At 61.0% G+C, this 56,841-nt stretch carries 51 protein-coding genes (2 of these 51 only partly in view); 25 read left to right on the top strand and 26 right to left on the bottom strand.

Annotated features, from left to right (window positions below):
- The 3 genes in view from AB8B20_RS11885 to AB8B20_RS11875 are tightly spaced (at most 5 nt apart) and all read right to left on the bottom strand, a layout consistent with a single transcriptional unit that may run on beyond the window.
- Positions 1-498: the 5' portion of an ABC transporter ATP-binding protein gene (locus AB8B20_RS11885; protein ID WP_439072713.1), read on the bottom strand. The gene continues 234 nt to the left of window position 1, outside the view; only the first 498 of its 732 coding nucleotides appear in the window; the start codon lies at positions 496-498; the stop codon falls past the left edge of the window.
- On the bottom strand, positions 495-2,270 hold the full coding sequence (locus tag AB8B20_RS11880; protein WP_439072712.1) for a branched-chain amino acid ABC transporter ATP-binding protein/permease: 1,776 nt from the start codon (positions 2,268-2,270) through the stop codon (positions 495-497). The genes AB8B20_RS11885 and AB8B20_RS11880 overlap by 4 nt, the downstream gene beginning before the upstream one ends.
- A 5-nt stretch (positions 2,271-2,275) precedes the next feature.
- Positions 2,276-3,316: a branched-chain amino acid ABC transporter permease gene (locus tag AB8B20_RS11875; protein WP_175368285.1), complete on the bottom strand. Its 1,041-nt coding sequence runs from the start codon at positions 3,314-3,316 to the stop codon at positions 2,276-2,278.
- 185 nt (positions 3,317-3,501) lie between these two features.
- On the opposite strand from AB8B20_RS11875, the gene AB8B20_RS11870 reads away from it, so the two are divergent.
- Entirely contained in the window at positions 3,502-4,008 is a 507-nt protein-coding gene (locus tag AB8B20_RS11870; RefSeq protein ID WP_120291784.1) for a MarR family winged helix-turn-helix transcriptional regulator, read from the top strand.
- A gap of 141 nt (positions 4,009-4,149) precedes the next feature.
- Here the strand turns inward: AB8B20_RS11870 and AB8B20_RS11865 are convergent, their stop codons facing one another.
- From AB8B20_RS11865 to AB8B20_RS11830, 8 genes are all read right to left on the bottom strand, one after another.
- Positions 4,150-5,430 (bottom strand): glycerate kinase type-2 family protein, encoded by a 1,281-nt coding sequence (locus AB8B20_RS11865; protein WP_439072711.1) that lies wholly within the window; start codon positions 5,428-5,430, stop codon positions 4,150-4,152.
- 289 nt (positions 5,431-5,719) lie between these two features.
- On the bottom strand, positions 5,720-6,961 hold the full coding sequence (locus AB8B20_RS11860; RefSeq protein WP_439072710.1) for an ABC transporter substrate-binding protein: 1,242 nt from the start codon (positions 6,959-6,961) through the stop codon (positions 5,720-5,722).
- 182 nt (positions 6,962-7,143) lie between these two features.
- Entirely contained in the window at positions 7,144-8,385 is a 1,242-nt protein-coding gene (locus AB8B20_RS11855) for an ABC transporter substrate-binding protein (RefSeq protein WP_439072709.1), read from the bottom strand.
- A 175-nt stretch (positions 8,386-8,560) separates the two neighbouring features.
- Entirely contained in the window at positions 8,561-9,796 is a 1,236-nt protein-coding gene (locus tag AB8B20_RS11850; RefSeq protein ID WP_439072708.1) for an ABC transporter substrate-binding protein, read from the bottom strand.
- A gap of 156 nt (positions 9,797-9,952) precedes the next feature.
- A complete protein-coding gene (locus tag AB8B20_RS11845) occupies positions 9,953-11,188 on the bottom strand; it encodes an ABC transporter substrate-binding protein (protein ID WP_439072707.1) in 1,236 nt (411 codons plus the stop codon).
- A 160-nt stretch (positions 11,189-11,348) separates the two neighbouring features.
- A complete protein-coding gene (locus AB8B20_RS11840) occupies positions 11,349-12,572 on the bottom strand; it encodes an ABC transporter substrate-binding protein (RefSeq protein ID WP_439072705.1) in 1,224 nt (407 codons plus the stop codon).
- Between the two features lie 230 nt (positions 12,573-12,802).
- Positions 12,803-13,351 carry a sigma-70 family RNA polymerase sigma factor gene (locus AB8B20_RS11835; RefSeq protein ID WP_068735058.1) on the bottom strand — a complete coding sequence of 183 codons (549 nt, stop codon included), beginning with the start codon at positions 13,349-13,351 and terminating at the stop codon, positions 12,803-12,805.
- On the bottom strand, positions 13,351-13,548 hold the full coding sequence (locus tag AB8B20_RS11830; protein WP_439072703.1) for a NepR family anti-sigma factor: 198 nt from the start codon (positions 13,546-13,548) through the stop codon (positions 13,351-13,353). The genes AB8B20_RS11835 and AB8B20_RS11830 overlap by 1 nt, the downstream gene beginning before the upstream one ends.
- Positions 13,549-13,785: 237 nt before the next feature.
- On the opposite strand from AB8B20_RS11830, the gene AB8B20_RS11825 reads away from it, so the two are divergent.
- The 5 genes from AB8B20_RS11825 (at position 13,786) to AB8B20_RS11805 (ending at position 18,786) form a co-directional block, all read left to right on the top strand.
- Positions 13,786-14,586: a response regulator gene (locus AB8B20_RS11825; protein WP_439072701.1), complete on the top strand. Its 801-nt coding sequence runs from the start codon at positions 13,786-13,788 to the stop codon at positions 14,584-14,586.
- Positions 14,587-14,900: 314 nt separating this feature from the next.
- Positions 14,901-15,731, top strand: a complete 831-nt coding sequence (locus tag AB8B20_RS11820; protein ID WP_439073064.1) for an ABC transporter ATP-binding protein — start codon at positions 14,901-14,903, stop codon at positions 15,729-15,731.
- The gene (locus AB8B20_RS11815) at positions 15,721-16,647 is read left to right on the top strand and encodes an ABC transporter permease (RefSeq protein ID WP_439072699.1); all 927 of its coding nucleotides are present in this window, start codon (positions 15,721-15,723) and stop codon (positions 16,645-16,647) included. The genes AB8B20_RS11820 and AB8B20_RS11815 overlap by 11 nt, the downstream gene beginning before the upstream one ends.
- Positions 16,644-17,774 carry an ABC transporter permease gene (locus AB8B20_RS11810; protein ID WP_439072698.1) on the top strand — a complete coding sequence of 377 codons (1,131 nt, stop codon included), beginning with the start codon at positions 16,644-16,646 and terminating at the stop codon, positions 17,772-17,774. Before AB8B20_RS11815 ends, AB8B20_RS11810 begins: the two co-directional genes overlap by 4 nt.
- Positions 17,775-17,805: 31 nt before the next feature.
- Positions 17,806-18,786 carry an ABC transporter substrate-binding protein gene (locus tag AB8B20_RS11805; RefSeq protein ID WP_089265437.1) on the top strand — a complete coding sequence of 327 codons (981 nt, stop codon included), beginning with the start codon at positions 17,806-17,808 and terminating at the stop codon, positions 18,784-18,786.
- Between the two features lie 9 nt (positions 18,787-18,795).
- Here the strand turns inward: AB8B20_RS11805 and AB8B20_RS11800 are convergent, their stop codons facing one another.
- Positions 18,796-19,707 carry a LysR family transcriptional regulator gene (locus tag AB8B20_RS11800; RefSeq protein ID WP_439072695.1) on the bottom strand — a complete coding sequence of 304 codons (912 nt, stop codon included), beginning with the start codon at positions 19,705-19,707 and terminating at the stop codon, positions 18,796-18,798.
- Positions 19,708-19,907: 200 nt separating this feature from the next.
- On the opposite strand from AB8B20_RS11800, the gene AB8B20_RS11795 reads away from it, so the two are divergent.
- The 4 genes from AB8B20_RS11795 (at position 19,908) to AB8B20_RS11780 (ending at position 23,599) form a co-directional block, all read left to right on the top strand.
- Positions 19,908-21,242, top strand: coding sequence for an acyclic terpene utilization AtuA family protein (locus tag AB8B20_RS11795; protein ID WP_093756828.1), 1,335 nt, complete (start codon positions 19,908-19,910; stop codon positions 21,240-21,242).
- A gap of 2 nt (positions 21,243-21,244) precedes the next feature.
- Positions 21,245-21,574 carry an AtuA-related protein gene (locus AB8B20_RS11790; RefSeq protein WP_093756827.1) on the top strand — a complete coding sequence of 110 codons (330 nt, stop codon included), beginning with the start codon at positions 21,245-21,247 and terminating at the stop codon, positions 21,572-21,574.
- A 62-nt stretch (positions 21,575-21,636) separates the two neighbouring features.
- The gene (locus tag AB8B20_RS11785; protein WP_093756826.1) at positions 21,637-22,863 is read left to right on the top strand and encodes an ABC transporter substrate-binding protein; all 1,227 of its coding nucleotides are present in this window, start codon (positions 21,637-21,639) and stop codon (positions 22,861-22,863) included.
- A gap of 376 nt (positions 22,864-23,239) precedes the next feature.
- The gene (locus AB8B20_RS11780; protein ID WP_244527934.1) at positions 23,240-23,599 is read left to right on the top strand and encodes a hypothetical protein; all 360 of its coding nucleotides are present in this window, start codon (positions 23,240-23,242) and stop codon (positions 23,597-23,599) included.
- A 21-nt stretch (positions 23,600-23,620) separates the two neighbouring features.
- Here the strand turns inward: AB8B20_RS11780 and AB8B20_RS11775 are convergent, their stop codons facing one another.
- The 3 genes from AB8B20_RS11775 to AB8B20_RS11765 all read right to left on the bottom strand — a co-directional run bounded on the left by AB8B20_RS11775 (position 23,621) and on the right by AB8B20_RS11765 (position 25,746).
- Positions 23,621-24,100 (bottom strand): hypothetical protein, encoded by a 480-nt coding sequence (locus AB8B20_RS11775; RefSeq protein WP_439072693.1) that lies wholly within the window; start codon positions 24,098-24,100, stop codon positions 23,621-23,623.
- Between the two features lie 89 nt (positions 24,101-24,189).
- Positions 24,190-24,561 (bottom strand): DUF883 family protein, encoded by a 372-nt coding sequence (locus AB8B20_RS11770; RefSeq protein ID WP_175368300.1) that lies wholly within the window; start codon positions 24,559-24,561, stop codon positions 24,190-24,192.
- Positions 24,562-24,636: 75 nt separating this feature from the next.
- The gene (locus AB8B20_RS11765) at positions 24,637-25,746 is read right to left on the bottom strand and encodes an AI-2E family transporter (protein ID WP_439072691.1); all 1,110 of its coding nucleotides are present in this window, start codon (positions 25,744-25,746) and stop codon (positions 24,637-24,639) included.
- Positions 25,747-25,981: 235 nt separating this feature from the next.
- On the opposite strand from AB8B20_RS11765, the gene AB8B20_RS11760 reads away from it, so the two are divergent.
- Complete coding sequence (locus tag AB8B20_RS11760; protein ID WP_093756823.1) at positions 25,982-26,779, top strand: L,D-transpeptidase; 798 nt, start codon at positions 25,982-25,984, stop codon at positions 26,777-26,779.
- Positions 26,780-26,818: 39 nt separating this feature from the next.
- Positions 26,819-27,451 carry a DUF2865 domain-containing protein gene (locus tag AB8B20_RS11755; RefSeq protein WP_439072689.1) on the top strand — a complete coding sequence of 211 codons (633 nt, stop codon included), beginning with the start codon at positions 26,819-26,821 and terminating at the stop codon, positions 27,449-27,451.
- 24 nt (positions 27,452-27,475) lie between these two features.
- On the opposite strand, the gene AB8B20_RS11750 is transcribed toward AB8B20_RS11755, so the two are convergent.
- Together AB8B20_RS11750 and AB8B20_RS11745 are read right to left on the bottom strand one after the other, a co-directional pair.
- Positions 27,476-29,569 (bottom strand): methyl-accepting chemotaxis protein, encoded by a 2,094-nt coding sequence (locus AB8B20_RS11750; protein WP_439072687.1) that lies wholly within the window; start codon positions 29,567-29,569, stop codon positions 27,476-27,478.
- A 207-nt stretch (positions 29,570-29,776) separates the two neighbouring features.
- Positions 29,777-31,870 carry a methyl-accepting chemotaxis protein gene (locus tag AB8B20_RS11745; RefSeq protein ID WP_089265722.1) on the bottom strand — a complete coding sequence of 698 codons (2,094 nt, stop codon included), beginning with the start codon at positions 31,868-31,870 and terminating at the stop codon, positions 29,777-29,779.
- A 371-nt stretch (positions 31,871-32,241) separates the two neighbouring features.
- Here AB8B20_RS11745 and AB8B20_RS11740 point away from each other — a divergent pair, with 371 nt between their 5' ends.
- The gene (locus AB8B20_RS11740) at positions 32,242-32,397 is read left to right on the top strand and encodes a Thivi_2564 family membrane protein (RefSeq protein ID WP_086937086.1); all 156 of its coding nucleotides are present in this window, start codon (positions 32,242-32,244) and stop codon (positions 32,395-32,397) included.
- 123 nt (positions 32,398-32,520) lie between these two features.
- On the opposite strand, the gene AB8B20_RS11735 is transcribed toward AB8B20_RS11740, so the two are convergent.
- From AB8B20_RS11735 to cysP, 4 genes are all read right to left on the bottom strand, one after another.
- The gene (locus AB8B20_RS11735) at positions 32,521-34,680 is read right to left on the bottom strand and encodes a malate synthase G (protein ID WP_439072686.1); all 2,160 of its coding nucleotides are present in this window, start codon (positions 34,678-34,680) and stop codon (positions 32,521-32,523) included.
- A gap of 131 nt (positions 34,681-34,811) precedes the next feature.
- Positions 34,812-35,699, bottom strand: a complete 888-nt coding sequence (gene cysW / locus AB8B20_RS11730) for a sulfate ABC transporter permease subunit CysW (protein WP_439072685.1) — start codon at positions 35,697-35,699, stop codon at positions 34,812-34,814.
- Positions 35,699-36,526 carry a sulfate ABC transporter permease subunit CysT gene (cysT, locus tag AB8B20_RS11725; protein WP_439072683.1) on the bottom strand — a complete coding sequence of 276 codons (828 nt, stop codon included), beginning with the start codon at positions 36,524-36,526 and terminating at the stop codon, positions 35,699-35,701. Before cysT (AB8B20_RS11725) ends, cysW (AB8B20_RS11730) begins: the two co-directional genes overlap by 1 nt.
- A gap of 225 nt (positions 36,527-36,751) precedes the next feature.
- Positions 36,752-37,768, bottom strand: coding sequence for a thiosulfate ABC transporter substrate-binding protein CysP (gene cysP, locus AB8B20_RS11720; RefSeq protein WP_439072681.1), 1,017 nt, complete (start codon positions 37,766-37,768; stop codon positions 36,752-36,754).
- Between the two features lie 301 nt (positions 37,769-38,069).
- Between cysP and cysG the strand changes: the two genes are divergently transcribed.
- The 11 genes from cysG to AB8B20_RS11665 all read left to right on the top strand — a co-directional run bounded on the left by cysG (position 38,070) and on the right by AB8B20_RS11665 (position 48,704).
- A complete protein-coding gene (gene cysG, locus AB8B20_RS11715) occupies positions 38,070-39,506 on the top strand; it encodes a siroheme synthase CysG (protein ID WP_439072680.1) in 1,437 nt (478 codons plus the stop codon).
- Positions 39,503-39,817 carry a DUF2849 domain-containing protein gene (locus AB8B20_RS11710; protein WP_068735099.1) on the top strand — a complete coding sequence of 105 codons (315 nt, stop codon included), beginning with the start codon at positions 39,503-39,505 and terminating at the stop codon, positions 39,815-39,817. The genes cysG and AB8B20_RS11710 overlap by 4 nt, the downstream gene beginning before the upstream one ends.
- Before the next feature lie 12 nt (positions 39,818-39,829).
- A complete protein-coding gene (locus tag AB8B20_RS11705; protein ID WP_439072678.1) occupies positions 39,830-41,485 on the top strand; it encodes a nitrite/sulfite reductase in 1,656 nt (551 codons plus the stop codon).
- Complete coding sequence (locus tag AB8B20_RS11700) at positions 41,472-41,984, top strand: DUF934 domain-containing protein (protein ID WP_120291737.1); 513 nt, start codon at positions 41,472-41,474, stop codon at positions 41,982-41,984. The genes AB8B20_RS11705 and AB8B20_RS11700 overlap by 14 nt, the downstream gene beginning before the upstream one ends.
- A 208-nt stretch (positions 41,985-42,192) precedes the next feature.
- Positions 42,193-43,182, top strand: coding sequence for a sulfate ABC transporter substrate-binding protein (locus AB8B20_RS11695; RefSeq protein ID WP_089265721.1), 990 nt, complete (start codon positions 42,193-42,195; stop codon positions 43,180-43,182).
- Positions 43,183-43,248: 66 nt separating this feature from the next.
- A complete protein-coding gene (gene cysT, locus AB8B20_RS11690; RefSeq protein WP_089265418.1) occupies positions 43,249-44,085 on the top strand; it encodes a sulfate ABC transporter permease subunit CysT in 837 nt (278 codons plus the stop codon).
- Between the two features lie 6 nt (positions 44,086-44,091).
- The gene (cysW, locus tag AB8B20_RS11685) at positions 44,092-44,985 is read left to right on the top strand and encodes a sulfate ABC transporter permease subunit CysW (protein ID WP_093756815.1); all 894 of its coding nucleotides are present in this window, start codon (positions 44,092-44,094) and stop codon (positions 44,983-44,985) included.
- Positions 44,975-46,015: a sulfate/molybdate ABC transporter ATP-binding protein gene (locus AB8B20_RS11680; protein WP_089265416.1), complete on the top strand. Its 1,041-nt coding sequence runs from the start codon at positions 44,975-44,977 to the stop codon at positions 46,013-46,015. Before cysW (AB8B20_RS11685) ends, AB8B20_RS11680 begins: the two co-directional genes overlap by 11 nt.
- A gap of 84 nt (positions 46,016-46,099) precedes the next feature.
- The gene (locus tag AB8B20_RS11675) at positions 46,100-46,609 is read left to right on the top strand and encodes a CAP domain-containing protein (RefSeq protein ID WP_231079717.1); all 510 of its coding nucleotides are present in this window, start codon (positions 46,100-46,102) and stop codon (positions 46,607-46,609) included.
- A 110-nt stretch (positions 46,610-46,719) separates the two neighbouring features.
- Positions 46,720-47,916, top strand: coding sequence for a DUF3734 domain-containing protein (locus AB8B20_RS11670; protein ID WP_093756813.1), 1,197 nt, complete (start codon positions 46,720-46,722; stop codon positions 47,914-47,916).
- Positions 47,916-48,704 (top strand): 3-hydroxybutyrate dehydrogenase, encoded by a 789-nt coding sequence (locus AB8B20_RS11665; protein WP_089265413.1) that lies wholly within the window; start codon positions 47,916-47,918, stop codon positions 48,702-48,704. Before AB8B20_RS11670 ends, AB8B20_RS11665 begins: the two co-directional genes overlap by 1 nt.
- A 40-nt stretch (positions 48,705-48,744) precedes the next feature.
- On the opposite strand, the gene AB8B20_RS11660 is transcribed toward AB8B20_RS11665, so the two are convergent.
- Entirely contained in the window at positions 48,745-50,121 is a 1,377-nt protein-coding gene (locus AB8B20_RS11660) for a flippase (RefSeq protein WP_439072677.1), read from the bottom strand.
- 114 nt (positions 50,122-50,235) lie between these two features.
- On the bottom strand, positions 50,236-51,063 hold the full coding sequence (locus tag AB8B20_RS11655) for a protein-disulfide reductase DsbD domain-containing protein (RefSeq protein WP_089265411.1): 828 nt from the start codon (positions 51,061-51,063) through the stop codon (positions 50,236-50,238).
- A gap of 154 nt (positions 51,064-51,217) precedes the next feature.
- Between AB8B20_RS11655 and AB8B20_RS11650 the strand changes: the two genes are divergently transcribed.
- Positions 51,218-51,856, top strand: a complete 639-nt coding sequence (locus tag AB8B20_RS11650) for a YqgE/AlgH family protein (protein ID WP_089265410.1) — start codon at positions 51,218-51,220, stop codon at positions 51,854-51,856.
- A 2-nt stretch (positions 51,857-51,858) separates the two neighbouring features.
- On the opposite strand, the gene AB8B20_RS11645 is transcribed toward AB8B20_RS11650, so the two are convergent.
- From AB8B20_RS11645 to AB8B20_RS11635, 3 genes are all read right to left on the bottom strand, one after another.
- Positions 51,859-53,469 carry a hypothetical protein gene (locus AB8B20_RS11645; protein ID WP_439072676.1) on the bottom strand — a complete coding sequence of 537 codons (1,611 nt, stop codon included), beginning with the start codon at positions 53,467-53,469 and terminating at the stop codon, positions 51,859-51,861.
- 149 nt (positions 53,470-53,618) lie between these two features.
- The gene (locus AB8B20_RS11640; protein WP_170849563.1) at positions 53,619-56,495 is read right to left on the bottom strand and encodes an EAL domain-containing protein; all 2,877 of its coding nucleotides are present in this window, start codon (positions 56,493-56,495) and stop codon (positions 53,619-53,621) included.
- A 123-nt stretch (positions 56,496-56,618) separates the two neighbouring features.
- Positions 56,619-56,841: the 3' portion of an NAD(P)H-quinone oxidoreductase gene (locus tag AB8B20_RS11635; protein WP_093756808.1), read on the bottom strand. 773 nt of this gene lie beyond the right edge of the window; the window shows 223 of its 996 coding nt (coding positions 774-996); its start codon lies off the right edge, out of view; its stop codon occupies positions 56,619-56,621.

Here is a 56,841-nt window from a genome sequence, read left to right as displayed (position 1 = left end):
GAGGCCGAGGCTTGGTTCGTCGAGCATTAGGAGTTTCGGTGCACCCATCAGCGCACGGCCCATGGCCAGCATCTGCTGTTCGCCGCCCGATAATGTGCCGGCGAGCTGCTTGCGGCGTTCCTTGAGGCGCGGGAACAGGGTGTAGACGTGCTCGAAAGATCGCGCGGCAGTCGCCTTGTCGATACGGAAGGCGCCGAGCAGCAGGTTGTCTTCCACATTCATCGTGGCGAACAATTCGCGATGTTCGGGGACGAGGCTCAGGCCCGCAGCGACGCGGTCCTCGATGTCGATCTTGGAGACGTCCTGTCCGGCGAATGCCACGCCACCCTTCAGCGGCAGGATACCCATCACCGCATTGAGCAGCGTGGTCTTGCCGGCGCCGTTGGCGCCAATGATCGTGACGATCTCGTCGGCGCGAACCTCGAGATTGACCGCACGCACGGCCTCGACCTTGCCATAGGCGACATGCGCATCAGAGACTTGTAGCAACGCGCTCATGCGACCGCTCCCAGATAGGCCTTGATGACGTCGGGATTGGTCTTGATGTCAGCCGGTGTGCCCTCGGCGATCTTGGTGCCGAAATCGAGCACTACGATGCGATTGGCGAGATTCATGACGAAGCCCATGTCGTGTTCGACCAACAGAACCGACATGCCGCCGTCGCGGAGCTGGCGCAGCAGCGTCGCGAGCTGCTGCTTTTCCATGTGGCGCAGGCCGGCGGCAGGCTCATCCAGCAGCAGCAGCATCGGATCGACGCACAGTGCCCGGGCGATCTCGACGATGCGCTGCTGGCCGAGTGACAGGGATCCTGCGAGCTGGTTCATCTGGTCACCGAGGCCGACGCGTTCGATCTGCTTGGCAGCTTCCGCGAGCAGCTTCGCTTCGTCGGCGCGGTCAAGCCTCAGCATGCTGGCGATGGCGCCCGAACGTCCGCGCAGATGCGCACCGAGGGCGACATTTTCCAGCACGGTCATGTCGGGCACCAGCTTCACATGCTGGAAGGTGCGGGCAATGCCGAGCTTGACGATCTCCTGCGGCGGCGCGCCGGACACACTCTTGCCGAGTACCGTGACCTTGCCGGCGGTCGCGGCCAGGACGCCGGTGATGAGGTTGAAGGTCGTACTCTTGCCGGCGCCGTTGGGGCCGATCAAAGCGACGATCTCGCGCGCCTGCACATTGAACGATACGTCGTTGACGGCGACGACGCCGCCGAACTGCTTGCGTGCCTTGTCGACCTGCAGCAATACGCCGGTGTCCGGACGGTGGTCGTTGCGGGCGGGCAGTGCATCGGCTGGCGTGGGGCGCTTGCGGCTGTCGCCAGCCGGGAGCCACGCGGTCAGCCACGGCCACATGCCGGTGGGTGCGAGCTGCAGCAGCGCGACGAGCAGGATGCCGAACACGATGGTTTCGAGCTGGCCTCCGCCGCCACCGAAGATCAGCGGCAGATAGCTCTGCAGGACTTCCTTGAGGATCACGACCACGGCGGCACCGAGCACACCGCCCCAGACATAGCCGGCGCCGCCGACCACCGCGATGAACAGATATTCGATACCGAGATGCGGTCCGAACGGCGTCGGATTCGCGGCGCGCTGGAAATGCGCATAGAGCCAGCCGGACAGGCCGGCGAGAACTGCTGCGTAGATGAAGACCAGGAGCTTTGCGCGCGCCGTCTGCACGCCGAAGGCTTCGGCAGCGATATGGCCGCGGCGTAGCGCGCGGATGGCGCGGCCGGTCCGCGAGTCCAGAAGGTTCATCGACAGCAGCGCGCAGATGATGACCGCGATCCAGATCGGGAAATAGATCGAGCCGGGATCCAGCATCTTCCAGGTGCCGATCGACAGTGGCGGGATGCCCGAGATGCCGTCGTTACGGCCGAGGAATTCCAGCTTGCTGAACAGATAAAACAGGCTGATGCCCCAGGCGATGGTGCCGAGCGGAAGATAGTGGCCCGACAGACGCATGGTGATGATGCCGAGCAGTACCGCGGCGAGGCCCGAGACGATCAGCGACATCGGCAGCGTCAGCCACGGCGACATGCCATAGGCGGTGGTGAGATAGGCCGTTGTATAGGCGCCGAAACCGCAGAACGCCGCCTGGCCGAATGAGGTCAGGCCGCCGACGCCGGTGAGCAGCACGAGGCCCATGGCGACGAGCGCGGCGAGGCCGATATTATCGAGCAGCACGATCCAGAATGGTGGCACGCCCGGCACGAACGGGATCGCAGCCATCACCAGCGCGAAAACGAGAACGGGAAGGAGACGCTGTTGCATGGCGCTTAATCCTTCTCTTCTTCGACTTCAGGTGCGGCGAGCGAGCGCAGCACCAGAACCGGAAGGATCAGCGTGAAGACAATGACCTCTTTGTAGTTGCTCGCATAGAACGACGAGAACGCCTCAACGCAGCCGACCAGGATCGCGGCGGCAGCCGTCAGCGGATAGCTGACGAGGCCGCCGATGATCGCGGCGACGAAGCCCTTCAGGCCGATCAGGAAGCCGGTGTCGTAATAAAGCGTGGTGATCGGCACGATCAGGATGCCGGAAATGGCGCCGATGACCGAGGCCAGCAGGAATGCGATCTGACCCGACAGTGAGGTGCGGATGCCGGCGAGGCGAGCACCGAGGCGGTTTACCGCCGTGGCGCGCAGCGCTTTGCCATAAAGCGTGTAGCCGAAGAACAGCCACAACCCGACGATCAGCGCGATGGTGATGCCATAGACGGCGATGCTCTGGCCGGTGAAGCGCAGTGCGCCGATGGTGATAGCGTCGGAGGAGATCGCTGGGCCGCGCTGGCCTTCGGCGCCGAAGAAGACGAGGCCGAACCCCTGCAGCGCGAGGTGGCAGCCCACCGACGCGATCAGCAGTACCAGAACCGATGTGTGGGCGATCGGCTGGAACGCGATGCGATAGAGATAAAGGCCGATGGCGGCGACGATCAGCAGCGACAGCGCGATGTTGAGGGCGATATTGCCCGGCCGTCCACCCAGCGCCCACATCACGCCCCAGATCGCCAGCGGGAACACGATATTGACAGCAATCGAGCGCAGCACGCGCCTGGCATGGAGCGCCTTGCGGAAGGTGAAGAGATCGAAGGCAAAGGCCACGACGCCCATGGCGACGGCGAGCTTGATGGTGCCCGGCATCTGGCCGGCCGAGAGGCTGGCATAGGTCAGCGCACCAAAAGTGATGAATTCGCCTTGGGGGATCAGGATGATGCGTGTAACCGCAAAGACCAGCACCAGGGCCAGCCCGAGCAGTGCATAAATCGCGCCATTGGTGATGCCGTCCTGCAAAAGGAACAGCAAAATCGTCGTATTCAAAGCCGCGCGCTCCCCCACACTGTCTGGCGCGCCGGATACCACAGGCGCGGGACGATCAACAATGGCGGTTGAAACCCGCCGTCTATTTGATATACTTCATAACGATTATTGAACATAATCTCAAGGCCTGTCGCACGTCGACCGGGTGTTTCATTCAAGCCGCCGGGTATCGCGGAAAGCGAGCGATGACTGTTTCAAAGATGACGTCTCAGGATCAAGCCAAGCAGGTCGCGCCCGTCGGGTTCGACGAGGAGGGCGGTGCGCTGCAGCTCGGCGAACTGTCCGAACTGCTAGGCTATTCGCTGAAACGTGCGCAGTTGAAGGTGTTTGAAGACTTCCTGCGCTGCATGGCGCCGCTGCAGCTGACGCCGGCGCAGTTCTCGGTGCTGCTGCTGCTGGACAAGAACCCGGGCCGCAACCAGACCGAAATCGCCAATACGCTCGGCATTCTCCGTCCGAATTTCGTTTCGCTGCTTGACGCTCTGGAGAGCCGCGACTTGCTGACGCGGATGCGCTCGCCGAGCGACCGCCGCTCCCATGTGCTGATGCTCACCGATAAGGGGCGTGCCACGCTGGCCCGTGCCAAGAAGCTGGTGGCGACCCGGCATGAAGCGCGGCTGATCGAGGTGCTGGGGCCGGCCGAGCACAAGGCGCTGCTGGGCATGATGGCGAAGATTGCTCGGGACTTTTAGCCAAACACACGTCATTCCGGGGCGGGACCGGCGCCGCAGGCGACGGGACCGAGCCCGGAACCTCGACATGTGACACTCATATCGGGATTCCGGGTTCGCGACCGCCAAGTGGCGCTCGCGGCCCGGAATGACGAGATAGTCTCAATCCACTAAAATTACCCTGACATCATTCACATTGGTCAGCGTCGGCCCGGTCTGCAGCAGATCGCCTGTCGCGGTGAAGAACGTCGTCGCGTCGTTATTCGCCAGCGTTGCTTTCGCATCGAGCTTCTGCGCGCGCATTGCCTCGAACGTACGTGCATCGATGACCGCGCCGGCGGGATCGCTGGCGCTGCCGGCGCCGCCATCGGCGCCGTCGGTGTCACCGGCGAGCGCGACGATGCCGGTGGTATCCTTGAAAGCATCCGCGAGCGCCAGCGCGTATTCTTGGTTCGGGCCGCCGCGGCCGTTGCCCGTGACGGTCACAGTGAGTTCGCCGCCGGAGAGGATCGCGAGCTTTTTGCCGTCTGCCTTGGCCTTAAGCGCCAGCTTCGCATGGTCAGCGGCAATCTCGCGCGCTTCGCCTTCGAGATCGGCACCGAGATCGATGATCTCATAGCCGGCATCACTGGCCACCTTGATTGCGGCATCGAGTGACTCGCGCGGACGTGCGATCAGCTCAAAACGCGCACGTGCGAATGCGACGTCGTTCGGCTTCACGCTTTCATTGGCCTCATCGCTGAGCGCCGCCCGTACGGCGTCATCGATGGCGAGATTGAATTTCGCGATGATGGCACGGGCATCGGCCAGCGTTGTTGTATCCGGCACCGTCGGTCCCGATGCGATCACGGCGGGATCGTCATGCGGCACGTCGGAAATCGCCAGCGATACGATCTCGGCCTTCTGCCCAGCGCGGGCAAGGCGGCCGCCCTTGATACGCGACAGATGTTTGCGCACGGTGTTGATCTCGCCGATCACCGCACCGGAGCGAAGTAGCGCGCGGTTGAGCTGCTGCTTCTGCTGGAAGGTGATGCCCGCCACTGGCGCGGTCCAGTTGGCGGAGCCGCCGCCGGAAATCAGCACCAGCAGCAGGTCGTCGGCAGTGGCTTCCGCCGCGAGCTTGAGGCTGTCGTCGGCACCCTTGAGGCCCGCTTCATCGGGCACGGGATGGCCGGCCTCCACCACACGGATGCGCCGTGTCGGCACGCCATGGCCATGGCGCGTGGTGGCGATGCCGGTGAGGCGCGCGGGATCGAGCTTCAGCGTGTCGAGATAATGCGCCTCTGCGGCAGCGGCCATGGCGGCGGCGCCCTTGCCGGCGGCGAGGCAGATGATGCGGCCTTTCGGCGGCGCCGGCAGATGGGCGCTGAGGATGACATCGGGATGGGCCGCGGCAACTGCGGCATCGAAAATTGCGCGGAGCAGGGGGCGTTTATCGGTCATGCCGGGGTTATGCCGCTCTACGGCAGGGACGGCAAGCGCTTCCCCTCGCCCCCGGACGCGGCGCAGCCGCGACTGGTGGGAGAGGGTTGATCGAACCGCGGAGCGGTTCGAGACGGAAAGGGGGTGGTGCGGCAGGCGAGAAAGAAAGATCCCTCTCCCGTCTTCGCTTCGCCGTAGCCGATGCTGTGCATCGGCTACGGTCCTTTAAGGACGGCGACCGGAGGTCGCCTGCTGCACCCTCTCCCACGGCGCGCAGCTTCGCTGCGCCCGGGGGAGAGGAAGAAACAGCCTAGCCGCCCTTGCCGCTTTCGCCGAGTTCACCGGTCAGCACGTCGCCGAACAGTTTCCAGTTCTCTCCTTCGAAACGCATCAGCTGCATCTGCTCGATGGGCGAGAAATCGGTGGGTGAGGTGTTGACCAGCACGCCTGGCAGCAGCGTAGACTGCTGGACGTTCTTCAGGTTCGCCGCCTGCTTCATCACATTGGCGCGGGTGAGATCGTCGCCGCACTGCTTGAGCAGGATCGCCATGGTCTCGGCGATATTATAGCCGGACATCAGCGACGAGTCGGACGGGTTGCCGTCCGGGACGTATTTGGCGAGGAATTCGCGATAGGCCTTGATGCCTGGATCGTCCTTCCACTGCGGGTCGGTGGCGTCCTTGGAGTAGTGCGCGGAGAGCAAGCCCTGGGCGTTCTCGAAGCCTGCGGGACGCAGCACCTGACCGATCGAGACGCTGACGCCTGGCACGATCATGGTCGGCTTCCAGCCGAGTTCGGCAATCTTCTTGATAGTCTGTGCAGCGAATTTCGGCGTCGCGAAGATGATGACAACATCGGGATTAAGTGACTTCATCTTGACGATGTGGGAATCCACGGTCGGCTCGGTGAGCTCATAGCTCTCCTCGATGACGATGGACGAGGCCTTGTCGCCAAGGCCGTCTTTGACGCCCTTCAGGTAGTCCTTTCCGAAGTCGTCATTCTGATAGAGCACGCCGATCTTGGCGCCGGCCTTTTCCTTCAGGAGATACTTGGCATAGATGCGGCCTTCGCTCTGGTAGCTGGGCAGCCAGCCCATGGTCCAGGGGAAGTTCTTCGGGTCGGCCCATTTGGTGGCGCCGGTGGCGAGGAACAGCTGTGGCACCTTCTTGGCGTTGAGATATTTCTGGATCGCCGTATTGGACGGCGTGCCGAGTGCCGAGAACATCAAGAGCACTTCGTCGGACTCGACGAGCTTGCGGGTCTGCTCGACGGCCTTCGGTGGCGAATAGGCGTCATCGTAGGAGATGTAGTTAATCATGCGGCCGTTGATGCCGCCCTTGTCGTTGATCATCTTGAAATAGCCGGCCTGTGCCTTGCCGACGGCGCCATAGGCCGAGGCCGGTCCGCTATAGGGCACGATGTTGCCGAGCTTGATTTCGGTGTCGCTGGCGCCAGTGTCGTATTTCTTTTGGGCGAGGACGTGGGTCGAGGAAATGGCGAGCAACATGGTCGCGGCCGAGAGCGACAACAGCCGCGCGGACGTGGCAGACATTTGAGTTCCTTCCCTTGCTTGCAAGGCGAGATTTTCTTGTTCTGCAGGCTCTTTTGCGCCTGCGAGATAAGTCATACCGCGATTGCACAATGGCTCAAATGGAAAGCGACCAAAAACGCAACAAGGCCCGCGCTGTTTTTGACGCGGGCCTTAGTATTTTCCGTTATGTGGAATGAAGGCGATCAGCCACCCACGTCAGCGCTAATGACCTCGCCGAACAGCTCCCATTTATCGCCCTTGAAGCGCATCAGCTGAAGCTGGCTGATCGGCGCAAAGTCGGTCGCAGATGTGTTGATCTTGATGCCGGGCAGCAGCACCTCCGTTCGGAAGTCCTTCAGGCTGGCCGCCTGCTTCATGACGTTTTCGCGGGTGAGGTTGTCACCGCACTTCTTGAGAACCTCAACCAGCGTCTGGGCGACCCCATAACCGGTAACGATCAATCCATCGAGCTTGTTGCCTTCCGGAAAATCCTTGTCGAGGAAGGCGAGAAATTCCTTCATGCCGGGGTCGTTGTTCCACTGGGTATCCGCGACGTCCTTCAGATACGCTGCGGAAATAATGTCCTGCGAGTTTTCGAAGCCGGCCGGCTTCATCACGCTGCCGATCGAGTTGGACACGTTGTTGAGGAAGTGCATCGGTTTCCAGCCGATCTCGGCGGCCTTCTTGATAGCCTGCGCCGCAAATTTCGGCGTCGTGATGTTGACGAATACGTCGGCGTTCAACGACTTCAGCTTGACGATGTGATTGTCGATGGTCGGCTCGGAGGTCTCGTAGCTCTCCTCCACTACGATCATCGAGGCGGCCTTTGCGCCAAGGCCGTCCTTCAGACCTTTGAGATAGTCCTTGCCGTAGTCATCGTTCTGGTAAAGGACGGCAATCTTCGCGCCGGGCTTTTCCTTCAAAAGATATTTCGCATAGATCTGCGTCTCGCTCTGGTAGTTGGGCTGCCAGCCCATGGTCCAGGGGAAGTCCTTCGGGTCGTTCCACTTCGTGGCGCCGGTGGCCACGAACAGTTGCGGCACCTTCTTGCTGTTCATGTATTTCTGGATCGCCGAGTTCGGCGGTGTGCCGAGCGAGTTGAACACCAGCAGAACTTCGTCCGATTCCACCAGCTTGCGCGCCTGCTCGACGGTCTTTGGCGGCGAATAGGCATCGTCATAACTGATGAAGTTGATCTTGCGACCGTTGATGCCGCCAGCGGCATTGATCTTCTTGAAGTAGGCTTCCTCGGTTTTTCCGATCACGCCATAGGCGGAGGCGGGTCCGCTGTAGGGCATGATGTTGCCGATCTTGATTTCGGTGTCCGAGGCGCCGGTGTCATATTTTTTCTGGGCGAGTGCCCCGGTGGCGGACGCGGTGAGCAAAGCCAAGCCAGCCAAATAGGCGGCTGAAAACGCGGCCAAACGCAAATGCATTGCGGGCATTTCTGATCTCCCTGATCAATTGTGATGTGTCATGTTTCTTGACGTGGAGCTCTGCGGCTCCTGACGACATTCAACACCCGCGCGGGATCGCCAGCAAGAAAAAGCCCCAGCGACATCGTCGCGGGGGCGGTATAATTCGTGTTCGCTGATGCAGCAGACTGCTGCGGCAACTGAGCTATTGCGTCGCGACGTCGGCGCTGAATATCTCGCCGAAGCGCTCCCACTTGTCGCCCTTGAAGCGCTGCATCTGCAATTGCGAGATCGGCGCGAAATCGGTGGGCGAGGTATTGATGGTGATGCCCGGCAGTAGCGTGTCCGGCGTGAAGTCCTTCAGGCTGGCGGTCTGCTTCATGACATTCGCCCGGGTCAGGTCGTCGCCGCACATCTGCAGCACCTTGACCAGCGTCTGCGCAGCACCATAGCCATAGACTGTGCTGGAATCCGCCTTGTTGGCGTCCGGCATGTATTTGTCGAGGAACGCGTTCCACTTCTTCATGCCGGGATCGTCCTTCCACTGCGAGTCGGTGCCGTCCTTGGTGTAGGAGGCCGACAGCACGCCTTGCGCATTGTCGAAGCCGGCGGGCTGCATCACCGCTCCCACGGAGACGCTGACATTGGCGAGGATCTGCAACGGTTTCCAGCCAAGCTCGGCGGTCTTCTTGATAGTCTGTGCCGCGAATTTTGGCGTCGTGAAGATCATCAGCACGTCGGAGTTCGCAGCTTTTAGCTTCACCACATGGGTGTCAATGGTCGGTTCGGCAATCTCGTAGCTATCCTCGATGGTGATCATCGATGCTGCCTTGTCGCCGAGGCCGTCCTTAAAGCCCTTCAGATAGTCCTTGCCGAAATCGTCGTTCTGGTAAAGCACGCCGATTTTCGCGTTCGGCTTCTCCTTCAGAAGATACTTCGCATAGATCTGTGCTTCGCTCTGATAGGAGGGTTGCCAGCCGATCGTCCAGGGGAAGTTCTTTGGATCGTTCCATTTGGTGGCGCCGGTGGCGACGAAAAGCTGCGGCACTTTCTTGCCGTTCAGATATTTCTGGATCGCGGTATTGGACGGCGTGCCGAGTGGGTTGAACACCACCAGTACCTCGTCGCTCTCCACCAGCCTTCGCACCTGCTCCACGGCTTTCGGTGGCGAATAGGCGTCATCGTAACTGATGAAGTTGATCTTGCGTCCGTTGATGCCGCCCTGTGCGTTGATCATGTTGAAATAGGCGGTCTCGGTCTTGCCGATCGTTCCATAGGCAGATGCGGGGCCGCTGTAAGGAATGATGTTGCCGATCTTGATTTCAGTATCGGTGGCGCCGGTGTCGTATTTCTTCTGCGCGAGCGCGCTGGACACACTGGCGGCCAGAAGCGCCATAGCAGCTGGCAGTGCTGCAAGGCGCATGGATCGTGCGAGCATCATGGATCTCCGTGATCATTTCTTCCCAGGTCTTTGGCGGAGTTCTGCGACTCCTGTCCGCATTGAATACCCCTGATGCGCCGGTCACAAGAATAAGCCCCTGCGACCAAATCGCAGGGGCTCCGTTGTTCTAGTGGTGCAGTGCAAAGTGCTGCGGCACTAGTCCGGCGCAGTCGTGTCGGCATTGATCACGTCGCCGAACAGCTCCCACTTGTCGCCCTTGAAGCGCATCATTCGCAACTGCGCGATCGGCGCATAGTCGGTGGCCGAGGTGGAGATGGTGATGCCCGGCAGCAGCGTGTCTGGCGCGAAATCCTTGAGGCTTGCCGCCTGCTTCATGACGTTCTCGCGGGTCAGGTTGTCGCCGCACATCTCCAGCACCTTGACCATGGTCTGTGCGGCGCCATAGCCGTAGACGAGGCTGTTGTCGGTGCGATCGGCACCCGGCATGTATTTGTCGATGAAGGCCGACCATTTCTTCATGCCCGCATCGTCTTTCCATTGCGAATCCGCGCCGTCCTTGCGGTAGTCGGCGGACAGGACGCCCTCTGCATTGGCAAAGCCTGCCGGCTGCATCACTGCTCCGACGGAGACGCTGACATTGGTGACGAGCTGCAGCGGGTTCCAGCCGAGTTCACCGATCTTCTTGATGCCTTGAGCCGCGAATTTCGGCGTTACGAAATGGACGACAACATCAGGATTGAGCGACTTCACCTTCACGATGTGGGAATCGATGGTTGGCTCGGAAATCTCATAGCTCTCTTCCGTAACGAGCATCGTGGCGGCCTTGGCGCCCAGCGCTTCCTTGAACGCCTTCTGGTAGTCCTTGCCGAAGTCGTCGTTCTGATAGATCACTGCGACCTTGGCGTTCGGTTTCTCCTTCATCAGGTATTTTGCATAAATCTGTGCTTCGACCGCGTAGCTTGGCTGCCAGCCCATCGTCCACGGGAAGTGCTTCGGATCGTTCCACTTGCTGGCGCCGGTGGCGACGAAGAGTTGTGGCACCTTCTTGGCATTCATGTATTTCTGGAACGCGGTATTTGACGGCGTGCCGAGGGAATTGAAGATGAACAGTGCCTCGTCGCTTTCGACCAGCTTGCGGGCCTGCTCGACCGCCTTGGGCGGCGAATAGGCGTCGTCGTAGCTGATGAAATTGATCTTGCGGCCGTTGATGCCGCCCTGGTCATTGATCATTTTGAAATAGGCGGTTTCGGTCTTGCCGATCAGTCCGTAGGACGAGGCAGGGCCGCTATACGGCATAATGTTGCCGATCGTGATTTCGGTGTCAGTGGCGCCGGTGTCGTATTTCTTCTGGGCCAGCGCGCTGCCGCTGGCCGCGACGCTGAGGGCCGCGGCAACCGATAAAGCCAGTGCGCGCGATCGGATCGAAGGCATTTCAGAACTCCCTGATTTTTATTCGTCTTGTTTTGCGGGCCTTTGCGGCTCCGGCCGGATTGAACACCGTTCGCGTGTATGCGGCAACAAAAAGCCCCTCGCGACGACACCGCGAAGGGCTGCTTTATTGGGTAATGGATATGCCGTCCCCCGGTATAATTCAGCGGCTGATCTCGCCCGAAATCACAGGGCCAAATAACTCCCATTTGTCGCCCTTGAAGCGCATCATCTGCAACTGTTCGATCGGGTAGAAATCAGTCGCGGACGTGTTGAGCTTGACGCCCGGCAGCATCGTGTCCGGCGCAAAGTCCTTCAGGCTGGCGGCTTGCTTCATCACATTGGCACGGGTGAGATCGTCGCCTGCCTGCTTCAGCACCTGGACCATGGTCTGCGCCGCGCCATAGCCGTAGACTACCGAGATGTCATTGCGGCGGGCATCCGGCGCGTATTTGGCTAGGAACGCATAGAAGCGTTGCATGCCGGGGTCATCGTCCCACTGCGGATCGGAGCCGTCCTTGGCGTAATAGGCCGACAGGATGCCTTGGGCGATGTCCTGTCCGGCCGGTTTCAGCACGGAACTGATCGACGCGCTGGCATAGCCCTGGATGTAGAGCGGCTTCCAGCCGAGTTCAGCCACCTTGCGGATACTCTGGACCGCCGACTTCGGTGTCGTGACGCTGATGAAGGTATCGGCGCCGGAGGCTTTCAGATTGATGATGTGGGAGTCGATGGTCGGCTCGGTGACCTCATAGCTTTCGGCGGCGATCAGCATGCCCCCAGCTTTGTCGCCGAGACCATCTTTCAGGCCCTTCAGCACGTCCTTGCCGAGGTCGTCGTTCTGATAGAGCACCGCGATCTTCGCGTCGGGCTTTTCCTTCAGCAGATATTTCGCATAGATGCGGCCCTCGCTCTCATAGGGCGGCTGCCACGCCATGGTCCACGGGAAAGCCTTGTGATTGCCGAAATAGGTCGCGCCGGCGGCGACGAACAGTTGCGGCACTTTCTTGATGTTGAGATATTTCTGGATTGCCGCATTGGACGGTGTGCCCAGCGGATTGAACACGACGAGCACCTCGTCGGATTCGACCAGCCTGCGTGCCTGCTCGACGGCCTTGGCCGGATTGTAGGCATCGTCATAGCTGATGAAATTGATCTTGCGGCCGTTGATGCCGCCCTGATCGTTGATCATCCGGAAATAAGCGGCCTCGATGATGCCCGCGATGCCATAGGCCGAAGCCGGCCCGCTATAGGGCATGATGTTGCCGATCTTGATCTCGGTGTCGGATGCGCCGGGATCGTATCGCTTCTGCGCGAGGGCATGGCCGGCGCAGGCGATGCTCAGTGCGGCGGCAAGCGAGATTGTTCGTGGTCGAAAGGCAGGCATCCCGGGTTGGTCCTCGTACAGCAGTCGCGAGGCGTTAATGGCATGTGCATCAACAAAAATCCCCGGCGATGTGAGCGCGAGGGGCACTTTCTGTGTGGCAGAAAGATGGTGGCGGTTCCTTCGCCCCGATTGCGGAAGAGTCGGCGCGCTGCTGATACACGCATACCAACTCGCACAAAAAAAGCGGTCACCGAAGTGACCGCTTGTCTTGCCTCAATTGTCGGATCGAACTAACCGCCCGATCCGCCGATCACTGCGCGGACGGTATCGTCCGGGCCGAAGTCTTCCGCGCCATCCACGTAGAGAAGAGCGCTGAGCTTCGAACGCGCGCGGTTGACGCGGCTCTTGATGGTGCCGACGGCGCAGCCGCAGATCGTGGCCGCGTCCTCATAGGAGAAGCCCGATGCGCCGACGAGAATAAGCGCTTCGCGCTGATCCTGCGGAAGCTTCTCAAGCGCCGCGCGAAACTCTTCAAATTCCAGATGGGCGTTTTGTGCCGGCTGGGTCTTCAGAGTCTTGGCATAGCTGCCGTCCGCATCCTCGACTTCCCGTCGCCGCTTGCGATAGTCCGACCGGAACAGGTTGCGCAGAATGGTGAACAACCACGCAGGGAGATTCGAGCCGACCTGGAAGGAGTCGATATTGGCGAGAGCGCGCAACAGCGTTTCCTGAACGAGGTCATCGGCCCGGTCGCCGTTGCCGGAGAGCGAGATCGCGAAGGCGCGCAGGCTAGGCACCGACGCCAGAATGTCGTCGCGGAGTGAGTCTGTGAGAGGCATTATTCCCCTCCTTCATTTTTGCCGGCATCGCCAGCGATCTGGGCTTGAGCCTCAGCCCCGTCCAGCTTGCGGATCAGCTCCGCAAATCGGTCCGGCACGCCCTGTCGCACGACATCGTCGTACATGGCGCGCAACTGATGCCCGATCCGTGACTGGATTTCGGCGTTTAATCCGCCCTTTGGCTTCACATCTTTCATGACCCGTTCCACATTCCCCAGAAGACATGTCCCTGGAATTTGAGAAATTTTCTTGATTTTTGAAGCCTTTGCGGCGTCTGTCGGCGATCTAATGCGGAGCGTGGCCGAAAGTTCCGACCCGATGGAACTTTTGTCTGGCTGGGGCGTAAACATGCACAACGAGGGAGCCGGATTGTATCCGAATACCCCTTCGACTTTGACGTAGAGTCGTCTTTGACCAGACAGGATGGAGTGGGGATGTCCCGATCACAGCTCGTAGCTGAACACTTGCCGCTGTTGCGGCGCTATGCCCGCGCCCTCACAGGTAACCAGGCCTCAGGCGATGCCTATGTAGGCGCCATGCTGGAAGCGTTGCTGCAGGACCAGTCGTTGCTCGACGAGCAACACGGAGCCCGTGCCGGCTTGTTTCGCCTGTTCACCCAGATTTGGAACTCTGTCACCTTGAACGACAATCCGGACGTCGCGCCGCTGCAGGCCGCCTCCGAGAAGCGCATTTCCAACATCACCCCGCTGCCACGACAGGCCTTCCTGTTGCTGTCGCTCGAAGGCTTCTCGGAAGAGGAAGTCGCCTTCGTACTCGATGCTGATGTGGCGGAAGTGCGTACACTGGCCGATACGGCCGGCCGAGAAATGGCAGCCGAAATCGCCACCGACGTTCTCATCATCGAGGACGAGACCTTCATCGCGATGGATCTCGAAAGCCTCGTGAAGAATCTCGGCCATAACGTCATCGGCGTTGCACGCACCCATGCAGATGCGGTTGCGCTCGCAAAGAACAAGAAGCCCGGCCTGATCCTCGCCGATATCCAGCTCGCCGATGGCAGCTCGGGTCTCGATGCGGTGAACGAGTTGCTGCGCATCTTCGAAGTGCCGGTAGTCTTCATCACCGCCTATCCGGAGCGTTTCCTGACTGGCGAACGTCCGGAGCCGGCCTTCCTGATCTCGAAGCCGTTCCAGCCCGCGATGGTCTCGGCCGTCGCCAGCCAGGCGCTGTTCTTCCAACGCAACTCAAAGAACAAGACAGCCAAGGCATCCTGATTTCAAGGCGCCCTAACTCCGGCGTCCTGATTTCGCTGGTATTGATTGACATCGAAGCGGCTGGGCCATGTGCCCGGCCGCTTTCGTTTGGCCAGAAGCCATCCAGAGCGCGCCGGATGATACCTGCTCAATAAGTCCTCTTCGCTTGCGCAAACTATCAGCGGGCAGAAGGAGGGGGCTGACAGTATTGTGTTGATGCAGCGATCAATGCCGATATCATCCCTCGATAGGCGGCAAATTGCCACGTCCCGCAGGGCTCATAGGCTTTGACGGGCTGGCGGGGCTGCGTGACCCTTCTGGTCGAACCGGTGCGCATGAACTCAACTGCCGACGCTGAACCTCATATCTATCAATCCACAGTGACACGCCCCGTTGCGGTCGATGTCAGCAAGGTGTCGCTCACTTTCGATACGGCCGACGGCAAGGTCGAAGCGCTATCCAATGTCGATCTGCAAATCAGTGGTGGGGAGTTCGTCTCCTTCATCGGTCCCTCCGGCTGCGGCAAGACCACGCTGCTGCGTGTGATCGCGGACCTGCAGCAACCAAGCTCTGGCAGCGTCACTGTCAATGGCATGAGCGCCGAGCAGGCGCGGCTCGGGCGCAATTACGGCTATGTATTTCAGGCGCCGGCGCTGTTTCCCTGGCGCAACATCGAGGCCAATCTCAAGCTGCCGCTGGAGCTGATGGGCTTTTCGCCGATCGAACAAAAGCAGCGCGCCGCGCGCTACCTCGACCTCGTCAATCTCACCGGCTTCGAGCGGAAGTTTCCCTGGCAGCTCTCCGGCGGTATGCAGCAGCGGGTTTCCATCGCGCGGGCGCTGTCGTTCGATCCCGAATTGTTGCTGATGGACGAGCCGTTCGGAGCACTGGATGAGATCGTACGCGATCATCTCAACGAACAGCTCCTGCAGCTCTGGGCCAAGACCCGCAAGACCGTGTTGTTCGTGACGCATTCGATTCCCGAAGCGGTGTTTCTTTCCACCAAGATCGTGGTGATGTCGCCGCGGCCGGGCCGTATCACTGATATCATCGACTGCAATTTCCGGCGCGACCGCACGCTGGAAATTCGCGAGACGCCGGAATTCATGGCGATCGCGCAGCGCGTGCGCACGGGGCTGCGTGCCGGGCATTCCTATGACGAGTAGTACGGCGGATACGATACCGGTCGCGCGCGCGGCACGGCGCACGCATCCGTTGGTCAAGCGTAGTACGCCGCTGGTGACCATTGTCGCAGTGCTGATCGTCGTCTGGTACATCGGCGCCGTGCTGATGAACCTGTCGCTTGTGCGCGGCGGCTTCGAGCGCGAGGAAGCGCCTTACACGACGATGGAATTGCTGGAAGGCACCATGAGCGCGGAACGGCCGCTGCTGCCGTCGCCGCATCAGGTGGTCGGTGCTTTCATCGACGGCGTGTTCGGCTATGCGCCGACGGCGCCGCGTAGCCTCGTCTATCATTCCATGGTGACGCTGTCGGCGACGCTGCTCGGCTTCGCGCTCGGCGCGCTGCTCGGCATCGTGCTGGCGCTCGCCATCGTGCACAGCCGCGTGCTGGAGCGCAGCCTGATGCCGTGGATCATCTGCTCGCAGATGGTGCCCATATTGGCGCTGGCGCCGATCTTCATTGTGGTGCTCGGTGCCATCGGCCTGCAGGGCCTGCTGCCGAAATCGATTATCTCGGCCTATCTGAGCTTCTTCCCCATCACCATCGGCATGGTGAAAGGCTTCACCTCGCCCGATCCGATGCAGATGGATCTGATGCGGACATGGTCGGCGACATCTAGGCAGGTGCTGTCGAAACTGCGCTGGCCCTCGGCGGTGCCCTATCTCTTTGCCAGCCTCAAGGTCGCCATCACCATTTCGCTGATCGGCGCCATCGTCGCGGAATTGCCGACCGGCGCGGAAGCCGGCATCGGTGCACGCCTGCTGGCCGGCTCCTATTACGGCCAGACCATCCAGATCTGGTCGGCGCTGGTTGCCGCAGCCGTTTTGGCTTCTGGTTTGATCGCCATCGTCAGCTATGCCGAACGCAAGGTGGCGCAGCGGATGGGCGCGCGGTCATGAACCGCCGCCAGATCCGCCTCGGCTTCATCATGTCGGCCGTCTGCGTCCTGATCACGCTGATGCTGCCGCTGCCGCTGGCCGGCACGCCCGTCGCAGCACTGATGGCGCGGCCGCTGACCTTCCTGCTCACCGGCGTGATCGTGCTGGTCTTCGCTTTCGCTGCCGGCTTCCGTGGCCTGCCTGCCATTGTGATCGGCCTTGTCGGGGCAGGTATCACGGCGGACATGACGTTGACGCTGTTGCGCGATCCCTTGATTGCTGGCGATGCCGCGTCAGGCTTCTGGATGGTGGTGATCGGCGTCTGGCTGGCGTCGTGGATCTGTGTCGTCGCGCTGGCCGGGTTGAAGCCGCGCAACAGCGCCTTTCGCAAGGTCATCGATCTCGCCATTCCGCTGCTGTTCGGTGCGGCCGTGTTCTATCTTTGGGAAGTTGTGGTGCGTGGGGCGGGCGTGCCGCCGGTGCTGCTGCCGTCGCCGAGCGCTGCCGCTACGAAATTCATGGCGTCGCTGCCGATATTGGGCGCGGATTTCGTGCAGACCTTCATCCGTGGTGTGCTGATCGGCTATGCCATCGGCTGCGGCGCCGGGCTTCTGGTGGCGATCCTCGCGCATCGCTTTGAATTTCTCGGCCGCGGGCTGCTACCCTTGGGTAACTTCTTCTCGGCACTGCCGCTGGTCGGCGTGGCACCCATTATGGTGATGTGGTTCGGCTTCGACTGGCCATCGAAGGCTGCTGTGGTGGCGCTGGTGACATTCTTCCCGATGCTGGTGAATGCGTTGGCCGGTCTGCAAGCTGCCGGCGAGATCGAGCGTGACCTGATGCGCTCCTACGGCGCGAGCTATGCCCAGACTCTCATCAAGTTGTATCTCCCCGCTGCTCTACCTTTCATCTTCAATGCACTGAAGATCAATGCCACACTGGCCCTGATCGGTGCCATCGTCGCGGAATTCTTCGGCACGCCGACGCAAGGCATCGGCTTTCGAATTTCCACCGAAGCCGGGCGCATGGCGCTCGATATGGTGTGGGCGGAGATCGCGCTGGCCGCGATCGCGGGAATGGCATTTTATGGACTTGTTGCGCTCGCCGAGCGCGTGACGACGTTTTGGCATCCATCGATGCGGACCTAGTTCGGCAGGTTCGCCAATTCTGGAGTTGAGCATGAAGAAGATCATGGCATTCGGCGCAGCGATGGCTCTCTCGCTCGGCTCCGCGCAAGCGGCGGACAAAGTCACCATCCAGCTCAAATGGGTCGCACAGGCCCAGTTCGCCGGCTACTTCGTCGCCAAGGAGAAGGGCTTCTACAAGGACGCCGGGCTCGACGTGACGATCAAGCCGGGCGGTCCCGATGTCGCCCCACCGCAAGTGATCGCGGGCGGCGGTGCCGATGTGGTGGTGGACTGGATGCCGTCGGCGCTGGCCTCGCGCGAGAAGGGCGTGCCGCTGGTGAATATTTCGCAGACCTTCAAGAAGTCCGGGCTCGAACTCACCTGCCGCGCCGAGACCGGCATCAAGAAGCCGACCGATCTGAAGGGCAAGGTCACCGGCGTCTGGTATGGCGGCAACGAATATCCGTTCCTCTCCTGGATGTCGAAGCTGGGCTACAAGACCGATGGTTCGCCGGCCGGCGTCAAGATCATCAAGCAGGGCTTCAATGTCGATCCGCTGCTGCAGAAACAGGCCGATTGTGTGTCGACCATGGCCTATAACGAATATTGGCAGGTGATCGACGGCGGCTACAAGCCGAGCCAGCTCACCGTGTTCAAATATGAGGACGAGGGCGTCGCCACGCTGGAGGATGGTCTCTGGGTGCTCGACAAGAACCTCAAGGATCCCGCCTTCGTCGCCAAGATGGCGAAATTCGTGAAGGCGTCGATGAAGGGCTGGGACTATGCCAAGGCCAATCCCGACGAAGCCGTGAAGATCATCCTGGCTGGCGACTCCACGGGCGCCAAGACTGCCAAAGACCAGAAGCGCATGATGACCGAGGTCAGCAAGTTGCTCGGCGATGCCAATGGCAAGCTCGACGTCAAGGACTATGATCGCACCGTTGCGACGCTGATGTCTGGCGGTTCGGATCCCGTGATTACCAAGAAGCCGGAAGGTGCCTACAGCTTCGCAGTCTATGACGCGATGAAGTAATCGCGGGTATCAGCGGCGCGCGAATAACGGCTGCGCGCCGATTGACTTGGCGAGGTGATCGCCAAAGGCTTCACTGATCGGCGGCAGCGTGCGGCCGGCTTTCTTGATGATGGTGATGGCCCGCGAGAAATCCGCGACGTCGATCTGCCGCGAGCGGAGGTCCGGCTCCGCGCCGATCTCGCGAGCGGAGCCGGGCAGGATGGTGATGCCCAGGCCGGCGCGGACCATGGCGATAGCCGTCATCATATAGGTCGCTTCGCAGGTCGGCTGCGCGATGTGTCCCGCGGTCAGGAAGGCGCTGTCGACGACCGCGCGGACGCTGGTCGCGGGATCCATCAGCACCAGCGGATATTTCATCAGATCGTCGATGGTGACCTTGCGGATGCCGCCGATTGGGTGCTTCGCCGGAAACACCACATGCATGCGGTCGCGCACTTCGAGCAACACGTCCACGTCGTGGCCGGTGACGCTGCCGCCCATGATGCCGAGATCGACCTCTTCTGAGCGGACGAGGTCAAGGACGCGGTTGGCAATCACGTCCTTCAGGACGAAAGATGTGCCGGGTTGCAACTCGCGAAACGACTTGATGGCCTCGGGCAGGGCACCCGCGGCGACTGAGGGAAGCGCCGCGATCCGGACGATGCCCCGGCGCTTGGCCGCGATATCGCGAGTATCCACGACGACGGCGTCGAGATCGCGGATCATGCGCTGAAACACCGGCAGCAGTTCGCGGCCGACCCGCGTCAGTTCGACGGAGCGGGTGTTGCGATCGAACAGTTTCACCTCGAGGGTTTCTTCGAGGCGCCTGATCTGAACCGTCAGCGTCGGCTGCGCCAGATGCAGCAACTCCGCGGCGCGGGTGAAGCTGCCGGTTTGGGCGACGACGACGAAAGACCGGATCTGCCGGAGATTCACATCCATAGAGAATTTCTATCGATGGGATAGAATTAATTCAATTGAATAGAGAGAAGCTTCTGGCTTCAATGCCCGAAAGCGACATGCGCGTGATCGCCTGCTCAGGCCCGTGACATGTCCGTCAAAAGAGATCGGGAGATAGACCTGCAGCGGTCGCGGTTTTCGCGATGTGACTGCAGGCAAGTTTGATCCAGGGAGAGCTGCTCGTGCGTACCATCAGGATCGGATCCGGTGCCGGCTATTCGGGGGACCGGATCGAACCGGCGATCGAACTCGCCGAAAGCGGCAACCTCGATTATCTCGTCTTCGAGTGCCTTGCCGAACGCACCATCGCGCTCGCCCAGCAGGACCGGCTGAAGGATCCCCACGGCGGCTTCGATCCGCTGCTTGCCGACCGCATGAAGGCGGTGCTGTCCATCTGCCGAAAGAACGGCGTCAAGATCGTCACCAATATGGGCGCGGCGAATCCTGTCTCGGCGGCGCAGGCAACGCGTGAGATCGCCAAAGTGTTAGGGCTGACCGGTCTCAAGGTTGCGGCCGTGACCGGCGATGATGTGCTGGATCAGGCGCGCATGTCCGACGTTGCGTTGGACGAGGGCGGCTCCGTCAAGGCGCTCGGCAACCGCGTGATCTCGGCCAATGCCTATACCGGCGCAGCCCCCATCGCCGAAGCGCTTGCCGGCGGCGCCGATGTCGTCATCACCGGCCGTGCGGCTGACCCGGCCTTGTTTCTCGGGCCGCTGGTTCATGAATTCGGCTGGGCGATGGATGACTGGGATTTGCTCGGCAAGGGCACCATGGTCGGCCATCTCCTCGAATGCGCCGGCCAGATCACCGGCGGCTATTTCGCCGATCCCGGCGTCAAGGACGTGCAGGGTCTCGCGCGGCTTGGTTTCCCGATCGGCGAGGTGCGCGAAGACGGCGATCTCGTCGTCACCAAGGTTGCGGGTTCGGGCGGCCAGATCACGCGCGCGACGGTGGCGGAGCAGTTGCTCTACGAAATTCATGATCCGACCCGCTATTACCAGCCGGATGTGGTTGCCGATTTTTCGCAGGTGCGTGTCGAGGAGGTCGGACCGGATCGCATCCATGTCACAGGTGGAAGCGGAGCGCCGAAGACGGGCTTGCTGAAGACGTCTGTCGGCTATCTCGACAGCTATATCGGTGAGGGAGAGATCTCCTATGCTGGTGCCAATGCCGTGGCGCGGGGGCGTCTGGCGCTTGAGATTGTGCGCGAACGCCTCACGCTCACCGGCGTGAAGATGACGGAGAGCCGGTTCGACCTGATCGGCGTCAATGCGCTGCATGGTGACGCCCTGGCCGAAGGCCGTGATCCCTATGAAGTCCGCATCCGCGTCGCCGGGCGTACCGACTCGCTCGCAGAGGCCGTGAAGATCGGCAACGAGGTCGAAACGCTCTACACCAATGGACCCGCCGGCGGCGGCGGGGCCTGGAAATCGGCGCGCGAAATCGTCGGCGTCGCTTCGGCTTTGCTGCCTGAAACTGTCGTGACGTCATCAGTCACATTCATGGAGGCCTGACCATGAAACTCCGTGAGATCGCGCATTCACGCAGCGGCGACAAGGGCGACACGTCCAACATTTCTGTCATCGCTTTCGATATGGGGGACTTCGCGTTTCTGGCCGAGCATGTGACCGCCGATTGCGTCGCGGACCATTTCGGCGACACTATCGCCGGCACCGTCACGCGCTATGAATTGCCGGCGCTCGGCGCGCTAAACTTCGTGCTGACGGGCGCGCTCGGTGGCGGTGTTGTGCGATCGCTCGCGCTGGATACGCACGGGAAATCATTCAGCTCTGCGCTGCTTGAATTCGAGCTGCCGGACAAAGGAGCGTCATCCGGCTCACCATGATCTTCGTCACAGCAGGGCGACGATACTTTCATACCAAAAAACCAAAAACGGGAGGACTATTGATGAAGCGACGTACATTCCTGGCTGGCCTCGGTGCAACTGGCGTCAGCGCTGCAGTTTTTTCTCCGGCGATCGTTCGTGCTGCTGCGGATACTCCACTGAAGTTCGGTGTGCTGTCCGACATGACAGGCCTGTTCGCTGACAACGGCGGGCAGGGCTCGGTGGCGGCAGCGCAGCTCGCGATCGACGAATGCGGTGGCAAGGTACTCGGTAAGACGATCGAGCTGATCCAGGCCGACCATCTCAACAAGCCCGATGTCGGCGGCAATATTGCGCGCCAGTGGTATGATCAGGAAGGCGTTGACGTCATTCTCGACGTGCCGGTGTCGTCTGTTTGCATCGCCGTGCAGACCTTCGCCAAGGACCGCAACAAGATGTTTATCACATCGGCGGGCGGTTCGGCGGATCTCAGCGGCAAGTTCTGTTCGCCGAACTTCATTCAGTGGACCTACAATACTTACGCGCTGGCCAATGTCGCCGGCAAGGCGATGCTTCAGCGCGGTGGCGACACATGGTTCTTCGTTGTTGCGGACTATGCCTTTGGCCAGGCACTCGAGCGTGACGTGACGGAAGTTGCCGTGAAGGGCGGCGGCAAGGCGCTTGGCCGTGCGCCGCATCCGATCAACACGGCGGATTTCTCCTCGCAGCTTCTGACGGCCAAGTCGTCGGGCGCCAAGGTCATCGCCATCGCGAATGCCGGCAGCGACACGCAGAATGCCATCAAGCAGGCAGAAGAGTTCGGTTTGATGGGCGGCGATCAGAAGATGATTGCGCTCTTGATCGACGTGAATGACATCCGAAGCGTCGGATTGAAGAGCGCGCAAGGCCTGCTGGTGACGTCCGGCTTCTACTGGAATATGGACGACCGCACGCGTGCATTTTCCAAGCGTTACGCTGCCAAGATGGGCAAGCCGCCGAGCATGATGCAGGCCGGTGTCTATTCCTCGACGCTGAACTACATCAAGTCGGTGGAGGCCGCGAATACCAAGGATCCTGCCGCTGTGGTCAAGGATCTGCAGGGGCGTACGTTTGACGATGCCTTTCTGCGCAACGGCAAGCTGCGTCCGGACAATCTGATGGTCCACGACATGTATCTCGCCGAGGTCAAGAAGCCTTCCGAGGTCACCGATAGCTATGACGTGTTCAGAATCCTCGCCACGGTGAAGGGCGAAGACGCGTTCTCGCCGCTCTCGGCGAGTGCATGCCCAATGGTGATGAGCAAGAAGTAAGCCGAACAGATAACTCTATGAATCGAGCGTCGCGGGCAGGGAAATACCTTTACCCGCGATTCTTTCGAAGGGTGAGAGAGCCTTACCTATTCCTCAAAAGAATGCGGGGTGCAGCTGGCATCACCACAGCTCCACCCCGCGTCGCCGGTCAATTGGGGCAGGGGACGACCGGCTTCCGGGAAGACGCGCGAGGGTGAAAAGCGTTCCCGCGGGCGTCAAATTATTTAACACACGGTTAAGTGATCGCCGTTCTTGAACCTAGAGCCTTGACGCACGTTCCTATCATGAGCGCCACGCAACGACGCGGCGCAGGGCAGGCGAGGCTCACATGTCAAAGGTATCCAGCTTGGTCTTGGGAATGGTCGCTGGAGCGACCATGTTCGGCGCCATCCAGTATGCTTCCGGCAATGATCTGCGGGGCACGCTGACTGATTCAGACAAGGCTGCATCCAGCGGCGTCAACCGGGCTGCCAAGGGTGACCGGGCATCACTAATTACCACACAGAACGAGCAGAGCCAGACTCTCTCGTTCCGCGTTCAGGGGCTGTCGGATACGTCCGTCCTTCTGCGGATGGGCGTCGCGCCCGTGGTGGCTCCAACCAAGAATGAAGCCGTCAATATCCGACCTCTCCCCATGAATGCCAAACCGCAGCGTGCGGCGGTGGGCTGCGAACCGCCTGTGAGTGTGCTCAGCGAGATGGCAAAGATGCTGCAGCCGGGTCGCTGCGTGACCTGATCTTCACGCTGACAATTTAAATCAATCGTCGGCGACCTCATCGGGGTCGCAGGTTTCATTCGTATCATCATCTGCCGCAGCGCTGCTGCGATTGGCCATATAGCCGAGTGCGACGCCGGCCAGCGCTAGCAGCGGAATAACCTTTTTGAGGCCGAGCGTGCGCGCGATCTGAATGCCGGTCGCCACCAGCATCGGATCGATCAGCGGCGCATTCGCAGCCGCTCTGGCCGCTGCGCGCGCCGCGGCTGCTGCGCGCTCGCGGGCCTGCTTCTGCTTGCTCGCATAGATCTGTGCGAAGATCGCCGCGATGACCAAAAAGATGCCGGCGATGGTGAGGCAGGCCTCGATGACGCCGTAGCGCTGCATTACCGCGATGAAGGCTGCAACACACAGGAAGCAGAGCGCCACGAAACCAGCAAAGCCCGCCAGTGCCATGAGCGATGTCATGCGCAGGCTGTTGCCTGTGCTGTTCTTCAGATCGTCGATGATACCCTTCAGCATGGAAGCCCCCGAAAACTCTAAAATACAAAGAAAACTGACGGCACCCTCGGGCACCGCCAGTCATCACATTCCAATCCTGCACATATGAATCAGCGGCGCCAAGCCATCCCGATCAGCACGCCGAGGCCGAGCGCCAGGCCGACTGCAGCCAATGGGCGCTGGGTGATGCTGTCTTCCAGCGTTTCCTCCAGTGAATAGGCTGCGTCATGCGCAGCATCATAGGCCGCGCTGCCGCGCTCCCGCATGTCGGACATCATGTCTTCGGCGTCGGCACGGGCTTGCTTGACGCCGCGGCGGGCTTGTTTAGTAGCTTGGCCCGTAAAGGCATTAAGCGCGTCGGTGATCTGTTCGGTCAGGGCGGCAACATCGTTTTTCACGGCGGTGAGGTCCTTCTGAAGGCGGCTATAGGTTGCTTTGTCGGTCAGTTTCTTGAGTTCATCCAGGCCATCGATATCCGCCATGCGAAGCTCCCCTGATACTGAAAATCCAATGCAGAAACGCCCGGTTAGACCGTAGGTTCCATCAGTAGAGCTGGATTAATCCGGCGGCAACTGCGGCGAATTGATCGGCATCAAATGCTCTTTCAGGATCAGCCCGACGATCAGGATCGGCGCCGCCAGGAAGCCGCCCATCGGGCCCCAAAGCCAGGTCCAGAACGCCAGCCCGATGAACACCGCCAGCGCGTTGAGTTGCAATTTGCGTCCAATGATCGTGGGCGTGATGAAGTGGCCTTCCATGAAGGTGAGGCCGACGAACAGCAGCGGCGCGATCATGCCCGCTGCGATCGTTTCCGACGAAATGATGCCCACCGCGACCAGGATGACGAACATGGCTACGGGGCCGATGATCGGGAAGAAGTTGAGCGTGGCTGTCAGCGCGCCGAGGCCGGCCGGGTTGGGCATGCCGGTGGCCGCGCAGATCACGCCGGTGGCAATGCCGACTCCGAAATTGATCATAGTGACCATCAACAGATATTCGCCAAGGCTGGTCTCTATCGCATTGAGAATGCGCAGGGTCCGCAGCCGCCATTCGTGATCGGCGAAGTTCATCACCAGCGCGCGGCGCAGGTCTTTCCAGCTTGCGATGAACAGCACCAGCGTGGCGAAGAACAGCAGGAATTCGGTGAAGGTTGGCGACAGGAATTCGACGGTTGGCTGCACCCAGTCGATCTTGGGCAATTCGAACTTTGTTGTCGCAAGCGTTTCGGCGCTGCTGAACATGCTCTGTATCTGGTGCCAGAGCGCCAGCGGTCGGTCGAAGACATGCAGCTTGTTCTTGAGCAGCGAACCTAGTTCGGGGAGCCGCGTCGTCCATTCCATCAGCGGGGATGAAATAAGCCCCACGATGAAGGCGAGCCCGGCGCAGACCAAGATAACGATCAGGACTGCCGAGACTGATCGCGGAATGCGACGCTTTTCGAGAAAGCTTGCTGCAGGCGACAACATGGTGCCAATGATGAAGGCTGTCACGATTGGCAGGAAGAATGCCTTGGCGACATAGAGCACCGTAATCACGGTGATCACCAGCAGCGATACCAGCGTGAAAGCAACCACCTCGGCACGGCGGAACACCGGCGGCTGCTCGATCTTGCTCTCGGGCACCGGCGTGCCGGCGGGCTTTTCGGGGAGAGCGCGTACTTCACTCATGAGCTGTCCCGACATGCCGCCACTTGTTCGCGCAAACCGCGTTCGCGCGTCAGATCGCCGACATGCGATCGGGCTCTACAACACGACCATACCGCAAAAGTTCCGTCGCGATTTCGTGATGGTTCCTTGGTTGACAAATCATTCGGTGAACGCCCGCAGGGAGGGAACTGTGAGGCTCCGGCGCGGTTGGTTGCGGTCATCACGACGATGACGCGTCGCCAAACGGGGCAGTCACATGTCACAGGCATCATCTGAAAACCGCAAGCTTTCGCTGCGTCTCACAAACGCGCTCGTTGTTGCAGCCGCTCTGATCGTAGCTCCGCCGTTCATCTCCAGTGCATCGGCGCAGGTGCAGGTAATGAACTATGGACCAGCTGCGTTAAGCGCGTTTCCACCGGACGAGGATGTGATGGCTGCGCCGCGGGTGCGGGAGAACATGGATGCCGCTCTCCCCGAGCGCCTGCGCCGCGCTGAAGTCAACTATATGACCCGCGAAGCGCCGGGCACAGTGATCATCGATACTGGCAATACCCAGCTATATTATGTGCTCGGCAACAACCGCGCGATCCGCTACGGCGTCGGTGTTGGCCGCGAAGGATTCACCTGGTCCGGAACGCAAACTGTCACGCGCAAGGCGGAATGGCCGGATTGGCATCCGCCGCAGGAAATGATCGCGCGCCAGCCCTATCTGCCGCGCTTCATGGCTGGGGGCCCCGGCAATCCGCTCGGTGCCCGCGCGATGTATCTCGGCTCCAGCGCCTATCGCATCCATGGCACCAATGATCCGTCAACCATCGGCAAGTTCGTGTCGTCGGGTTGTATCCGCCTGACCAATGAAGATGTGCAGGACCTTTTCAGTCGCGTCAGCGTTGGGACCAGGGTTGTGGTGCTGCCGAAGTCGGTTGCCCCACACTATGAGGCGCGCACGGCTCCGGCGCCGCGCAGCGTCACATCGATCTCGGTTCGCCCTGCCGGCGTGCAGCAGGCTCCGGGCCGTCAGGCGATGAACCTTTCCGCGTCGTCGCTCTACTGAGAGTCGATCATTCTGCTTTGATGCCGCGTTGGAGGCCCCATGACCCGATTTCTAGGACAACGGATGGCTCTTGGCGCGGTCGCGGCGATTGTCATGCTCGGTGCCGCCCCAGCGCAGGCACAGGATTTCTTCTCGGCATTGTTCGGCGGGATAGCGCGTGGTCGTGGCCCGGATATCTCGCTGCCGTTCGTCAATGAAGGTCCGCCGGTGCAGGAGCAGCGCCCTCGCGCAGCAAGCGGCGGGCGTCAGGCTTTTTGCGTGCGCATGTGCGATGGGCGTTACTTCCCGATATCAGCCACCGACAGTCAGAGCCGCGCAGCGTCGTGCAATAATTTCTGTCCGGCGAGCGATACCAAGGTTGTTTATGGCAGCAGTATCGACACGGCGGCGACCGAGAGCGGCAAGCCCTATTCCGAGCTGCCGAATGCATTCAAGTACCGCACCGAACTGGTGGCCGGTTGCACCTGTAACGGTAAGGACCAGATCGGTCTGGCGCCGGTGAAACTCGAGAACGATCCAACACTGCGCAAGGGTGATATCGTCGCCGGTGCCGATGGGCTGATGGTCACTGGTCGCGGCGCTGACAAGCGCGGCGCGTCGCTGCAGATGTCGCCAGTCTCGCCATCGGTGCAGGCGAAGTATGAGCGCATGCCGGTGGTGGCGCGGGAATAATCCGCGCCACGTGATCGATTGCGCTTAAGCCGCGCGGATCTTCCCGAGGAAGTCCGTTACCTGAGTACCGAGCTGGCGTGTCTGCGTCGCCAGGGTCTCTGATGCTACCTTCACATCCTGAGCGGCTGCACCGGCTGCGTCGGCGTCGGCACTGACTCCGCTGATATTGTCCGACACGTTGCGGGTGCCGTCGGCCGCCTGCTGGGTGCTGCGGGTGATTTCCTGCGTCGCCGCGCCCTGTTCTTCGACTGCAGCCGCAATCGCGGTGGCGACTTCATTCACTTCGCCGATAATGCCGCCGATCGACTTGATGGCTTCGATGGCCTCATTGGCGACCTTCTGGATATCCGCGATCTGTTCGGAAATATCCTCGGTCGCCTTGGCGGTCTGGCTGGCCAGCGACTTCACTTCCGATGCGACGACGGCGAAGCCGCGGCCGGCTTCGCCGGCGCGCGCCGCTTCGATGGTGGCATTGAGCGCCAGCAGGTTGGTCTGAGAGGCGATGTCGTTTATGAGGCCGACCACTTCGCCAATCCGGTTCGCAGTCTGGGCGAGGCCCTGAACGGTATTGTCGGTCTGCTGTGCCTGGCTGACGGCGCGGCTGGCGATGCCGGCTGCATGCGATGCCTGGCGGCTGATGTCGTTGATCGAGGCACTCAGCTCCTCGGCCGCGGCGGCAACGTTTTGCACATTCACTGAGGCTTCGCCGGAGGCGCGCGCAGCATCTTGCACGCGGGCATTGGTCTGGCTGGACACAGCGGCCATGCCATCGGATGTCGTGCTCATCTGATCGGAGGCGCTGCCCAGCGTGGCGAGCGTGTCGCGCATCTGGATTTCGAACATGCCGATATATTGCTCGATGGCCTGCTGGCGCTGGCTCGCATTGGCATTGCGATGGCGTTCCTGTGCCTCGATCTCGGCCTTTTCCATCGCTTGCTTCTTGAAGGTCTCCAGCGCACCGGCCAGCCCGCCGATTTCATCCTGGCGATCGGCATAGCCGGCATCGACGGCGAGATCACCGCCCGCCACTTTCAGCATCGCGTCGCGGATGGTGAGCAGCGGCGTGGTGACACGGCGCGTGATGGTGACCATGGCGCCAACGACCAGCATGATGGCGGCCCCCAGTAGCACCAGTTGCAGGATCAGTGAGCGTTGCGCAGCAGACCACTGCACGAGGCTGTGGTTCTTGGCTTCATCAAGCGCGCGTTCGGCGACGACCACGGCTGTGCTCATCTTGTCCACGGTCAGCGGTGTCCAGGCCGTCGCCGGCATTTCGGGTTTCTCGCCGGTTGCGACGGCCTGAATCAGACGGTCGCGCAGTGCCAGATATTGCGGATCGAAATAGGATGTTTTCGCTGCAGCGAGGGCCGAGACGAGAGCCTGCGGCAGTTCAGTTCCCGACGATGCGATTTCCAAGGCATTCCATCCGGTCTCGATGCCGCCCGTCAGCTTCACATAGCTCCGCTGCAGCTCCGGCGAGATCTTGTTGACCGCGAGCGCGTTCGACACGATGACCGAGGCGTCGCCCGATGTGTTGCGCATCAGCCAGGCCATCTGCTTGATCGACAGTAACTGATCGATCACCGGATCGTTGTGGGTTACGGCGGCCGTGAGGGCGGAGGAGACTTTTTCGAGCATCGCCAGAACGGAATCGACATTGTCCTGGAATTCCTTGGCAAGGCCAGCGCGGCGCGAGGCCTTTGGCTTGCTCATCTGGTCCCAGGATTCGGTCTGCAACGCGATCAATGCCTGCATCAGCCGGTTAAATTCGGGCACCAGCGTCGCCTTGCTGGGGAAGTCGGCGGTGACCAGCAATTCTCCTGCTGTTTTCATTGCCGGCATTTCGGCGCCGCGGATACGGCGCAGATAGGCCTCAGTATCGGGCTGAATCACGATATCGGCGTTCAACGTGCGGAACGTCGTGGACCGGTCAGTGCGCAGATTGTGCATTGCCTTGAACACATGGCCGGATGCCTCGGCGATCGTCGACATGCGCCCCGCGACGTTGAGGCGCCCATATGATTCCCACGCGCTGAGAACCAGGAATATGACGACACAGACCGCCATGATGGCGATCACGGACTTGAGCAATGCGGAAACGGTCAATCGATGAAGCACAATGAATCCCCCAAAAAATATTTCGGTATTTAAGGCTGCAATTGGTAAATATTCACGCTCATGCGCGTCTTGATAAATACGTTTCTTGTAAAGCTACTTTAGGTGGAAAATTGTCGTGTCCGGCGACGCTTCAACGAAAAAAGCCCCGACGATGCCGGGGCTTTTGATACTTGTCAGCGCTCAATGACGTGACTGATGAGGCCCTGCCTAGGCAGCCCGGATCTTGCCGAGGAAGTCCGTTACCTGAGTGCCGAGCTGGCGCGTCTGCGTGGCCAGCGTTTCCGAGGCTACCTTCACATCCTGCGCGGCGGCGCCAGCTGCATCCGCATCGGCGCTGACGCCGGCGATGTTGTCCGACACATTGCGGGTGCCATCGGCGGCCTGCTGCGTGCTCCGGGTGATCTCCTGTGTCGCGGCTCCCTGTTCCTCGACGGCCGCGGCGATGGCAGTCGCTACTTCATTGACTTCGCCGATGATGCCGCCGATCGACTTGATTGCCTCGATGGCCTCATTGGCGACCTTCTGGATATCTGCGATCTGCTCGGAAATATCGTCGGTTGCCTTGGCGGTCTGGCTGGCCAGTGACTTCACTTCCGACGCGACGACCGCAAAGCCGCGTCCGGCCTCGCCAGCGCGCGCGGCTTCGATAGTGGCGTTGAGCGCCAGCAGGTTGGTCTGCGAGGCGATATCGTTGATCAACCCGACCACCTCGCCGATCCGGTTGGCGGTCTTGGCGAGGCCTTGGACGGTGCCGTCGGTTTCCTGCGCCTGATTGACGGCGCGACTGGCGATTCCCGCGGCGTGCGCGGCCTGCCGGCTGATATCGTTGATCGACGAGCTCAGCTGTTCGGCGGCCGAGGCAACATTCTGCACGTTCAGGGAGGCTTCGCCCGAAGCTTTTGCTGCGACCTGCACGCGGGCATTGGTCTGGCTGGATACGACCGCCATGCCATCCGATGTGGTGTTCATCTGATCGGACGCGTTGCCGAGCGCGTTGAGCGCATCGCGCATCTGGACCTCGAAGGTCCCGATGTGCTGTTCGATGGCCTGCTGCCGCTGGGTCGCGTCGGCGTTGCGATTGCGCTCCTGCTGTTCGATCTGTGCTTTCTCCTTGGCCTGTTGCTTGAAGGTCTCCAGAGCGCCGGCGAGCGCGCCGATTTCGTCCTTCCGTTCGGAATAGCCGGCATCGACGACAAGATCGCCTGCGGCGACTTTCAGCATCGCATCGCGAATGGTGTGCAGCGGGGTGATGACGCGGCGGGTGACGGCAACCATGCTGCCGAATGCTATGCCGAGCGCGGCTGCGAGCAGCGCCAGTTGCAGGATCAACGCGTGCTGCGCGGCAGTCCACTGCGTCAAGGTGTGGCTTTTGGCTTCATTCAGCGCTCGTTCGGCGACTGTAACCGCACTGGCCATGCGATCAACAGTGATTGGAGTCCATTCGCTCGCGGTGATTTCGGGCTTTTCGCCGCTCACCAGCGCATTCATGACACGGTCACGAAGAGCCATATATTGCGGGTCGAAATAAGCCACCTTTGCAGCAGCCATGGTTGCAGCCAGGTTGGGCGGCAGCTGCATTCCAGACGCAGACAATTCCAGCGCATTCCAGGCGGCATCGATGCCGCCAACAAACTTGGTGTAGGCGAGCTTATTCTCAGGTGTAGCGCGCCCGACAGCAAGGCCGTTCGCGACGAGGAGGGATCCTTCGCCGGCGGTGTTGCGCAACAGCCAGGCCGCCTGTTTGATCGACAGTAATTGATCGATCATGGGATCGTTGTGGTTCACCGCGGCGGCGAGCTGGGCCGACACTTTCTCCAGTGTTTCAAGCAGCGCCTGCGTGGTCTCCATATACTCCTTGCCGAGGGCTGCGCGGCGCGACGCCTTCGGCTTGCTCATCGCGTCCCAGGATTCGGTTTGCAGAGCGGTCAGCTTGTTGACCAACTGGACCAGCGTCGGGTGCAGCGTCTTTTGATCGGCGAATTCGATGGTGGCAATGAGGTCAGCCGCTGCTCGCATCGCCGGCATCTCGGAATCGCGAATGGAGCGGAGATATTTTTCTCCGTCCGGCTGAATGACTGTCTCGTTGTTCAGGTTCCGGTTCGTCGATGCACGGTCGGTGCGCAGATTATGCATCGCCTTGAAGGCATTCGCGGAGGCGTCCGCAATTACCGAGATGCGGCTGGCTGAACGTAGCCGCCCGTAGGAGTCCCAGGCTGTCGTTGCCAGAACGGCGACCACACAGAGCGCCATGACCACGATGACAGATTGAAGCAATGCGGAAACGGTCAATCGATTGAACATTATGAATCCCCAAATATTTGATTTAGTAAGGCTTCAAATGGTAAATATTTCCGATTGCACACGTATCGTGAAGTAGGCTTGAATACGGCTACTTTAGGTGGTTGGTGCGTAAGCGTTCTTGTGGCACGGCGAAGGACGATGCCCGGCGATTGATCGGTTCTGCTTCTCCGCGGGGGGGCGGCACTCCGCTGGCGGCGCGGATTCTACGTGACCGTCGGTGACCTGAGAGCCAGCTTGCGTGTCTAGTTTGGCGAGGTTCTTTTGTTCCGGTCCGGGAACCCAATGCTCTCGCCCACGTTGGATCACTGTTGAGCAGCTGTGGCGATGGCCGGGGCTGCTATTCGTTTTCATTGAGTCTGGGGGATACGCACATGCTTGTCGGCGTCTTGATCACTTTTCTCGTCGTCATTCTCATTCTGTACTTGATCAATCTGTTGCCGATCGACGGCCGCGCGAAGCAGATTTGCCGCGTCGTCGTGATCATTCTCGGTGTGATCTCGCTGCTGAAATACATCGCGGTTTTCTAGCGAGATGGACTAACAAAAAAGCCCCGGCGGTTTGCCGGGGCTTTTTTGCTTGCAGCCGATGCGATCGACATTCTCTCATTCGTCATGGCCGGGCTTGTCCCGGCCATGACGACAGAGAGTGTATCAAGCCAGCGCCTTCGCCTCGCGGCGGCGCGCGGTGAGGATGTACTCAGTGTAGCCGTTCGGCTGTGCGCGTCCCTCGAATATCAGGTCGCAGGCGGCCTTGAAGGCGACGCCGTCGAACGAGGGCGCCATGTTCTGATACAGCGCGTCGCCCTTGTTCTGCTCGTCCACCACCACAGCCATGCGCTTCAGCGATTCCATCACCTGATCCCTGGTAATGACGCCCTGATGCAGCCAGTTGGCAAGGTGCTGGGCAGAGATGCGCAGCGTGGCCCGATCTTCCATCAGGCCGACGCCATGAATGTCCGGCACCTTGGAGCAGCCAACGCCCTGGTCGATCCAGCGTACGACATAGCCGAGGATACCCTGGCAGTTGTTGTCGATCTCCTGCTTCACATCATCCGGCGCCCAGTTCGACTGCGACACCGGAATGGTGAGGATGTCGGTGAGCTTGCCGCGCGGCCCGCCCTTGGCGAGATCCTTCTGCCGCGTGGCGACATCGATCTGATGATAGTGCAACGCGTGCAGCGTCGCGGCGGTGGGCGAGGGCACCCATGCGGTGGTGGCGCCCGCCTGCGGATGGCCGAGCTTCTGCGTGAGCATGTCCGCCATCTTGTCGGGCGCGGCCCACATGCCCTTGCCGATCTGGGCATGGCCCGGCAGGCCATCGATCAGGCCGACATCCACGTTCCACTCTTCATAAGCCTTGATCCACGGCGTCGCCTTCATGTCGTTCTTGCGGATCATCGGACCCGCTTCCATCGACGTGTGGATCTCGTCGCCGGTGCGGTCGAGGAAGCCTGTGTTGATGAACATGATGCGCTTGGATGCATTCTGGATACAGGCCTTGAGGTTCACCGTGGTGCGGCGTTCCTCATCCATGATGCCGACCTTCATGGTGTTCTCGGGCAGCGACAGCAGTTTCTCAACGTACGCAAAGATTTCGCAGGTCAGTGCCACTTCATCGGGGCCGTGCATCTTCGGCTTGACGATATAGATCGAGCCGGTGCGGCTGTTGCGGATCGGGCCCTTGCTCTTGAGGTCGTGGATTGCGATCAGGCCGGCAACGGCGGCATCGAGCAGGCCTTCCGGAATTTCCTCGCCGGCGCTGTCGAGCACCGCATCCGTAAACATGTGATGGCCGACATTGCGCATCAGCATCAGGCTGCGGCCATGCAGGGTCAGGTTCTTGCCGTCGATCGTCTTGTAGACACGGTCTTCATTGAGCGCGCGCTTCAGCGTCTTGCCGCCCTTTTCGAAATCGGCTGAGAGCGTGCCGTTCATCAGGCCGAGCGTGTTGCGATAGACCAGCACCTTGTCGTCGGCGTCGACGGTGGCGACGCTGTCTTCCATGTCGAGAATGGTCGAGACGGCCGACTCCATGATCATGTCGGCAACACCAGCGGAGTCGTCCTTGCCAATGGTGTTGGTTCGATCGATCTTCACTTCGATATGCAGGCCGTTATTGACCAGCAGGATCGAGGTCGGGGTGGCGAGCTCGCCGAGATAGCCAGCGAGCTGGGATTCGTTCTTCAGCGCGGTGAGGTTGCCGCTCTTGAGCTTGGCCGAGAGCTGGCCCGCAATGATGCTGTAGGCCGTGACATCGGTGTGGCTGCCGGTGGCGAGCGGCGCGGCCTGATCGAGGAAGGCTTTTGCCTTGGCGATGACTTTGTCGCCGCGTGCCTTATTGTAGCCTTTGCCACCTTCAGACGGATCATGCGGGATCGCATCGGTGCCGTAGAAGGCATCGTAGAGACTGCCCCAGCGCGCATTTGCGGCATTCAGCGCATAGCGCGCATTGGTGAGCGGCACCACGAGCTGCGGGCCGCAGATCTGGCCGATCTCGATATCGACATTGGCAGTCTCGACCTGCTTGGTCGCAGGCTCCGGGAGGAGGTAGCCGATTTCCTTGAGGAACGCCGTATAGGCGTTCATGTCGAAGGCGCCCTTGTTGGCCATATGCCAGGCATCGATCTTGGCCTGCAGCGTATCGCGCACCTTGAGCAGTTCGCGGTTCTTCGGGCCCAGGTCCTTGATGAGAGCGGCGACGCCGGCCCAGAACGCATCCGGCTGGATGCCGGTCCCGGGGGCGGCTTCCTTGGCGATGAAGTCGAACAGGACGGGGGCGATCTGCAGTCCGTGGGCGTCGATGCGTTTCATGGTGTCTTTCTCGCGAGAAGCGGCAATTCTGCTCTAATTTCAGGGAGTATAAGCATAAACGGCGCCAAACCGCGGCGCCCATGGGACCTTTTAACGCCAAACGCTACCCGGTGAGAAGTCCCCTAAAGGGATCAGTGGCCGGGCGGCCGGGCCGGGGCCTGCGCGTGATCCGGCGAGATCCGCTCCAGCGCCACCTTGATCACGATGGTGAGCAGTGCCACGGCCGTCAGCACCGTTGCCGCTGCGAAGGCGCCGGCGACATTGTAGTCCTGATACAGAAGCTCGATCTGCAACGGCAACGTCGTGGTCTGGCCGCGGATGTTGCCGGAGACGACGGAGACGGCGCCAAATTCGCCCATCACGCGGGCATTGCACAGGATCGCGCCATAGAGCACGGCCCAGCGCACATTCGGCAGCGTGACCCGCATGAAGGGCGCAAAGCCGGAAGCGCCGAGTGTGACGGCGGCCTCTTCCTCATCGGTGCCCTGCACCTGCATGAGCGGGATCAACTCACGCGCCACGAAGGGCGCGGTCACGAACATGCTGGCGAGCACGATCGCCGGCAGTGCGAACATCACCTTGATGCCCATGGCTTCGATCAGGGGGCCGAACAGGCCCTGCGAGCCATAGACGAAGATATAGGCGACGCCGGCGACGATCGGCGAGATAGAATAGGGCAGTTCGATCAGCGAAATGAGGAGCGTGCGGCCTGGGAAGACGAACTTGGTCACCGTCCACGCCGCGGCGAGGCCGAACACGATGTTGATCGGCACAGCGATCAGCGCGGTGGTGACTGTCAACAGAATGGCATGCTGCGTGCCGGGCTCGGTGAGGCTGTTGAAAAACGTGCCGATGCCTTGCGACAGCGCTGAACTGAAGATCAAAGCCAGCGGTGCGATCAGGAACAGCAATGTGAGGATCGCGACGATGCCAAGTACCACGCGGCGCGTCACCGGGCCGGCACCGACGGGCGTCACCATCCATTCGGTATGGGCGCGTTCACTCGTCGGATGCGACATCACACATCTCCCCGGCCGAGATAACGCAGGTTCCAGGCCTGCACCGCGTTGGTGACAATCAGCATGGCGAAAGCCATCGCCAGCATTACCACGGCAATCGCGGCGGCAGCCTGGTAGTTGTATTCCTCGAGCCGAATATAGGTCAGCAGGGCAACGATCTCGGTCTTCATCGGCTGGTTGCCGGCGATGAAAATCACCGCGCCGAATTCGCCGAGGCTGCGCGCGAAGGACAGTGAGCAGCCGGCGAGGAAGGCCGGAAAGATCGCCGGGAAGATTACGCGCCAGAGAATCTGCAGATCATTGGCGCCGAGCGAGCGGCCGGCTTCCTCGACATCGGAGCCGAGGTCTTCGATCACCGGCTGCACCGTGCGCACCACGAAGGGAATGCTGGTAAAGGCCATCGCGATGGCAATGCCGAGCGGTGCGTAGGCGACCTGGATGCCAAGTGCATCGAGCGGTGCGCCGAACCAGCCTTTCTTGGAAAACAGCGCCGTCAGCGCGAGGCCGGCCACGGCGGTCGGCAGCGCGAAGGGCACGTCGACCAATGCGTCGAGAATGCGCTTGCCGGGAAATTGATAGCGCGCCAGTACCCAGGCGAGCAGCAGGCCGTAGATGGCGTTGAATGCGGTGGCCGCCAGCGCCATCGTCACGGTGACGCGGATGGCCGACAGTGTGCGCGGTGACGATAGGATGCCCCACAATTGCGCAAGCCCGACGTCCGAGGCTTTCAGGATCAGCGCGCAGAGCGGCAACAGCACGATCGCTCCGAGATAAAAGAGCGTAATGCCGAGCGAGAGCCCGAAACCTGGAATGACGCTACGTCTCAAGGGAAGGTCCGTGTGTGAAGCCGTTGGGGCTTCTCTTAGACGATTTGCGCGGAAAGGGAATGCGGCGAGGTCGTCTAATGCAGGCGCCCGTCCTCTCCCATGTCATGGCCGGGCAAAGCGCGAAGCGCCGCTTCGCTAGATGTTCCCGGGCATCCACGTCTTTAGTTCATTTGCAGCGAAGACGTGGATGCCCGGGTCAAGCCCGGGCATGACGGAGTTTGTGGTTCACTTCCCGCCGAACAGCGTGTCCAGCTTCGCGCCGGGATTGAGGTGTTCGGCATTCAGCTTGTCCCAGCCGCCGAAGTCGTCCTCGACGCGGTACAGCTTCACTTCCGGGAATTTGTCCTTGTATTTTGCCATCACGGTCTTGTCGGTGACGCGGTTATAGCCCTTGGCTTCGATGTCCTGGCCTTCCGGCGAATACAGGAATTCAAGATAGGCGGTCGCGAGGGCCTTGGTGCCGTGCTTGTCGGCATATTTGTCGACGACGGTCACCGGGAATTCGGCGAGCACGCTGGTCGGTGGCACCACCACTTCATACTTGTCCTTGCCGCCGGCATCTTTGCCCGCGAGGTCGCGGATCGACGAGGTCTCGGCCTCGAAGGTGATCAGCACATCGCCGGTACCGCGCTCGACGAAGGTCGTGGTGGCGGCGCGGCCGCCGGTGTCGAACACCGGGACATTGGCGAACAGCTTCTTGATGAAGTCATCAGCCTTGTCAGCACCATACTTGTTCTTCGCGAAGGCATATGCGGCCAGATAGGTGTAGCGCGCATTGCCTGAGGTCTTCGGATTCGGGAAAATCACCTGTACGCCCGGCTTCACCAGATCGTCCCAGTCCTTGATGCCCTTTGGATTTCCGGCGCGCACCAGGAAGGCCGGCAGCGAGTAATAAGGCGAGGAATTATTCGGCAGCCGCTTGGCCCAATCGGCCGGAATGAGCTTGCCGCGATCATACAGTACCTGCACGTCGGTGACCTGGTTGAAGGTCACCACATCGGCCTCGAGTCCTTCGAGGATCGAGCGCGCCTGGCGCGACGAGCCGTTGTGCGACTGGTTGATGGTGACGTCCTGGCCGGTTTTGGCCTTCCACTGCTTGGCGAAAGCAACGTTGATCTCGGCATAGAGCTCGCGCGAGATGTCGTAGGAGACATTGAGCAGCGTGTTCGGCGTCTGCGCCTGGGCGGGTGCGGTCGCGAGAATGCCGAGTCCGGCGGCGAGAGCGATAATGAAGTGGTTCACGTGTAGTCCCCTGTGAGTGAGAGCGATCGGATGGCCGGGAGCGGCGGCTGCGGCGTTTTGCCCGGCAAACGGTCCGGAATTTGCTGCGCAACGGGGGCGGGCACGGGTGCGATTTCGCGCAACTCCTGCATCGGCCGACCGTTATTGAGAAGAAGCATCTACGACGCTTGGTGTTTGAGGACAAAAATTCTATAGTTAGAACGCCTCGAAGAAGATAAAATCTTCTCTTTGCGCCTCGTTATCGAGAGATATATAGAATATAATTCCAGTCAACCCCCGAATTCGGGGCAGCGGAGTATGTATGCGGTTTCTGCCTGTCTTCCTCGATTTGCAGACCGGGCCGATCATTCTTGTCGGCCAGGGCGAACTCGTGCGCGCCAAGCTGCGGCTGCTGCTGGCGGCCGGTGCGCGGATTCGCTGGTACGCAACGGACGGCAATCGTGACACGTCCGGGCTCGATGCCGAGGGCGTGGCGCGCATTGAGCATGTCGAGGGCGATCCGGTGACCGCCGATCTTTCGGGGTGCATCGCGGTGCTCTGCGCCGGCGCCGGTGAACTCGGCCACGCGGTGGCTGCGCGCGCTAAAGCGAGCGGTGTGCCCGTCAATGTGATGGATGAGCTCGCGCACTCCACTTTCATCTTTCCGGCCATCGTCGATCGCGGCGATGTGGTCGTTGCCGTCGGTACCGGCGGTGCGTCGCCGGTGGTGGCGCGGCGTGTGCGCGAAAAGATCGAGGCGATGCTGCCTGCGCGGATCGGCGATCTCGCCGGCTTCATCGGGCGCTGGCGCAAACCGATCAACGACAAGATCGCCGATGCTCTGTTGCGTCGCAGGTTCTGGGAGCGCATCGTCGATGGTCCGATCGGCGCGCTGGTGCTGGCGGGGCGAGGTACCGAGGCCGAGAAGGCGCTGACGGAAATCGCCGATCTCTCGATCTATGCGGGTGCAGCGCAGGCCGGCGTTGTCGAAGGTCACGTCACGCTGGTGGGAGCTGGGCCGGGCGATCCGGATCTCCTGACCATCAAGGCGTTGCGCGCGCTGCAGGACGCCGACGTTGTATTTTACGACGAACTGGTGTCCCCCGAAGTCCTCGACCGCATCCGCCGGGATGCATCGCGCATTCCCGTGGGTCGCCGGGTCGGCAAGCCCGGTATCGGTCAGGATGCGATCCACAAATTGCTGATCGAAGCCGCGAAAGCTGGGCAACGCGCCGTGCGCTTGAAGGGCGGCGATCCCTTCATCTTCGGGCGCGGTGGCGAGGAGATCGAAGCGCTGCGCGAAGCGGGTGTTGCTTACTCAGTTATTCCCGGCATCACTGCAGGCCTTGGCGCTGCGGCTATGTTCGAGGCGCCGCTGACCTATCGCCGCGAAGCGCTGCGCATCACCTTCCTGACGGCGCACAAGGAAAAGGACGCCGACAAGGTCGACTGGTCGACGCTCACCGACGAGAAGATGACCGTCGTTGTTTATATGGGTATGACCGCTGCCCCCACGATCCGCGCTGGATTGCTCGCTGCCGGGCGCTCGCCACAAACGCCGGTTGGCGTGTTTGCGCGCGTGACGCGTCCGGACGCGCAAGCGGCGGTGGGTGTGCTCGACGATCTCCCGGCGCTGGTCGACCAGATCGATGGCGGTCCGGCGGTTCTCATCATTGGCGATGTCGTGGCGCATTCCGCGCCGTGGCGGGCCGCTCAGATCAACAAGCTCGTTTCAGATTTATTGGTGGCTGCCGAATGACCTCTCCGCTGCAACAGAAAATCAAGATCACCGGCCCGTCGGTGGTGACTGCCAACCGTACCTGGGACGGCGTGGTGATTTATCGCGATGCCCATAAAGGGTGGACCACCGACCTCGCGCAGGCTGCCATTGTGCGCACTGCCGATGATGCGCGTGCGCTGCTTGCTGAATCCACAGCCGATGACGTTGGCGCCATCGGTCCCTATATCGCGCCGGTCGCCGTGAACGACAACGGCACCGTCGAGCCGGGCAACCTCCGTGAACAGATTCGCCGCAAGGGCGTCACCATTGACCTTCCGGCTTCGGCTTAAGGCACCTGAATTATGTATGCTTATGATGAAATCGATCGCACGCTGATCAACGAGCGTGTCTCGGAATTCCGCGATCAGGTGAAGCGCCGCCTCGCAGGTGAACTCACCGAAGACGAGTTCAAGATGCTGCGGTTGATGAACGGCGTTTATCTTCAGCTTCACGCCTATATGTTCCGCGTCGCCATTCCCTATGGCACGCTGTCATCGCCGCAACTGCGCAAGATGGCGCATGTGGCGCGACGCTATGACCGCGGCTATGGCCACTTCACCACACGGCAGAACATCCAGTTCAATTGGATCAAGCTCGCCGATCTGCCGGATGCGCTGGAAGATCTCGCTTCGGTCGGCATCCATGCGATGCAGACATCGGGCAATTGCACGCGCAATGTCACCACCGATCAGTGGGCAGGTGTCGCGCCGGGCGAGGTCGAGGATCCACGCATCTGGGCGGAATTGCTGCGGCAGTATTCGACCATGCATCCGGAATTCTCGTTCCTGCCACGCAAGTTCAAGATTGCGATCACTGCGTCGGCCCATGATCGCGCGGCGATCAAGGTGCATGACATCGGTCTGCGAATTCACAAGAACGAGGCTGGCGAAACTGGCTTCGAAGTGCTGGTCGGTGGTGGCCTCGGTCGCACGCCATTCATCGGCAAGGTGATCAAGCCGTTCGTGCACGGCCGCGACATTCTGAGCTACGTCGAGTCCATCCTGCGGGTCTACAACCAGTATGGCCGCCGCGACAATATCTACAAGGCGCGCATCAAGATTCTGGTTCATGAGCTGGGCATCGAGAAATTCGCCGCCGAAGTTGAGGATGAGTGGCTGGCGACGCGCGAGAGTGCGCTGACGCTGGACAACGAGGTTGTCGAGGATATCCGCTCGCGCTTCAGCTATCCGCACTATCAGAAGCTCTCCGACACGCCGGACGAGCTGGCGGCCGCGTCGGCCGATCCGCATTTTGCGCGCTGGCTCAAGAACTCGGTCGCGCCGCATCAGCAGACCGGCTACGCCATCGTGACATTGTCGTTGAAGCCGGTGGGCGGCCCGCCCGGCGATGCCACGGCCGACCAGATGGATGCGATTGCCGATCTTGCCGACAAATACTCGTTCGGCGAAATCCGCGTGGGCCATGAGCAAAATCTAGCGCTGCCGAGCGTGGCGAGGCGTGATCTGCCCGCACTGTGGCGGCAGCTCGACAAGCTCGGCCTCGCCACGCCGAACGTCAATCTGGTCACCGACATCATCGCATGCCCTGGCCTGGACTACTGCTCGCTGGCTAATACGCGTTCGATCCCGATCGCGCAGGAACTAACGCGGCGTTTCGCCAATAACGATCTCGCGGAGCTGATCGGTCGGCTGCATATCAACATCTCCGGCTGCATCAATGCCTGCGGCCATCACCATGTCGGCCATATCGGTATTCTCGGCGTCGAGAAGAACGGCGAGGAATTCTTCCAGATCACAATCGGTGGCCGTGCCGACGAGCATGCCGTGGTCGGCACCCTGATCGGACCGGCGGTGCCTTTTGCCGAGGTAGCCGACGTCATCGAGGATATCGTCGAAGCCTATTTGGCACTGCGTGCCCGGCCGGACGAATTGTTTGTCCAGACTGTCGAACGCCTCGGCGTCGAGCCGTTCAAGGAGCGCGTTTATGCCACTCGTTAAGCAAGGCAAGATCGTTGCCGACGGCTATATTCACGTGGCCGACGATGCGGAGATTCCGGTCGACGGAGCGGCGTTGGTTCCGGCTGCGCGTTTTCTCGCCGATCCGGAGGCGCTGCTGAAGCGCAGCAGCCCGACCGGTGTGATCTGGCCGAATAACCGCGATCCGGAAGAGCTGGTGCCTTATCTCGACAGGCTCGCGGTGGTCGCGCTGGTCTTCCCGTCGTTCCGCGACGGCCGAGCCTACAGCCAGGCGCGCCTGCTGCGTGAACGCTACAAATACAAGGGCGAATTAAGGGCAACCGGCCAAGTGTTACGCGATCAGTTCGTCATCATGCTGCGCGCCGGTTTTGATTCATTCGAAGTGAAGAAGGATGCCGATGCGGAAGCGTTCGCGGCTACGGTGAAACGCTACACGGTGTTCTATCAGCCGACCGGCGATGGTCGCATCACGGCGCTGCATCAGCGCATGCAGTTGCGTCATGCGGAGAACGCGCGCTAATTCGCCGCATGTCGACAGCTTTCGCAGCGTTGGTTGATGACAAATGACCAGCGCGCGATACGGTCTCCATACGAAGGCATATTCATAGCACATTGCTGCCGTCATGCCGCCAACATTGGAATCTGGTTTCGTTGACTTAGCGGTGCTTCTTCAAGATTTTGCCCCCCACCTCATGACGATCGTGTTGTGAGGTTGGATGGAGATCAAAATGGTCCGTCGTATTCTTCCCGTCATTGCGGGTCTCTTAATTGCAACATCGGCGCACGCGGCAGACATTTCGCTGCTCAACGTGTCGTATGACCCGACGCGCGAGCTGTATGTCGATTTCAACAAATCGTTCGCTGCTGCGTATCAGAAGGAAACCGGCAAGAGCGTCGAGATCAAGCAGTCGCATGGCGGCTCGGGGGCGCAGGCGCGCTCTGTGATCGATGGTCTGCAAGCCGATGTGGTCACCCTCGCGCTCGCCTACGACATCGACGCAATCGCCAATAAGGGCCTGCTGGCGAAGGACTGGCAGAAGCGCCTGGCGCAAAATTCATCGCCCTATACGTCGACCATCGTGTTCCTCGTGCGCAAGGGTAACCCCAAGGCCATCAAGGACTGGGACGATCTGATCAAGAGCGGCGTCAGCGTCATCACGCCGAATCCGAAGACCTCTGGCGGTGCGCGCTGGAACTATCTCGGTGCCTGGGGCTATGCTCTGAAGAAATATGGATCGCAGGACAAGGCAAAGGAATTCGTCGGTAACATCTTCAAGAACGTTCCGGTTCTCGATACCGGCGCGCGTGGCTCGACCATCACCTTCGTCCAGCGCGGTGTCGGCGATGTCTTGCTGGCCTGGGAAAACGAGGCGTATCTGGCAATCCAGGAATTCGGCAAGGACAAGTTCGAGATCGTCGCGCCGTCGCTTTCAATTCTTGCCGAGCCGCCGGTCGCCGTCGTTGATACCGTCACTGATAAAAAGGGTACTAAAGCCGCTGCCGAGGCCTATCTGAAATACTGGTACACCAAGGAAGGTCAGGAGATCGCCGCGCGCAATTTCTATCGTCCGCGTGATGCCGATATTGCCAAAAAGTACGAGGCTTCCTTCGCCAAGGTTGATCTGTTTACGATCGACGACGTGTTCGGAGGTTGGACCAAGGCGCAGAGCGAGCACTTTACCGACGGCGGCGTGTTCGACAAGATCTACAAGAACTGATCGTTCGCAGCGAAACATCCAGACCGGTATGCCGGTCTGGGGCTTTTACCAAAGCAAGGGGACATTGTGAGCGCGGCACCTAAACGAAGTTCGTTGCCGGGGTTCGGCCTGAGCATGGGCCTGACCCTGACATGGCTGTCGCTTTTGATTCTGATCCCGTTGGCCGGGTTGTTCGTCAAGACAGCCGATCTCAGTCTCTCGCAGTTCATCGATACCGTCACCAGCAACCGCACCCTACACGCGCTCAGGATTTCGTTCGGATTGGCCTTCGCGGCTGCGCTGGTCAATCTGGTCGCTGGCCTGATTATCGTCTGGGCCCTGGTGCGTTACCGGTTTCCCGGTCGCCGGCTGTTTGATGCCATTGTCGATATCCCGTTCGCCCTGCCCACTGCAGTGGCAGGCATCGCGCTGACGACGTTGTTTGCGCAGAACGGATGGCTCGGCGCGCCGCTGGCGTCGCTCGGCATCAAGGTGGCGTTTACGCCGCTCGGAATTTTCCTGGCGATGGTCTTCATTGGCATTCCGTTCGTGGTGCGGACGGTGCAGCCGGTGCTGATCGACCTCGATGTCGAGATCGAAGAGGCCGCGGCCTGTCTCGGTGCCTCCCGCTGGCAAACCATCACCCGAGTCATCATTCCCAGCCTCACGCCGGCCATTCTCACCGGCTTCGCGCTGGCGTTCGCCCGCGCCGTTGGCGAATATGGCTCCGTGATCTTCATCGCCGGCAACCTTCCAAATGTGTCGGAGATTGCGCCGCTCTTGATCGTCATCCGGCTGTCGGAATTCCGCTACGCCGATGCGACAGCGATCGCGGTGGTCATGCTGGTCTTCTCATTCCTGATCATCTTCGTGCTCAATCGGCTGCAGCGCTGGGCGCAGACACGCGCGCTGGCCGTGAGTTGACCTGACATGACCATTACAATTATCAATTCGCCAGTCACCGTGGAGCGCGCCCAGTCCGTGGCACGACAGGACCTGCATACCGAGCCATGGCTCGTGCGCGGCATCATTATCGGTGTCGCAGTGATGTTCCTGACAGTGTTCGTGGTCCTCCCGCTGATTTTGGTATTCTCGGAGGCATTGTCCAAGGGCGTCGGGTTCTATCTGTCGGCCTTGGCAGATTCCGAGGCGCTCTCGGCCATCTGGCTGACGCTGATCACTGCAGTGATCTCGGTCAGCCTCAATCTGGTATTCGGCGTTGCCGCCGCTTGGGCGGTGGCCAAATTCGAATTCAGGGGCAAGACCTTGCTGGTCACCCTGATCGATCTGCCGTTCTCGGTCAGCCCCGTTATCTCCGGTCTGGTATTCGTGCTGCTGTTTGGTGCGCAGGGTTTCTTTGGGCCATGGCTGATGGCGCATGGCATCAACATTCTGTTTGCCGTGCCGGCGATCGTGTTGGCGACCACCTTCGTCACCTTCCCGTTCGTCGCCCGGGAATTGATTCCGCTGATGCAGGAACAGGGGTCGCAGGAGGAAGAGGCTGCGATATCGCTCGGGGCGAGTGGCTGGCGTACCTTCGTTGTGGTGACGCTCCCCAACATCAAATGGGGCCTGCTCTACGGCGTACTGTTGTGCAATGCGCGGGCGATGGGTGAGTTTGGCGCGGTTTCGGTGGTGTCGGGCCACATTCGCGGCGAGACCAACACCATGCCGCTGCTGGTGGAAATCCTGTATAATGAATATCAACTGGTGGCGTCGTTCGCGATCGCGTCATTGCTGGCTCTGCTGGCGCTCTTGACGCTGATCGCAAAGACCATCCTCGAAGGCCAGATTGAAGAAGGACAGCTGCCCCGTGACGATTGAAGTTCGGAATATCGTAAAGCAGTACGGTGCCTTCAAGGCGCTGGATAATGTCGACCTCAGGGTTGCTGATGGTGAGTTGCTCGCGCTGCTCGGACCGTCCGGTTCCGGCAAGACGTCATTGCTGCGAATTATCGCAGGGCTCGATTGGCCGGATTCCGGTGAAGTCTCGTTCGATGGCGAAAACGCATTGGCGCGCGGCGCCGGCGAGCGCCACGTCGGTTTCGTGTTTCAGCACTATGCGTTGTTCCGCCATATGAGCGTGTTCGAGAATGTGGCCTTCGGCCTGCGCGTGCAGCCGCGCGCCGTGCGCAAGAGCGAAGCGCAGATCCGCGCGCGGGTGAAGGAGTTGCTCGATCTCGTGCAGCTCGACTGGCTCGCCAATCGCTATCCCAGCCAGCTCTCGGGCGGCCAGCGGCAGCGCATTGCGCTGGCGCGTGCGCTCGCCATCGAGCCGCGCATTCTGCTGCTCGATGAGCCGTTCGGCGCGCTCGATGCCAAGGTCCGCAAGGAACTACGCCAATGGCTGCGCACGTTGCACGAGGAAATCCATGTTACCTCGATCTTCGTCACGCATGATCAGGAGGAGGCGCTCGAAGTCGCCAACCGCGTCGTGGTGATGGACAAGGGCAAGATCGAACAGATCGGCACGCCTGGCGACGTTTACGATAACCCGGCGACGGCTTTCGTGCACTCATTCATAGGTGAATCGATCGTGCTCCCGGTCGATGTAAGCGACGGCCAGGTGAAGCTCGGCCATCGCCCGCTCAACATCGATGCGGGCAGTGCAAGCGGGCCGTCGAAATTGTTTGTTCGTCGTCACGACATGCAGATCGGTCCGCTCGGCGAGGGAGCCCTCGAAGGCACCGTGCGCCGCGTCCGCACCTTCGGCCCGATCCAGCGCGCCGACATCGCGTTGTCCGGCGATGATACGCTGGTGGAGATCGATGCCCCGCGCGACCGTCCGCTCACCACGGGCGATGCGATCAGCCTGCAGCCGCGGCGCTACCGGATCTTTGCCGGGCAGGAGTGACTGGCGCTTTCTAAAAATCCCCTGCGTTCACCTTTCGGCCACGGTTGGTGTGCAACAACGGCCCCTTGATTTGGGGGATTGCCGATGAAGCGGGTGGCTCTGGCCAGTCTGGGATTTCTGTTGCTGGCAGGGTGCGCGGGGACCGTCGATACCGTGCCGGACCAGCCCACCATGTATCTCAGCATGGCCAATGGTGGCGCCAAGCTCGATCCTGTGGCTGCGGCCTCGATGATCTCGCTGTACCGGCAGAACAATGGCCTCGGCCCGGTTGTGGTCGATCCCGCATTAATGGCGTTGGCTGAAGACCAGTCCACCGCCATGGCCAAACGGAACAAACTCGATCACGACGTCAAGGCGCCGCTGGCCAAGCGTCTGAATGCCGGCGGTTATCCGGCGACTCTGGCGGTCGAGAACGTCTCGGCCGGCTATCACACTATGGCTGAGGCCTTTTCTGGCTGGCGGGACTCGCCACCGCACCGGGCCAATATGCTGAAGTCCGGTGTCACAAAACTGGGCATTGCGGCGATCTATGCTCCCAACACCAAATACAAGGTGTTCTGGACCATGATCCTGGCTTCGACGGATTCCAAATAGGCCATTCAGGATAGCTGAAGCGTGATGGTGCTCCGCACCATCCATGATTGACGCCGCCGCAAGGGGACGCCACGGTATGGTTCCCGTCGCCGACAGGATCGAGTGGTCTCATGGATATGTCCGATCAGCCTCAATCCAGCGCTGCCAGCAAGCCTGCCGAAGCAAAGCGTGTCCTGGTGCTGCAGGGCGGCGGCGCGCTCGGCTCCTATCAGGCCGGCGCCTATGAGGCGCTATGCCACCATGATTTCGAGCCGGAATGGGTGGCTGGCATCTCCATCGGTGCCATCAACGCGGCGATCATCGCGGGCAACGAGCGCGACAAGCGGATCGGCAAGCTCAAGGAATTCTGGGAGATGGCGGCATCGCCGGTCCCTTGGAGCCCGATGCTGACGGATGATCGCGCGCGCTCTTATTTCTACGAGGCAGGCGCCGCTGTCATTGCTACATTCGGCGTGCCAGGCTTTTTCGTGCCGCGGATTCCACCAGCACCACTGTGGCCGCCCGGCAGTCCGCAGTCGCAGAGCTTTTACGATACCGCGCCGCTGAAGGCGACGCTGGAGCGGCTGGTCGACTTTGATCGTCTCAACGATTGCAAGACCCGGTTAAGTGTCGGCGCGGTGAGCGTGACCACCGGCAACTTCACTTATTTCGACAACACGCTCTTCAAGAAAGATCGCAAAAGGATCGAGCCCGAGCACATCATGGCCTCCGGTGCGTTGCCGCCGGGGTTTCCCTCGATCGTCATCGATGGCGAGCATTTCTGGGACGGCGGCATCGCCTCAAACACACCGCTGGATTTCGTACTGGATGACGTCACCAGCGATCTACTGATCTTTCAGGTCGACCTGTTCAGCGCGCGCGGGCCATTGCCGCAGTCGATCCTGGAAGCGCAGGAACGCGAAAAGGACATTCGCTATTCCAGCCGCACCCGCATGAATACCGACAAGAACAAGAAGATCCACAACATCCGCAAGGCGCTGCGTGATCTGATTGGTAAATTGCCGGCAGAACTGAAGCAGGATCCTGGAGTGGCGCTGTTGTCGGAAGCCGCGAAGGAAAATACCGTCACGGTGGTGCATCTGATCTATACGAGCAAGAATTACGAGTCGTCGTCGAAGGACTACAATTTCTCACGCATCGGGATGGTGGAGCACTGGGGTGCCGGCGAGCGCGATGTATTCCTCTCGATGCGCCACAAGGACTGGTTCGAGCGACCGCAATCCGATGAATCGATGGTGACGCATGCGCTCACCGCCGACGATTACAATGACCTCCCGCAGCATTTGACGTCCAACAGGAGCAAGTAATGGCTAATCTCACAGGCAAGACCGCCGTCGTCACCGGTTCGACCAGCGGCATCGGCCTCGCTTATGCGCGCGCTTTCGCAAGCGCTGGCGCCAATATCGTCATCAACGGCATGGGCGCGCCTGCTGACATCGAGAAGGAACGCGCGGCGATCGAGAGCGACTTCAAGGTCAAGGCGATCCATTCGCCGGCAGACATGACCAAGCCGGCCGAAATTGCCGAAATGATCGCGCTCGGCGAGAAGACCTATGGATCGGTGGATATTCTCGTCAACAATGCGGGCATCCAGTTTGTGTCTCCGATCGAGGAATTCCCGATCGAGAAGTGGGATGCGATCATCGCCATCAATCTCTCCTCGGCCTTCCACGGCATCCGCGCCGCCGTGCCCGGCATGAAAAAGCGCGGCTGGGGCCGCATCATCAACACCGCCTCGGCGCATTCGCTGGTCGCCTCGCCATTCAAGTCGGCCTATGTCTCTGCCAAGCACGGCATCGCCGGCCTGACCAAGACCGTGGCGCTGGAAGTGGCCACTCACAAAATCACCTGTAATTGTATTTCGCCTGGCTATGTCTGGACGCCGCTGGTCGAGAAACAGATCCCCGACACCATGAAGGCGCGCGGACTAACCAAAGAGCAGGTCATCAACGACGTCCTGCTCGAAGCGCAGCCGACGAAGGAATTCGTGACTTCCGAACAGGTCGCGGCCCTGGCGCTGTTTCTGTGCGGCGACGATGCGGCGCAGATCACCGGCACCAACCTGTCGATCGATGGCGGTTGGACGGCGGAATAAGTTTGCTTCCTGACCTCCTCCTGCTTTGCAGGGGAGGTTGTTAGGCGCGTTGCTTTCCGAAGGCGAGCACGTGCAGTCCAAGCCGCTGTCGCACGATCCAGAACAGCAGGATCGTCTCGAATGTAAGCGCGATCGACGTTGCCGCGGCGGCGCCATGGCCGCCGAATTTCGGCACCAACACGAGACACAGCACCAGGTTCATCACGAAAGCCGACGCGTAGGCCACGGCGCAAATATGTTGGTGACCGAGCATGTTGAGCAGCCGCTCGACGGGACCGATTGCGGCGCGCACCACGAGGCCGATGGCCGCGATGAACATGATGTCGTAACCGCTGGTGAATTGCGGACCGAACAGCCATAGCAGCGGCTTGCCCAAAGCGAGCAGGATCAGCGTAGCGGCGAGCGACGGCCAGAACGTCCACTTGATCGCGTGCGTGACGTAAGCGGCGAGTCGATCCTTGTCGCCAGCCGCGTGATATTCGGTGAAGCGATGCGCCGTTGTCGCCGACATCGCGTAATGAATGAACGACACCAGCGCCAGGGTCTTCACCACGGCGAAATACACACCGACTTCGTCAGATGAGACAAACTGCTGCAGCACCAGCACGTCGGTGTAGGACAGCAGCAGATAGAAGCTCTCGACCAGCAAGATCGGCAACGACACTGCGAGCCAGCCGCGATAGTCATAGGCCTTCGGGCCGGGCTCGATATGGGTGTGAAGCCGGCGATTGAGTACGATCATCTGGCCGATCATCGCAACCCAGACGGCTGCGACGCTGGCCAGCATTGCGATGGTCGCACCGAGCTTAAAGCCCAGTGCGAAGGCGCCGGCGGTGAAGCCGATGATGAGCGCCTGGCGGATGATGAATTGCGGCATCAGGCCGAGGCGCATCCAGTCATGGGAGCGCGCGATACCATCCTGCGTGTTGGCGACGACGAAGGCCGGCAGTGTCAGGCAGCCGAGATAGAGCGGCACCACCGTGTTGGCGTCAATCCACGGCGAGATGAGCTTGACGAGGCCAGCAAGCAGCAGCGAGATTGTCACCGAGACGATACCGGTCATCCAGCGGCTGCCGGAGAGGAAGCCGCGCAGTCGCGCGTGGTCGCCGCTGGCGCGATATTCCGGGATGATCTTCTGGGCTGAAGCGGCGATGCCGAAATCCATCATCGAGCCGAGCAGCAGCACCCAGGTCCAGACATAGACGTAGATGCCGTAATCCGACGTGCCCATCCAGCGCGCCAGCAGGATCTGCGAGAAATAAGCGAGGCCGGCGGAAATTACGCGGATGAGGAAGATGGTGCCGGCGAGGCGGCGCGTCAGCGAGGCTTCGCCTGAGCCGGTGAACAGCGCGCGCAGCCTGGCCTTGAGGCCGGCGGGCTCGCTTGCGGGTGCGGAGTCTGCGTCCATCACGGCCACGACAAGGTCCTCAGCCGCAGGCGTGCGGCAGCGGTCTGGCGTAGCAAGCAGTCGTTAACATCCGGTTGGACGGAGATGTACAGGTTGCGCGCAACAGGTCACGCGCCAGGGGTATCAGGGCAGGTTGACGTTGAATTCATAGGCGCGGTCGCTGCCGACCAGCGTCAGTTTCAGGGCCGCGCCATCGGTCGTGGCGCCGGGCGGCACGCCGTCGAGTTCGAAGCTGAAGCGCTTCACGCCCGGCGGGCTCTTGGCCTCGAGTTTGGGGATTGGCAGCGCCCATTCCGGCGTCGGGCCCTCGACGAACAGGTTGGGTTCGCTGCCTTCGGGCGCCACGACGTCAACGAACACATTCTTGCCCTCGCGCTTGAGGTCGCGCACCGTCAGCGGACTGGTGTCGCCCATGGTTGCCGGCTTAGGCACGGTATCGAGCGCCGCGGTCAGCGCGCCGTCTTCAGTGCTGGCCACGCTGGTAAAAGCGAGTTCGGCATTGGCGTCGACCGGAATGCATAGCTTGTCGCAGACCGCGTAATTGATCGCCGCACGGAGAATCACCGGCTTGCCGGGGTCTTTGGCGATCACCCGCATCGGTAGCACCACCTGTTTCACATAGCCCAGCGACAGGCCACCGGCGCCATCCTCGAATTTTTTCGGCGCCGGCCACAGGATAGTGACGGTATCCAGGTTCTCCGATTTGGAGAAATCGAAGCGGGGCGGAACCCCGGAATCACCGGGGTTCCGCCAGTAGGTGTGCCAGCCGGGCTGCAGCTGGATCGCTATACCCCCCAGCATCACAGGACCGCTACGCGAGCCTGCCACAAGCCTGATCTGCGAATGACTGTCTATCTGCCAAGGTGAGGTGTCCTCCGCCTGCGCGCTGCAGGTGAGGAGCAGGCCCGCGGCGCAGACAGCGACAATGTGGTGCGGAACAGATGCGGTCATCGGGCGTCCTTACAGCGTGGGCCTGTCATAAAGCCAAACCTGTCTTAAGCTATTGAACTGCTTGTGATCCGGTTTTCGTATGCGTTGCGGAAGGCTGATTGACAGAACCCAGACCCAATATCAGGATAGGCAACGAAATGAGAGCGGTTTGCTGATGGAACCCACTCGCAAGCGCCCCCGGAAAAGCCGCGCGAAATCCGGCGCCGGCGACACTGGCAACTACCTCGACGGGCAGTTGCTGATCGCCATGCCTGTGATGGAAGACGAGCGCTTCGCCCGTTCGGTGATTTACGTCTGCGCGCATTCGTCGGAAGGTGCCATGGGCATCATCGTCAATCGGCCTGCGGGGAGCATCGATTTTCCCGAATTGCTGGTTCAACTGGACATCATTGAAAAGTCCGACAGCATCAAGCTCCCGGAAAGCGCCGAAAGCATGAAAGTGCTGAAGGGCGGTCCGGTCGAGACCGGCCGCGGTTTCGTGCTGCATTCCAGCGATTTCTTCATCAAGGACGCGACATTGCCGATCGACGATGGCGTCTGCCTCACCGCGACCGTGGATATCTTGCGCGCCATCGCCAATGGCGGTGGACCCAAGCACGCGATTCTCGCGCTGGGCTATGCCGGCTGGGCGCCGGGCCAGCTGGAAGACGAAATCCAAGGCAACGGCTGGCTACATTGCGCAGCTGATGAGGATCTCATCTTCGGCGGTGATGTTGAGGAGAAGTATCTTCGCGCGCTGCAGAAGATCGGGATCGCCCCGGGGATGTTGTCGGCCGAGGCCGGGCACGCGTGACGTCAGGAGCCGGTGGAGCGCAACGGACACGCCACGTTGGTGGAGCCCAGTTGGGCACCTTCGATCTCCACACAGGGCTGCGACGCATCGATCATCAGGTCATAGGCAGCCAGTGCTTCTGCACGGAAGGGCCGACCTTTGATGTGCATCTCCCACACGCCGCCGGGCAACGGCTCCTTCAAACCCGCTCGGATACGATTATCGTACTTGCCGGCAGGCAGGATCGGCAAAGCGAGATCGGCAATCGTGTAGAAGCGGGATCCAGCAGGCAGGAGTGGTGCGACGAAAGCCAGCGGCTTGTCGAGTAACAGATAGGTCGCGGGCTGCGAGAGCCGCGATGAAATCATTGGCGCGTATGGATTTGACCATGGCCGTCGCCACCAGTCGGTTGGCTGCGACCACGCAGCGGTGATCGCTGCAATGATGAAGATCGAGCGGCTTGCGTGTTGGCTGACAGGATGCGTGGGGATGGTCCAGCGAAATGCCGTGACGATGCGTACCAGCAACAACACGATCAGTGGCCCGGTCAGCAATTCCAGCGCGACGGCATAGCGCTGGATCGAGAACAAAATCAGCCAGACCGCATAAGACGTGACAAAGAAGATCAGGAGCTGCAAGTCGCGCCTCGAAAAAATAGCGCGCGCATGCTTCATTTGAGCAATGAAGGCGATCGGAAGCAACACGCATAGCATCGCAAAGCGTGCGTCGCGAAACGGTAGCTCCGAGCTGCGGAAATTTCCGACGAGCCAATGAAATGGATAGGCTAGGCCATCCAGAATTCCCTTCGGAATGAACTGCCGATCGAGCAGCGTAATTTCTCGCATTTCCGGCGAGGGAAACAGACTATTCAACAGCGGAAAGAACGGATTGCCGAATTCACGCCACAGCATCAGGCTCCAGACGCCGCCCGTCATGATCGTGCCGATCGCGCCGCCGATGGCGAGGCAGGTCACGGCCACCAGAGGGCGTGTCGCGCCAAGTGCGGCGCCCGCCAGGCCAATTGCGAAGACGATGTTGGTGAGTTTGAAGCCGAGCGCGAGGCCGACCAAAATTCCGGCGACGATGTAACGTATTGGTCGCGGCTCATCGGCCGCCAGCATCAGCGCCAGCCCGGCGATAATCGGGATCGCAGTGAGAATGTCGGAAAAACTGGTGCCGACTTCCGACAGCGTCATCGGCCCCAGCGCAGCCAGCAGCAACGCAGCGACGATCGTCATCGCGTTGGCTGCGTGCCCGAGCACGATCCGTGACAGCCAATAGACCAGCGCGAGGTTGAGCCCATGCACCGCGCCCATGGTCATCCCGGCAATAGCCGGCGGCAGCGCGTGACGGAGATAGTACCAGGGGAAGTAGATGATCGGGTTGAAGTGGGTCTGGAAGCCCGGTGGGATTACATCGTGATCGTAACGGCCATTGAGCAATGCCCAGACGTTGTATTCGTGATAATTCTGCCAATCCCAATTGGCATCCTCGCCAGCCCATCCGGCATAGACCGCGCCGATCGCCATCGCGCCCGCCACAACAAAAAACGGCCGAAACCGGTCGTGAGGACGTGGGGCCGCAGCCGCGGCGTCGGCCAGAAATGGCAGTTCATGGGTGGAAATTGACGTCACGATGAGCGATGCAACCACAAATGAATATGGAGCTTGCCTACCAAGTGAATCTTGCCGAATTGCTAAATGTGAATCGCGCAATCTCTCCTTGCAGAGGGCAAGAGGTCGCAGGTGCGCAGGTATGGTTTACGAGTGGTATCCGGCTCGAATCAGCTCGCCGCTTCGAGCCGCTCTTCCGTTAGCATGCGCATCGCCGCATCCGCATCCATCGGCTCGCCAAAGGCAAAGCCCTGGGCGTATTCGCATCCGAGCTGATACATCTCCACCGCATCCGAATCTGTCTCGACGCCTTCAGCGACGACGTCCATGCCGAGATCGTGGGCCATCGCGATGATGGATTTGAGGATTACCGGGCGGGTGCCGCGCGAGGTGGTGCGGACGAAGGATTGGTCGATCTTCAACGTGTCGAACGGGAAGCGCTGCAGATAGGATAGCGACGAGTGGCCGGTGCCGAAATCGTCGAGCGAAAGACCCGTACCGAGTTCGCGGATCCGGTGCAGCATCTGCGCTGCATGTTCCGGATTTTCCATCACCAGCGATTCCGTGAGTTCGAGCTTCAGCGTGCCGCGCGCGACTGACGAGCGTGACAGCACGGTGCGGATGTCATGCAGGAGGTCGTGGCGCAGCAGTTGCCGCGAGGACACGTTGACGCTGGCGAAGATCGGTTCGCGCGAGCGCATCGCGCGCTGCCAGATCGCGAGCTGGCGTGCAGTCTGATCCATCACGAACATGCCGAGATCGATGATCAGGCCGATCTCCTCGGCGATCGCGATGAATTCCGACGGCGACATCCGGCCGAGCTTCGGATGGTCCCAACGCGCCAGCGCCTCGAAACCGGCGATGGAGCGATCTTCCAGCCGCACGATGGGCTGATACAGGATGGTGATTTCCTGGCGCTCGATGGCGCGCCGAAGTTCGGATTCCAGCGTTAGGCGATCTGTTTTGCGGGCGCGCATTGCCGGCTTGTAGACGTCGATCCGGTCGCCGCCGATCCGCTTCGAATGATACATCGCAAGCTCGGCATCCTTGATGAGCTCGTCGGTCAGGGGCACGGCGGGATCAGAGAGCGCGAGGCCGATCGAGGCCGTGAGGAAGATCTCGCGATCGTTGAAGGCAATCGGCGCGCGGATGGTCTTGCGGATGGTTTCGGCGAAGGCGGTGATCTTGGCCGCATCTTGTTCGGACATCAGGATCAGGCCGAACTGATCGCCGGCGAGGCGGGCCAGGGTGTCCTGCGGCTTGAGGATGCGAGTGAGGCGGCGGGCCAGCGTCAGAAGGATCGAGTCGCCGACGGCGATGCCAACGGAATCGTTGACCTGTTTGAAGCGATCGAGATCGATCACCATGATGGTTGGCCGCATGGTCGGCACCGTCTTGGAGAAATTCGCGACGGCGTTGAGGCGGTCAATGAACAGCTTGCGGTTTGGCAGACCGGTGAGATTGTCGTGCACCGAGTCGTGCAGCATGCGTTCTTCGGCATTCTTCATCTCGGTGACGTCGGTGAGGGTGCCGACCACGCGTGACACTTCGCCGTCGGAGCCGACCACCGGACGCGCCTTCAGCGCAAACCACATGAAGTGACCGTCGGGGGTGCGCAGGCGGAAGTCCTGCACGAGGCGGCCGCGACGCTGGTCGAGCACGCTGTCCAGCGCCGCCCGGAAGCGATCCTGATCGAGCGGGTGGAGCACTTCGAGCCAGCTTGCCGCGGGGCCTTCCAGCGTGCCGCGTTTGAGGCCGAGCAGTGCTTCGGTCTCGGGCGAGGTGAACACTTTGTCGGCGGAGACGTCCCAGTCCCAGATCAGGTCGCCGGAGCCGGTCAGCGCCAGCGCGCGGCGCTCGACGTCCGAGACGATGCCGTTGGTCGCGCCGCCGCCTGCGAAAGCATGCTGCATCACCGTGAAACCGATCAGCATCACGATCAGTACGAGGCCGCCGAGCAGCGCCGGGCCGACGATGTCATTGGTGACGCTGCCGGCGACGGTCATGCCCGCGGCAACGACCCAGACCACAAGCAGGAACCAGGTCGGGATCAGCAACACCGCGCGGTCGAAGCCATGGGTGGAGAGATAGACGATCAGCGCAAAGCCGGCGAAGGCGATCAGCACCAGCGAGATGCGCGCGATGCCCGAGGCGACGGCAGGATCGAACAGCGCGAGACCGACAAGAGAACCGAGGAAGGCCAGCCAGCCGAGCGTGATGTGCGAGTAGCGCACGTGCCATCGACTGAGATTGAGATAAGCAAACAGGAACACCAGCAGCGTCGCCGCCAGGATCGCTTCTCCCGATGCGCGCCAGACGCGCTCGGCGCCTTGGGACATGTCGAGCACCTTGCCCCAGAAGCCGAAGTCGACGCCGATATAGACCAGCACAGCCCAGGCCAGCGCCGCGGCGGCCGGGAACATGATGCTGCCCTTCACGACGAACAGGATCGTCAGCACCAGCGCCAAGAGGCCCGAGATGCCGATGACGATGCCTTGGTACAGCGTGAAGGAGTTGACCTTGTCCTTGTAGGCTTCCGGCTCCCACAGATAGAGTTGGGGCAGCTTGTTGGTGCGCAGTTCGGCGACGAAGGTGATGACAGCGCCGGGGTCGAGGGTGACGCGGAAGATATCGGCGGTGGCCGAGTCCTGACGTTCCGGACGGTCGCCGGTCGACGGCGTAATGGTCGCAATGCGCGAGAGGCCAAGATCGGGCCACAAGAGGCCGGACGACACGATGCGATAATGCGGTGCGACGATCAAACGATCGAGCTGATCGTCGGTGTTGTTGGCGAGCGCGAACACCACCCAGTTCTGGCCGGCTTCGCGGCCACGCACCTCGATGCGGCGAACGATGCCGTCGGTGCCGGGTGCGGTGGAGACCTGGATGCGATCGGTGTCGCTATGCTGATATTCGAGGATGCCGGTGAGATCGATCGCAGGCGCGTCACCGCGGACGCTGACAGCGTCAACAGCCTGTGCCGGTGCTGCGGCAACAACAATCATCAGGCCGAGCGCGAGCGGCGCGAGCCACCTGATCAAACGCAATGTCATTCTCCGCGATCAACAAAACATCGACCCTGCGTCACGCAGAAGCAGGGCCATTTCCCGACGCGCGATAAATGACATGAAAGCGAGATAAATCAAAGGGTTTCCGGCTGTTCTCCAGCCCTAAACGACCAACACAATTTTGCCAATATGTGCGCTGGTTTCCATGCGTTTGTGCGCGTCCGCAGCCTTTTCCAGCGGGAAAGTGCTGTCCATCAGGGGCTTAACCTTGCCAGACTTGAGCAGCGGCAGGACATTGGCCTCGATTGCCCTGACCATGGCGGCCTTGTCGGCATTGGTGCGGGGGCGCAGAGTCGAGCCGGTATAGTGCAGCCGCTTCACCATG

Source organism: Tardiphaga sp. 866_E4_N1_4, assembly GCF_052076075.1.
GTDB classification, from domain to species: Bacteria; Pseudomonadota; Alphaproteobacteria; order Rhizobiales; family Xanthobacteraceae; genus Tardiphaga; species Tardiphaga robiniae.
Note: the sequence above shows the minus strand (reverse complement) of the source record. Positions and strands in the feature narration are given on the sequence as shown.

What these genes read in the sequence shown, in the direction of transcription:
- AB8B20_RS11740 (WP_086937086.1), top strand. Translation starts at nt 32,242, where the DNA reads ATGCTTGTCGGCGTCTTGATCACTTTTCTCGTCGTCATTCTCATTCTG.
- AB8B20_RS11705 (WP_439072678.1), top strand. Translation starts at nt 39,830, where the DNA reads ATGTATGCTTATGATGAAATCGATCGCACGCTGATCAACGAGCGTGTC.
- AB8B20_RS11710 (WP_068735099.1), top strand. Translation starts at nt 39,503, where the DNA reads ATGACCTCTCCGCTGCAACAGAAAATCAAGATCACCGGCCCGTCGGTG.
- AB8B20_RS11860 (WP_439072710.1), bottom strand. Translation starts at nt 6,961, where the DNA reads ATGTCTGCCACGTCCGCGCGGCTGTTGTCGCTCTCGGCCGCGACCATG.
- AB8B20_RS11665 (WP_089265413.1), top strand. Translation starts at nt 47,916, where the DNA reads ATGGCTAATCTCACAGGCAAGACCGCCGTCGTCACCGGTTCGACCAGC.
- AB8B20_RS11855 (WP_439072709.1), bottom strand. Translation starts at nt 8,385, where the DNA reads ATGCCCGCAATGCATTTGCGTTTGGCCGCGTTTTCAGCCGCCTATTTG.
- cysG (WP_439072680.1), top strand. Translation starts at nt 38,070, where the DNA reads ATGCGGTTTCTGCCTGTCTTCCTCGATTTGCAGACCGGGCCGATCATT.
- AB8B20_RS11820 (WP_439073064.1), top strand. Translation starts at nt 14,901, where the DNA reads ATGAACTCAACTGCCGACGCTGAACCTCATATCTATCAATCCACAGTG.
- AB8B20_RS11880 (WP_439072712.1), bottom strand. Translation starts at nt 2,270, where the DNA reads ATGCAACAGCGTCTCCTTCCCGTTCTCGTTTTCGCGCTGGTGATGGCT.
- cysW (WP_093756815.1), top strand. Translation starts at nt 44,092, where the DNA reads ATGACCATTACAATTATCAATTCGCCAGTCACCGTGGAGCGCGCCCAG.
- AB8B20_RS11865 (WP_439072711.1), bottom strand. Translation starts at nt 5,430, where the DNA reads ATGACCGATAAACGCCCCCTGCTCCGCGCAATTTTCGATGCCGCAGTT.
- AB8B20_RS11650 (WP_089265410.1), top strand. Translation starts at nt 51,218, where the DNA reads ATGGAACCCACTCGCAAGCGCCCCCGGAAAAGCCGCGCGAAATCCGGC.
- AB8B20_RS11815 (WP_439072699.1), top strand. Translation starts at nt 15,721, where the DNA reads ATGACGAGTAGTACGGCGGATACGATACCGGTCGCGCGCGCGGCACGG.
- AB8B20_RS11760 (WP_093756823.1), top strand. Translation starts at nt 25,982, where the DNA reads ATGTCACAGGCATCATCTGAAAACCGCAAGCTTTCGCTGCGTCTCACA.
- AB8B20_RS11700 (WP_120291737.1), top strand. Translation starts at nt 41,472, where the DNA reads ATGCCACTCGTTAAGCAAGGCAAGATCGTTGCCGACGGCTATATTCAC.
- AB8B20_RS11655 (WP_089265411.1), bottom strand. Translation starts at nt 51,063, where the DNA reads ATGACCGCATCTGTTCCGCACCACATTGTCGCTGTCTGCGCCGCGGGC.
- AB8B20_RS11790 (WP_093756827.1), top strand. Translation starts at nt 21,245, where the DNA reads ATGAAACTCCGTGAGATCGCGCATTCACGCAGCGGCGACAAGGGCGAC.
- cysW (WP_439072685.1), bottom strand. Translation starts at nt 35,699, where the DNA reads ATGTCGCATCCGACGAGTGAACGCGCCCATACCGAATGGATGGTGACG.
- AB8B20_RS11845 (WP_439072707.1), bottom strand. Translation starts at nt 11,188, where the DNA reads ATGCCTTCGATCCGATCGCGCGCACTGGCTTTATCGGTTGCCGCGGCC.
- AB8B20_RS11675 (WP_231079717.1), top strand. Translation starts at nt 46,100, where the DNA reads ATGAAGCGGGTGGCTCTGGCCAGTCTGGGATTTCTGTTGCTGGCAGGG.
- AB8B20_RS11800 (WP_439072695.1), bottom strand. Translation starts at nt 19,707, where the DNA reads ATGGATGTGAATCTCCGGCAGATCCGGTCTTTCGTCGTCGTCGCCCAA.
- AB8B20_RS11805 (WP_089265437.1), top strand. Translation starts at nt 17,806, where the DNA reads ATGAAGAAGATCATGGCATTCGGCGCAGCGATGGCTCTCTCGCTCGGC.
- AB8B20_RS11735 (WP_439072686.1), bottom strand. Translation starts at nt 34,680, where the DNA reads ATGAAACGCATCGACGCCCACGGACTGCAGATCGCCCCCGTCCTGTTC.
- AB8B20_RS11670 (WP_093756813.1), top strand. Translation starts at nt 46,720, where the DNA reads ATGGATATGTCCGATCAGCCTCAATCCAGCGCTGCCAGCAAGCCTGCC.
- AB8B20_RS11810 (WP_439072698.1), top strand. Translation starts at nt 16,644, where the DNA reads ATGAACCGCCGCCAGATCCGCCTCGGCTTCATCATGTCGGCCGTCTGC.
- AB8B20_RS11870 (WP_120291784.1), top strand. Translation starts at nt 3,502, where the DNA reads ATGACTGTTTCAAAGATGACGTCTCAGGATCAAGCCAAGCAGGTCGCG.
- AB8B20_RS11780 (WP_244527934.1), top strand. Translation starts at nt 23,240, where the DNA reads ATGTTCGGCGCCATCCAGTATGCTTCCGGCAATGATCTGCGGGGCACG.
- AB8B20_RS11785 (WP_093756826.1), top strand. Translation starts at nt 21,637, where the DNA reads ATGAAGCGACGTACATTCCTGGCTGGCCTCGGTGCAACTGGCGTCAGC.
- AB8B20_RS11755 (WP_439072689.1), top strand. Translation starts at nt 26,819, where the DNA reads ATGACCCGATTTCTAGGACAACGGATGGCTCTTGGCGCGGTCGCGGCG.
- AB8B20_RS11775 (WP_439072693.1), bottom strand. Translation starts at nt 24,100, where the DNA reads ATGCTGAAGGGTATCATCGACGATCTGAAGAACAGCACAGGCAACAGC.
- AB8B20_RS11835 (WP_068735058.1), bottom strand. Translation starts at nt 13,351, where the DNA reads ATGCCTCTCACAGACTCACTCCGCGACGACATTCTGGCGTCGGTGCCT.
- AB8B20_RS11825 (WP_439072701.1), top strand. Translation starts at nt 13,786, where the DNA reads ATGTCCCGATCACAGCTCGTAGCTGAACACTTGCCGCTGTTGCGGCGC.
- AB8B20_RS11850 (WP_439072708.1), bottom strand. Translation starts at nt 9,796, where the DNA reads ATGATGCTCGCACGATCCATGCGCCTTGCAGCACTGCCAGCTGCTATG.
- AB8B20_RS11695 (WP_089265721.1), top strand. Translation starts at nt 42,193, where the DNA reads ATGGTCCGTCGTATTCTTCCCGTCATTGCGGGTCTCTTAATTGCAACA.
- AB8B20_RS11765 (WP_439072691.1), bottom strand. Translation starts at nt 25,746, where the DNA reads ATGAGTGAAGTACGCGCTCTCCCCGAAAAGCCCGCCGGCACGCCGGTG.
- AB8B20_RS11745 (WP_089265722.1), bottom strand. Translation starts at nt 31,870, where the DNA reads ATGTTCAATCGATTGACCGTTTCCGCATTGCTTCAATCTGTCATCGTG.
- AB8B20_RS11840 (WP_439072705.1), bottom strand. Translation starts at nt 12,572, where the DNA reads ATGCCTGCCTTTCGACCACGAACAATCTCGCTTGCCGCCGCACTGAGC.
- AB8B20_RS11770 (WP_175368300.1), bottom strand. Translation starts at nt 24,561, where the DNA reads ATGGCGGATATCGATGGCCTGGATGAACTCAAGAAACTGACCGACAAA.
- AB8B20_RS11830 (WP_439072703.1), bottom strand. Translation starts at nt 13,548, where the DNA reads ATGAAAGATGTGAAGCCAAAGGGCGGATTAAACGCCGAAATCCAGTCA.